52 protein-coding genes and 1 pseudogene (2 of these 53 cut by a window edge) are annotated in these 56,373 nt (G+C 71.2%); 28 read left to right on the plus strand and 25 right to left on the minus strand.

The window, feature by feature from the left end:
* Positions 1-1,061 carry the 3' portion of an MDR family MFS transporter gene (locus ABZU69_RS01885; protein ID WP_354962523.1) on the plus strand. Its footprint begins 517 nt before the window's first position, so the window shows 1,061 of its 1,578 coding nt (coding positions 518-1,578); its start codon lies beyond the left edge, outside the window; the stop codon is at positions 1,059-1,061.
* A gap of 703 nt (positions 1,062-1,764) precedes the next feature.
* The gene (locus tag ABZU69_RS01890; protein WP_354962594.1) at positions 1,765-3,321 is read left to right on the plus strand and encodes an OFA family MFS transporter; all 1,557 of its coding nucleotides are present in this window, start codon (positions 1,765-1,767) and stop codon (positions 3,319-3,321) included.
* A 131-nt stretch (positions 3,322-3,452) separates the two neighbouring features.
* Here the strand turns inward: ABZU69_RS01890 and nrfD are convergent, their stop codons facing one another.
* The 4 genes from nrfD to ABZU69_RS01910 all read right to left on the minus strand — a co-directional run bounded on the left by nrfD (position 3,453) and on the right by ABZU69_RS01910 (position 9,930).
* Complete coding sequence (gene nrfD / locus ABZU69_RS01895) at positions 3,453-4,448, minus strand: NrfD/PsrC family molybdoenzyme membrane anchor subunit (protein WP_354962524.1); 996 nt, start codon at positions 4,446-4,448, stop codon at positions 3,453-3,455.
* A complete protein-coding gene (locus ABZU69_RS01900; RefSeq protein WP_354962525.1) occupies positions 4,445-5,488 on the minus strand; it encodes a 4Fe-4S dicluster domain-containing protein in 1,044 nt (347 codons plus the stop codon). Before ABZU69_RS01900 ends, nrfD begins: the two co-directional genes overlap by 4 nt.
* A 2-nt stretch (positions 5,489-5,490) precedes the next feature.
* Positions 5,491-8,766 (minus strand): formate dehydrogenase, encoded by a 3,276-nt coding sequence (fdh, locus tag ABZU69_RS01905; protein WP_354962526.1) that lies wholly within the window; start codon positions 8,764-8,766, stop codon positions 5,491-5,493.
* 90 nt (positions 8,767-8,856) lie between these two features.
* Positions 8,857-9,930, minus strand: a complete 1,074-nt coding sequence (locus tag ABZU69_RS01910; RefSeq protein ID WP_354962527.1) for an XdhC/CoxI family protein — start codon at positions 9,928-9,930, stop codon at positions 8,857-8,859.
* Between the two features lie 118 nt (positions 9,931-10,048).
* Between ABZU69_RS01910 and ABZU69_RS01915 the strand changes: the two genes are divergently transcribed.
* From ABZU69_RS01915 to ABZU69_RS01950, 8 genes are read left to right on the plus strand one after another with little or no spacing between them, the layout of a single operon-like run.
* Positions 10,049-10,921 carry a xanthine dehydrogenase family protein subunit M gene (locus ABZU69_RS01915; protein ID WP_354962528.1) on the plus strand — a complete coding sequence of 291 codons (873 nt, stop codon included), beginning with the start codon at positions 10,049-10,051 and terminating at the stop codon, positions 10,919-10,921.
* A 2-nt stretch (positions 10,922-10,923) separates the two neighbouring features.
* Positions 10,924-11,472 (plus strand): (2Fe-2S)-binding protein, encoded by a 549-nt coding sequence (locus ABZU69_RS01920; RefSeq protein WP_354962529.1) that lies wholly within the window; start codon positions 10,924-10,926, stop codon positions 11,470-11,472.
* Positions 11,469-13,859 (plus strand): aerobic carbon-monoxide dehydrogenase large subunit, encoded by a 2,391-nt coding sequence (locus ABZU69_RS01925; RefSeq protein WP_354962530.1) that lies wholly within the window; start codon positions 11,469-11,471, stop codon positions 13,857-13,859. Before ABZU69_RS01920 ends, ABZU69_RS01925 begins: the two co-directional genes overlap by 4 nt.
* Positions 13,860-13,868: 9 nt before the next feature.
* Positions 13,869-14,735, plus strand: a complete 867-nt coding sequence (locus ABZU69_RS01930; protein ID WP_354962531.1) for an XdhC family protein — start codon at positions 13,869-13,871, stop codon at positions 14,733-14,735.
* A 3-nt stretch (positions 14,736-14,738) separates the two neighbouring features.
* Positions 14,739-15,314 carry a nucleotidyltransferase family protein gene (locus ABZU69_RS01935; RefSeq protein WP_354962532.1) on the plus strand — a complete coding sequence of 192 codons (576 nt, stop codon included), beginning with the start codon at positions 14,739-14,741 and terminating at the stop codon, positions 15,312-15,314.
* The gene (locus tag ABZU69_RS01940; protein WP_354962533.1) at positions 15,311-16,180 is read left to right on the plus strand and encodes a MoxR family ATPase; all 870 of its coding nucleotides are present in this window, start codon (positions 15,311-15,313) and stop codon (positions 16,178-16,180) included. Before ABZU69_RS01935 ends, ABZU69_RS01940 begins: the two co-directional genes overlap by 4 nt.
* Complete coding sequence (locus tag ABZU69_RS01945) at positions 16,177-16,992, plus strand: SRPBCC family protein (RefSeq protein ID WP_354962534.1); 816 nt, start codon at positions 16,177-16,179, stop codon at positions 16,990-16,992. The genes ABZU69_RS01940 and ABZU69_RS01945 overlap by 4 nt, the downstream gene beginning before the upstream one ends.
* Positions 16,989-18,191 carry a VWA domain-containing protein gene (locus tag ABZU69_RS01950; protein WP_354962535.1) on the plus strand — a complete coding sequence of 401 codons (1,203 nt, stop codon included), beginning with the start codon at positions 16,989-16,991 and terminating at the stop codon, positions 18,189-18,191. Before ABZU69_RS01945 ends, ABZU69_RS01950 begins: the two co-directional genes overlap by 4 nt.
* On the opposite strand, the gene ABZU69_RS01955 is transcribed toward ABZU69_RS01950, so the two are convergent.
* The 3 genes from ABZU69_RS01955 to ABZU69_RS01965 form a co-directional block, all read right to left on the minus strand.
* Positions 18,152-19,108, minus strand: coding sequence for a LysR family transcriptional regulator (locus tag ABZU69_RS01955; RefSeq protein ID WP_354962536.1), 957 nt, complete (start codon positions 19,106-19,108; stop codon positions 18,152-18,154). The genes ABZU69_RS01950 and ABZU69_RS01955 overlap by 40 nt on opposite strands.
* Before the next feature lie 132 nt (positions 19,109-19,240).
* The gene (locus ABZU69_RS01960; RefSeq protein WP_354962537.1) at positions 19,241-19,414 is read right to left on the minus strand and encodes a hypothetical protein; all 174 of its coding nucleotides are present in this window, start codon (positions 19,412-19,414) and stop codon (positions 19,241-19,243) included.
* Positions 19,411-19,629, minus strand: coding sequence for a hypothetical protein (locus tag ABZU69_RS01965; RefSeq protein ID WP_354962538.1), 219 nt, complete (start codon positions 19,627-19,629; stop codon positions 19,411-19,413). The genes ABZU69_RS01960 and ABZU69_RS01965 overlap by 4 nt, the downstream gene beginning before the upstream one ends.
* Positions 19,630-20,208: 579 nt before the next feature.
* On the opposite strand from ABZU69_RS01965, the gene ABZU69_RS01970 reads away from it, so the two are divergent.
* The 3 genes from ABZU69_RS01970 (at position 20,209) to ABZU69_RS01980 (ending at position 24,129) form a co-directional block, all read left to right on the plus strand.
* Positions 20,209-21,339 (plus strand): helix-turn-helix transcriptional regulator, encoded by a 1,131-nt coding sequence (locus tag ABZU69_RS01970; RefSeq protein WP_354962539.1) that lies wholly within the window; start codon positions 20,209-20,211, stop codon positions 21,337-21,339.
* Positions 21,336-21,917: an HD domain-containing protein gene (locus ABZU69_RS01975; RefSeq protein ID WP_354962540.1), complete on the plus strand. Its 582-nt coding sequence runs from the start codon at positions 21,336-21,338 to the stop codon at positions 21,915-21,917. Before ABZU69_RS01970 ends, ABZU69_RS01975 begins: the two co-directional genes overlap by 4 nt.
* A 649-nt stretch (positions 21,918-22,566) precedes the next feature.
* The gene (locus tag ABZU69_RS01980) at positions 22,567-24,129 is read left to right on the plus strand and encodes a TROVE domain-containing protein (protein WP_354962541.1); all 1,563 of its coding nucleotides are present in this window, start codon (positions 22,567-22,569) and stop codon (positions 24,127-24,129) included.
* Positions 24,130-24,401: 272 nt separating this feature from the next.
* Here ABZU69_RS01980 and ABZU69_RS01985 read toward each other — a convergent pair whose 3' ends face one another.
* On the minus strand, positions 24,402-24,824 hold the full coding sequence (locus ABZU69_RS01985; protein WP_354962542.1) for an ASCH domain-containing protein: 423 nt from the start codon (positions 24,822-24,824) through the stop codon (positions 24,402-24,404).
* A gap of 87 nt (positions 24,825-24,911) precedes the next feature.
* Here ABZU69_RS01985 and ABZU69_RS01990 point away from each other — a divergent pair, with 87 nt between their 5' ends.
* The gene (locus ABZU69_RS01990; protein WP_354962543.1) at positions 24,912-25,619 is read left to right on the plus strand and encodes a permease-like cell division protein FtsX; all 708 of its coding nucleotides are present in this window, start codon (positions 24,912-24,914) and stop codon (positions 25,617-25,619) included.
* Between the two features lie 49 nt (positions 25,620-25,668).
* On the opposite strand, the gene ABZU69_RS01995 is transcribed toward ABZU69_RS01990, so the two are convergent.
* Entirely contained in the window at positions 25,669-26,436 is a 768-nt protein-coding gene (locus ABZU69_RS01995; RefSeq protein ID WP_354962544.1) for a hypothetical protein, read from the minus strand.
* 92 nt (positions 26,437-26,528) lie between these two features.
* Here ABZU69_RS01995 and ABZU69_RS02000 point away from each other — a divergent pair, with 92 nt between their 5' ends.
* Positions 26,529-27,182 (plus strand): hypothetical protein, encoded by a 654-nt coding sequence (locus ABZU69_RS02000; protein WP_354962545.1) that lies wholly within the window; start codon positions 26,529-26,531, stop codon positions 27,180-27,182.
* Between the two features lie 34 nt (positions 27,183-27,216).
* Here the strand turns inward: ABZU69_RS02000 and ABZU69_RS02005 are convergent, their stop codons facing one another.
* On the minus strand, positions 27,217-27,966 hold the full coding sequence (locus ABZU69_RS02005; protein WP_354962546.1) for a glyoxalase: 750 nt from the start codon (positions 27,964-27,966) through the stop codon (positions 27,217-27,219).
* A gap of 168 nt (positions 27,967-28,134) precedes the next feature.
* Here ABZU69_RS02005 and ABZU69_RS02010 point away from each other — a divergent pair, with 168 nt between their 5' ends.
* The 5 genes from ABZU69_RS02010 (at position 28,135) to ABZU69_RS02030 (ending at position 32,487) form a co-directional block, all read left to right on the plus strand.
* Positions 28,135-29,064, plus strand: a complete 930-nt coding sequence (locus ABZU69_RS02010) for a hypothetical protein (RefSeq protein WP_354962547.1) — start codon at positions 28,135-28,137, stop codon at positions 29,062-29,064.
* On the plus strand, positions 29,061-29,516 hold the full coding sequence (locus ABZU69_RS02015; protein WP_354962548.1) for an ABA4-like family protein: 456 nt from the start codon (positions 29,061-29,063) through the stop codon (positions 29,514-29,516). Before ABZU69_RS02010 ends, ABZU69_RS02015 begins: the two co-directional genes overlap by 4 nt.
* Positions 29,517-29,569: 53 nt before the next feature.
* A complete protein-coding gene (locus ABZU69_RS02020; protein WP_354962549.1) occupies positions 29,570-30,775 on the plus strand; it encodes a histidine kinase in 1,206 nt (401 codons plus the stop codon).
* Positions 30,772-31,398, plus strand: coding sequence for a response regulator transcription factor (locus ABZU69_RS02025; RefSeq protein WP_354962550.1), 627 nt, complete (start codon positions 30,772-30,774; stop codon positions 31,396-31,398). Before ABZU69_RS02020 ends, ABZU69_RS02025 begins: the two co-directional genes overlap by 4 nt.
* A 123-nt stretch (positions 31,399-31,521) precedes the next feature.
* Positions 31,522-32,487 carry a helix-turn-helix domain-containing protein gene (locus tag ABZU69_RS02030; protein ID WP_354962551.1) on the plus strand — a complete coding sequence of 322 codons (966 nt, stop codon included), beginning with the start codon at positions 31,522-31,524 and terminating at the stop codon, positions 32,485-32,487.
* Between the two features lie 49 nt (positions 32,488-32,536).
* Here the strand turns inward: ABZU69_RS02030 and ABZU69_RS02035 are convergent, their stop codons facing one another.
* On the minus strand, positions 32,537-36,409 hold the full coding sequence (locus ABZU69_RS02035) for a S8 family serine peptidase (RefSeq protein WP_354962552.1): 3,873 nt from the start codon (positions 36,407-36,409) through the stop codon (positions 32,537-32,539).
* 177 nt (positions 36,410-36,586) lie between these two features.
* Positions 36,587-37,303: a YoaK family protein gene (locus ABZU69_RS02040; RefSeq protein WP_354962553.1), complete on the minus strand. Its 717-nt coding sequence runs from the start codon at positions 37,301-37,303 to the stop codon at positions 36,587-36,589.
* A 46-nt stretch (positions 37,304-37,349) separates the two neighbouring features.
* Between ABZU69_RS02040 and ABZU69_RS02045 the strand changes: the two genes are divergently transcribed.
* Positions 37,350-38,060 carry a GntR family transcriptional regulator gene (locus tag ABZU69_RS02045; RefSeq protein ID WP_354962554.1) on the plus strand — a complete coding sequence of 237 codons (711 nt, stop codon included), beginning with the start codon at positions 37,350-37,352 and terminating at the stop codon, positions 38,058-38,060.
* On the opposite strand, the gene ABZU69_RS02050 is transcribed toward ABZU69_RS02045, so the two are convergent.
* The 7 genes from ABZU69_RS02050 to ABZU69_RS02080 all read right to left on the minus strand — a co-directional run bounded on the left by ABZU69_RS02050 (position 38,057) and on the right by ABZU69_RS02080 (position 46,080).
* On the minus strand, positions 38,057-39,847 hold the full coding sequence (locus ABZU69_RS02050; protein WP_354962555.1) for a gamma-glutamyltransferase family protein: 1,791 nt from the start codon (positions 39,845-39,847) through the stop codon (positions 38,057-38,059). The two genes, ABZU69_RS02045 and ABZU69_RS02050, sit on opposite strands and share 4 nt — an antisense overlap.
* Positions 39,844-40,845 (minus strand): oligopeptide/dipeptide ABC transporter ATP-binding protein, encoded by a 1,002-nt coding sequence (locus ABZU69_RS02055; RefSeq protein WP_354962556.1) that lies wholly within the window; start codon positions 40,843-40,845, stop codon positions 39,844-39,846. The genes ABZU69_RS02050 and ABZU69_RS02055 overlap by 4 nt, the downstream gene beginning before the upstream one ends.
* Positions 40,842-41,888 (minus strand): ABC transporter ATP-binding protein, encoded by a 1,047-nt coding sequence (locus ABZU69_RS02060; RefSeq protein ID WP_354962557.1) that lies wholly within the window; start codon positions 41,886-41,888, stop codon positions 40,842-40,844. The genes ABZU69_RS02055 and ABZU69_RS02060 overlap by 4 nt, the downstream gene beginning before the upstream one ends.
* Positions 41,885-42,772, minus strand: coding sequence for an ABC transporter permease (locus ABZU69_RS02065; RefSeq protein WP_354962558.1), 888 nt, complete (start codon positions 42,770-42,772; stop codon positions 41,885-41,887). The genes ABZU69_RS02060 and ABZU69_RS02065 overlap by 4 nt, the downstream gene beginning before the upstream one ends.
* Positions 42,769-43,725 (minus strand): ABC transporter permease, encoded by a 957-nt coding sequence (locus ABZU69_RS02070; RefSeq protein ID WP_354962559.1) that lies wholly within the window; start codon positions 43,723-43,725, stop codon positions 42,769-42,771. Before ABZU69_RS02070 ends, ABZU69_RS02065 begins: the two co-directional genes overlap by 4 nt.
* Before the next feature lie 6 nt (positions 43,726-43,731).
* The gene (locus ABZU69_RS02075) at positions 43,732-45,408 is read right to left on the minus strand and encodes an ABC transporter substrate-binding protein (RefSeq protein ID WP_354962560.1); all 1,677 of its coding nucleotides are present in this window, start codon (positions 45,406-45,408) and stop codon (positions 43,732-43,734) included.
* A gap of 87 nt (positions 45,409-45,495) precedes the next feature.
* On the minus strand, positions 45,496-46,080 hold the full coding sequence (locus ABZU69_RS02080) for a TetR family transcriptional regulator (RefSeq protein WP_354962561.1): 585 nt from the start codon (positions 46,078-46,080) through the stop codon (positions 45,496-45,498).
* Positions 46,081-46,089: 9 nt separating this feature from the next.
* Here ABZU69_RS02080 and ABZU69_RS02085 point away from each other — a divergent pair, with 9 nt between their 5' ends.
* Positions 46,090-46,842, plus strand: a complete 753-nt coding sequence (locus ABZU69_RS02085) for an NAD(P)H-binding protein (protein WP_354962562.1) — start codon at positions 46,090-46,092, stop codon at positions 46,840-46,842.
* A gap of 198 nt (positions 46,843-47,040) precedes the next feature.
* Here ABZU69_RS02085 and ABZU69_RS02090 read toward each other — a convergent pair whose 3' ends face one another.
* Both ABZU69_RS02090 and nhaA read right to left on the minus strand, forming a co-directional pair.
* Positions 47,041-47,733 (minus strand): glycoside hydrolase family 2 protein, encoded by a 693-nt coding sequence (locus tag ABZU69_RS02090; protein ID WP_354962563.1) that lies wholly within the window; start codon positions 47,731-47,733, stop codon positions 47,041-47,043.
* A 247-nt stretch (positions 47,734-47,980) separates the two neighbouring features.
* Positions 47,981-49,867 (minus strand): annotated as a pseudogene (gene nhaA / locus ABZU69_RS02095) (Na+/H+ antiporter NhaA); the annotation flags it as partial.
* 98 nt (positions 49,868-49,965) lie between these two features.
* Here nhaA and ABZU69_RS02100 point away from each other — a divergent pair.
* From ABZU69_RS02100 to ABZU69_RS02110, 3 genes are all read left to right on the plus strand, one after another.
* Positions 49,966-50,409, plus strand: a complete 444-nt coding sequence (locus ABZU69_RS02100) for a GNAT family N-acetyltransferase (protein WP_354962564.1) — start codon at positions 49,966-49,968, stop codon at positions 50,407-50,409.
* Between the two features lie 101 nt (positions 50,410-50,510).
* A complete protein-coding gene (locus ABZU69_RS02105) occupies positions 50,511-50,915 on the plus strand; it encodes a hypothetical protein (protein ID WP_354962565.1) in 405 nt (134 codons plus the stop codon).
* A 79-nt stretch (positions 50,916-50,994) separates the two neighbouring features.
* Entirely contained in the window at positions 50,995-52,044 is a 1,050-nt protein-coding gene (locus ABZU69_RS02110) for an SEC-C domain-containing protein (RefSeq protein ID WP_354962566.1), read from the plus strand.
* 9 nt (positions 52,045-52,053) lie between these two features.
* Here the strand turns inward: ABZU69_RS02110 and ABZU69_RS02115 are convergent, their stop codons facing one another.
* Positions 52,054-52,659 (minus strand): ABATE domain-containing protein, encoded by a 606-nt coding sequence (locus ABZU69_RS02115; protein WP_354962567.1) that lies wholly within the window; start codon positions 52,657-52,659, stop codon positions 52,054-52,056.
* Between the two features lie 89 nt (positions 52,660-52,748).
* Between ABZU69_RS02115 and ABZU69_RS02120 the strand changes: the two genes are divergently transcribed.
* Positions 52,749-53,495: a metallophosphoesterase gene (locus tag ABZU69_RS02120; protein WP_354962568.1), complete on the plus strand. Its 747-nt coding sequence runs from the start codon at positions 52,749-52,751 to the stop codon at positions 53,493-53,495.
* Positions 53,492-54,184, plus strand: coding sequence for a LysE family translocator (locus ABZU69_RS02125; RefSeq protein ID WP_354962569.1), 693 nt, complete (start codon positions 53,492-53,494; stop codon positions 54,182-54,184). The genes ABZU69_RS02120 and ABZU69_RS02125 overlap by 4 nt, the downstream gene beginning before the upstream one ends.
* Positions 54,185-54,250: 66 nt before the next feature.
* Here the strand turns inward: ABZU69_RS02125 and ABZU69_RS02130 are convergent, their stop codons facing one another.
* Positions 54,251-54,718: an HAD family hydrolase gene (locus ABZU69_RS02130; protein ID WP_354962570.1), complete on the minus strand. Its 468-nt coding sequence runs from the start codon at positions 54,716-54,718 to the stop codon at positions 54,251-54,253.
* A 122-nt stretch (positions 54,719-54,840) separates the two neighbouring features.
* On the opposite strand from ABZU69_RS02130, the gene ABZU69_RS02135 reads away from it, so the two are divergent.
* On the plus strand, positions 54,841-55,338 hold the full coding sequence (locus ABZU69_RS02135) for a DUF2231 domain-containing protein (protein ID WP_354962571.1): 498 nt from the start codon (positions 54,841-54,843) through the stop codon (positions 55,336-55,338).
* A gap of 20 nt (positions 55,339-55,358) precedes the next feature.
* Here ABZU69_RS02135 and ABZU69_RS02140 read toward each other — a convergent pair whose 3' ends face one another.
* Positions 55,359-55,799 (minus strand): DUF1801 domain-containing protein, encoded by a 441-nt coding sequence (locus ABZU69_RS02140; protein ID WP_354962572.1) that lies wholly within the window; start codon positions 55,797-55,799, stop codon positions 55,359-55,361.
* A gap of 45 nt (positions 55,800-55,844) precedes the next feature.
* On the minus strand, positions 55,845-56,373 hold the 3' portion of the coding sequence (locus ABZU69_RS02145; protein ID WP_354962573.1) for a DUF998 domain-containing protein. It continues 137 nt past the right edge of the window; the window shows 529 of its 666 coding nt (coding positions 138-666); the start codon falls outside the window, past its right edge; its stop codon occupies positions 55,845-55,847.

Genomic DNA, 56,373 nt, shown 5'->3' on the forward strand with positions numbered 1-56,373 from the left:
ACACGTCGTGGCTGGGCTGGCGGTGGTGCTTCCTGATCGGGGTCCCGTTCACCATCCTGTCCATCGTCCTGCTGCAGCGCACCCTGCACCTCCCGGTGGCTCGCCGCAAGTTCAAGATCGACTGGCTGGGCGCCGTCCTCATCACCGCGGGCGTGTGCACGCTGCTGATCTGGTCGTCCCTCGCCGGGAACAAGTTCCCCTGGGCATCGGGCTGGACGGCCGTCATGGTCCTGGGCGGTCTGGTCCTGCTGGCGCTGGCCGTTCTCGTCGAATCGCGGGCGGCGGAGCCGATCGTTCCGCTGGGCATCTTCCGCAATCGCACGGTCTCGCTGGCCACCGCCGCCAGCGTGCTAGTCGGTGTCGCGATGTTCGGTGGCACCGTCTTCCTGTCCCAGTACTTCCAGATCTCGCTGGGCAAGTCGCCGACCGTCGCGGGCCTGATGAGCCTTCCGATGATCTTCGGTTTGCTCGTCTCGTCGACGGTGGCCGGCCAGCTCATCACGAAGTTCGGCCGGTGGAAGGCCTACCTCGTGGCCGGCGCCGCCGTGATGACCGTCGGGATGCTGCTCCTGGGCACCATCGACGCCAACACCAGCGTCGTCGTCCTGTCGGTCTACATGGCCGTGCTGGGCATCGGCGTCGGCATGCTCATGCAGAACCTCGTGCTCGCCGCGCAGAACGACGTGCCCGCTCAGGAACTCGGCGCCACCACCTCCGTGCTGACGTTCTTCCGCAGCATGGGCGGCGCCATCGGGGTCAGCGCCCTGGGTGCCGTCCTGGCGAGCCGGGTTACCTCGCTGACGACCGAGCGACTCGGCCCGGCCGCGGCCGGTGGCGGCTCCGCCGAGGTGCCCGACCTGTCCACCCTGCCCGAGCCGGTGCTGCGCATCGTGCAGGACGTCTACGGCACCGCCACCGCCGACCTGTTCCTGATCGGCGCGCCGATCGCGCTGATCGCGCTGATCGTCGTGCTGTTCATCAAGGAAAAGCCCCTGCACACCCTCAGCGGGGACGAACGACGCGCCCAGGAGGAGGCGGCCGCAAACGCCGCGATTCACTGAGCCGTACTACAGCAGGCGGGGGCGGGCCGATCGGCCCGCCCCCGCACTGCGCCCACACCCCTGCCCCCCGCCGGACCGCTCGGGCCGGGCGCGAGGGCCGGGCCCGGGCGAGGGGATCAGGGCCGGGCGCGGCGGGCCGAGGGCCGGGCGCGGCGGGCCGGGGCGGGGGCCGGCACTCCCTCTGCCGCCTTTGCTCTGCTTCAACCCACGCAACAGTTTCGGGCCGTAAGTGTTGCGTCGGTTGGAGCAGAGCAAAGGGCGCGAGCTGACTACTGGCTCCTCCGCTCGCGAGCCGACGTCGCTGGCGAGCCGCGCGAGCGGACGTCGCCGCGCCCTGCCCCGCGGAGCCAGGTGGCCCGTGGCGCCAGGCGGCCCGCGGAGCCAGGTGGCAGCGGAGCGAGCCCCTCGGCCGCGTCGCTGGCCGTCGGTGCGGTGGCCGCGTTTTTCGGTAACGACGAGTTGCGAAGCGGTTGCCACGTAACGTGAAGTGCAGCCGGTCAACGGCTGACGCCAGACGTGCGCCGGGCCGCCACCGTGGCGGAGCCGCTCGGCCAACTGCCGTGAGTCCGGCGAGATTCCCGACCCGGCGGTGAGCCGGGTATGCGCGGATTCTGCCCAGTAGGCAATGCGACGGTGCGAGGCTCCGGAGAGCTCTGCGCCGCGCACCCGGCCTACTCAGCCGCAGGAGGTGCGGACGATGCCCATGCTCTCGTTACTCGATCCTCGGCACACGGTCGCTCCACCGGGATACAGCCGCTGGCTCATCCCGACCGCAGCGCTGGCCGTACATGTCTGCATCGGGCAGGTCTACGCGACGAGCGTCTACAAGAACTCCCTCATCGCGCACTTCGACACCAGCCAGACGGCGATCGGGGCGATCTTCAGCATCGCCATCGTCATGCTGGGTTCGTCCGCCGCTGTGGGCGGCAGGTGGGTGGAGCGCAACGGACCGCGCCGGGCGATGTTCGTCTCCGCCTGTTTCTGGGCCGCCGGGTTCCTGGTCGGTGCGCTCGGCATCGCGACCCAGCAACTGTGGCTCCTCTACCTCGGGTACGGCGTCATCGGCGGCATCGGGCTCGGCATCGGCTACATCTCGCCGGTCTCCACGCTGATCAAGTGGTTCCCGGACCGGCCCGGCCTCGCGACCGGGCTGGCAATCATGGGTTTCGGCGGCGGCGCCCTGGTCGCCGGCCCGCTCGCGCGCCAACTGCTCTCCCTGTACGACCCCGGCTACAACCCCGCCAATCCGGCTGCGGTGGCGTCCGGGCACGCCCTGGTGGCACTCTTCGTCACGTTCGCCATCGGATACTTCGTGATCATGATGTTCGGGCCGTTCAACGTCCGCGTTCCCGCGCCGGACTGGCGGCCCGCCGGGTTCGACCCCGCGCGCGTCGCCAGCAAGCCGCTGGTGACACGGGCGAGCGTGTCCGCGTCGAACGCCGTGCGCACCCGTACATTCTGGTTGCTGTGGATCGTGCTGTTCTGCAACGTCACCGCGGGCATCGGCATCCTGGAACAGGCCAGCCCGATGATCCAGGACTTCTTCCGGGAAAACGGGGTCAGCGAAGTCTCGGTGTCAGCGGCGGCCGGCTTCGTGGGAGTGCTGTCGTTGTTCAACATGGCCGGGCGGTTCGTCTGGTCGACGACGTCCGACCTCATCGGCCGCAAGCCCATTTACATGGTCTACCTCGGCGTCGGCATGGTGCTCTACGCGCTGCTCGCCGTGGCCGGCCACGCCGCGACGGCGGTCTTCGTGCTGATCGCCGCCGCGATCATCTCGTTCTACGGCGGCGGCTTCTCCACCGCCCCCGCGTACCTGCGGGACCTGTTCGGCACCTTCCAGGTCGGCGCCATCCACGGCCGGCTTCTGACCGCCTGGTCGGCGGCGGGCATCGCCGGGCCGCTGATCGTCAACGGGATCCTCGACGCGCAGGGCAAGCCCGGCACCCTCACCGCGTCGGCGTACCGGCCCGCGCTGTTCACCATGGTCGGCGTCCTCGCCATCGGTTTCATCGCCAACCTGCTGGTCCGTGCCGTGCCGAAACGGTTCCACGAGCCCGACCGGGGGCCAACCTCGCCCGTGGCGCGCGCCACCGTCACCGAGCCGGTAGCCCTCGGTCCGGAAAGCCAACCCTCGGTGCCGAAGCAGGTCGGCAACCAGACCGGTCGGCTCTGGCTGTCGTGGCTGCTCGTCACGGTGCTGCTCGGGTACGGCATCGTCCAGACCGCCATCACCGCCGCGAAGTTGTTCACCGGCTGACGTCATCCGCGCCCGGGGACAGGCTCGCGGAGCGTGCCTGTCCCCGGGCGGTCGAGCGGTGGCCTGCCGGCGCACCGCCGACGCGCCCCGGTCTCGGTTCGGCCACCGATGCGCTCAGTGAGCGCTAATCGCTAACGGCCGGCCGTCGACCCGTCCCGGCCGAGCCGCTCGCGTTGCGGCACGACCGTGTACTTCGGATCGCGCGCGGAAACCCTGCCGGCCTCGAAGACGCCGAACCGGGTGGCGACGGAGGATGCCACGAGGGCCGCGCCGGAGACCGCTGACAGGATTTTGCTGCGCCGGCTGACCAGTGCGGCGGCGGTGCCCACGGCGAGTAGCGCGCGGCCCGCCCGGACCATTCGGCCGCTGCGTCCGTGCGCATAGGGCTCGCCGGTCAGGCCCAGCCGCTCCAACCGGCGACCGCCGACAAGTTCGATGGTCGCGGCGGCCAGGGCGAGCCGCCGTAGCGGGGCGGTCTCCGCGGCCGGCGCCGCGATCAGGCCGACCCCGGACGCGGCGGCGAGAGCGCTGCCCGCGAAGACGAACGGCAACGAGGGGTACGCGTCGTGCCAGGCCGGCACGGCGGTGTCGGCGAGCAGTACCCCGGTGTACGTGGCCAGCGCCGGCGCGGTGGCCGCGGCTGCCAGGCCGGCGACGTCGCCGATGGGGGGCGCCAACCGGCGGGCGAGGCCGAGCGCACCGTGCTGCGGGAGCAGCGGCGCCAGTTCGGCGACCGCCGCCACGCCGGCCATCGGCCCGAATGCGGCGAGGATCCAGGTGCCGACCGACATCGGCGACGTCAGCTTGGCGACCCGGAGCATGTGGTGGAACCGGTCCGGCCGCCCGAGGTCGTGAACCAGCAGGTACGTGCTGGCGGCGACGCCGCCGAGGGCGGCCCAGCGGCCCACCGTACGCAGCCCGGGTCGCCCGGTCAGTTGGGCGCCAGCTCCGATCAGCGCACTTCCGGCGGCGAGGCCGCCGGTGAACAGGTAGCCAGCGATGTCGTGTTTCCACACGGGCGGCTTGAGGACCGGCCGGCCGTAGTAGGAGCTGAAGTCGGCCGGCGGCACGGTGAGCTGCTCGCCGCCGTGGCCCCGCCCTCGACCGGGCGGCATCGCGTCCGTCATGGCCGCCCGCCCAGGAACGCGACCGTCGCGGCGGCGGTCATGACCAGTGCGGCCAGGCCGGCGCGTTTCCACATGGCCGGCAGGTCGCGGGTCGTCACGATCGGGTCCGGTGGCAGCCCGTACACCTCCGGCTCATCCAACAACAGGAAGAACGCACCATCACCACCCACCCCGTCGTTCGGATCATGCCCATACAACCGCGCCTCCGGCACACCCTGCTCATGCAAAGTCGCCACCCGCGCCGCGGCCCGCTCCCGCAACTCGTCCAGAGGCCCGTACTGAATCGACTCCGTCGGACACGCCTGCGCACACGCCGGCGTCATCCCCGCACCAAGCCGGTCATAACACAACGTGCACTTCCACGCCCGACCATCATCCTTACGCTGATCGATCACCCCGTACGGGCACGCGGAAATGCAGTAACCACACCCATTGCAGATGTCCTCCTGCACCACCACCGTGCCGAACTCCGTACGGAACAACGAACCCGTCGGACACACATCCAGACACGCCGCATGCGTGCAGTGCTTGCACACATCCGACATCATCAACCACCGAAAATCCGTCCGCTGCTCCACACCCGTACCCCGACCCGGCGGCTGCGCCCCCGGCATCCCGAGGAACTCCGGCCCGCCCGACATCCGGGCCGCCGCTGCCGGCGAGCCGGGCGGCAGACCCGGAATCGTCCCGGTGTCGGTGCTGGTACGCGCGCCGACCGCCGCCGTCATCGGGCTGATCGACGGCCCGTCCGGATCCTGCTCGAACGCCGGTGTCGCCCAGCCGGCCGAACGGGGCTGCTCGACGAACGCGACGTGCCGCCACGAGTTCGCGGTCAAGGCCCCGGTGTTGTCGTACGACATGCCCAGCAGGTCGAGGCCGCTCTCCGGAACGAGGTTCCATTCCTTACAGGCCACCTCGCAGGCCTTGCAGCCGATGCAGACGCTGGTGTCGGTGAAGAAGCCCATCCGCGGCGGGGCATCGACGTAGCCGGCGTCCGGCGCCGGGTCGAGCGGGCCGTACAGGCTGTTGACATGGGGCATGGTCAGACCTCCGGGTCGCGGCCGCTGTCGGGGGCGTCGGTCGTGACCTGCGGTGGATAGTGCGGGCCGAGATCCCCGGACCGCCGCCGGTAGTCGACGAGGAGGTCCAACAGGTCCTGGCCTCTCGGGCGCCGACCGGGCCGGACGTCGCAGGTGCCGACCTTGCTCTCCTGGATCAGGACGTTGGGGTCGAGGCTGATCCCGAACAGGTCGTTCGCCGAGTCGCCGGTCACCAGGCCCTCGAAGCCGAAGTGGTACGGCAGCCAGAGCTGGTGGATGATGCGGCCGTCCACCCGCAGCGGCGTGAGCCGGTCGGTTACCAGCACCTTTGCCTCGATGGCGGCGCGGGTGCTGATCAGGTGGGCCCAGCCCAGGTGGTTCAGCCCGACCTCGGCGGCCAGCTCCGGGGACACCTCGACGAACATCTCCGGTTGCAGCTCGGCCAGCGGGCGGACCATGCGGCTCATCGCACCCGCGGTGTGGTGTTCGGTGAGTCGGCTGGCCGTGAACACGTACGGGAAGACCTGGCTGTGTGGCTCCGGCGGGCTCGGGTTGAGCGTGTTGATCGGGTGTGTGTAGACCTTGCGGGTCGGGTTGGCCTGCTGCCGGTAGAGCGGATTGCGCACCGGCGACTCGACCGGCTCGTAGTGCGTGGGCAACGGCCCGTCGAGTACGCCGGTGGGCGCGTACAGCCAGCCCTTGCCGTCGCTCTGGAGGACGAACGGGTCGTCGCCGGCGAGCCCCGCCACGCCCGAGGAGCCCGGGGGCGGCCGATAGGAAGGTGGTTTGGTCTTCTCGAAGTCCGGCACGTCGTAGCCGGTCCACTGGGCCTTCTCCGGGTCCCACCAGACGTACTTCTTGCGCTCGCTCCACGGCCTGCCGTCCGGGTCGGCGGACGCCCGGTTGTAGAGGATGCGCCGGTTCGCCGGCCAGGCCCAGCCCCACTCCGCGGCCACCCAGTCCTGCTCGTGGCGGGACTTGCGCCGGGCCGCCTGGTTCACCCCGTCCGCGTACACGCCCGTGTAGATCCAGCACCCACCGGCGGTGGAGCCATCGTCCTTCATCTCGGTGAACGTCGACAGCGGTCGTCCGCTGGCCACCTCGTAACCGTTGATCTCGTACAGCACCGCCTCGGCGCTCGGCTCGGCCGTCGGCCCGTGCGTGGGGTAGCGCCAGTTCAGGTCGAGCAGCGCCCGGTCGCGGGGTCGGGTCGACTTGGCCAACCGTTCCCGGATGATGCGGCCGAGGTGGTAGAAGAACCACAGCTCGGAACGGGCGTCGCCTGGCGGTTCGACGGCCTTCTCCCGCCACTGCAGCAACCGCTGCGTCTGGGTGAAGGTCCCCTCCTTCTCCACATGGGAGGCCGCGGGCAGGAAGAACACTTCGGTGCGGCACTCCTCTGGCACGATCTCGCCGGTCTCGATCTCCGGGGCGTGCTGCCAGAACGTGGCGCTCTCGATCATGAACAGATCCCGGACCACCAGCCAGTCCAGGTTCGCCATACCGAGGCGCTGCGCCCGCCCGTGCGCCGAACCGACCGCCGGGTTCTGCCCCAGCAGGAAGTACCCCTTGACCTTCCCGTCGATCATGTCCAGGACCTGCTGGTACGTGCCGTGATCGCCGGTCATCCGCGGCAGGTAGCCGTAGCAGTAGTCGTTCTCGGCGGTGGCCGCGTCCCCCCAGTACGCCTTGAGGAGGTTCACCCCGTAGGTGCGCGCGTTGCCCCAGAAGCCCTTCTGACCCGGGTGGCGGATGCTTTCCACCCACTCGTCCAGCGTCGGGTGGTCGGCGTGGTGCGGCATCGGCAGGTAACCCGGCAGCAGGTTGAACAGCGTCGGGATGTCCGTCGAGCCCTGGATGCTGGCATGCCCCCGCAGCGCCATCACCCCGCCGCCCGGGCGACCCATGTTGCCCAGGAGCAACTGAATGATCGCGCCCGTGCGGATGTACTGCACGCCCACGCTGTGCTGCGTCCAGCCCACCGAGTACACGAGCATGCCGGTGCGTTCCCGGCCCGAGTTCCGCGTCCAGGCCTGGGCCAGCTCGAGGAACTTCTCCTGGGAGATGCCGCAGACCTGCTCGACCATCTCCGGCGTGTAGCGGGCATAGTGCCGCTTGAGGATCTGGTAGACGCAGCGCGGGTGCTGCAACGTCTCGTCCCGCTCGGTCTGCCCATTCAGCGGCGCGCCGTGCGACTCGTGCTCCAGCCCGGCAGCGGTTTCCCGCTGTGTCTCGGTGTCCCGTGTCGCGGCGTTCTGCCCGTACCCCTCGTACCGCCAGCTCTTCTGGTCGTAGCTGGCGTTCTCCTCCTTGAAGCCGGAGAAGAGGCCGTGCAGATCCTCGGTGTCGAGGTACTCCTCGGTCACGATGGTGGCGGCGTTGGTGTAGGAGACGACGTACTCGCGGAAGTCGAGTTCGTTCTCCAGGATGTAGCGCACCACCCCGCCCAGCAGGGCGATGTCGGTGCCCGCCCGGATCGGCAGGTACGAGTCAGCCAGCGCGCTGGTCCGGGTGAACCGGGGATCGACGTGGAAGACCTTCGCACCCCGGCGCTTGGCCTCCATCACCCACTGGAAGCCCACCGGGTGCGCCTCGGCCATGTTCGAACCCTGAATGATGATCACGTCGGAGTTGGCCAGGTCCTGCTGGAACTGGGTGGCGCCGCCACGACCGAAGCTGGTCCCCAGACCGGGGACGGTGGCGGAGTGTCAAATACGGGCCTGGTTCTCGATCTGGAGCGCCCCCATCGCGGTGAACAACTTCTTGATGAGGTAGTTCTCCTCGTTGTCCAGCGTCGCCCCACCCAGACTGGAGATCCCCAGCGTCCGGTTGAGCGGCCGGCCCTCGCCGTCGACGTCCTCCCACGTCTCGTCCCGGGCGGCCAGCACCCGATCAGCGATCATGTTCATCGCCGTGTCGAGGTCGAGATCCTCCCACTCGGTGCCGTACGGCCGGCGGTAGCGGATCGTCGTCTGGCGCAACGGGCTGGTCACCAGGCTCTTGCTGGCTGAACCCTTCGGACAGAGCCGACCCTGGGAGATCGGGCTGTCCGGGTCGCCTTCGATCTGGGTGACCTGCCCGTCCTTGACGTACACCCGCTGCGCGCAGCCGACGGCGCAGTAGGGACAGACGGACTTGGCCACCGAGTCGGCGGTGTCGGTGCGGGCGGTGAGCGACAGGGAGCGGGCGGACTTGGCCGCGGCGCCCCGGCCCAGCGGGTCGGTGCCGGTGAGCTGACGGTAGAGCGGCCAGCTTTCGACCCAGCGGCGCACTCCCATCACTGCACCTTTCCGACGAAAGCGATAAAAAGTGAACAGACTGACAATAGATGAGCGGCCGACCGGCGCGCAGGGGATCCCGCAGCTGGGTCAGGGGCGGTGGATCGGGGTCTCAAGGTCGGTGAGCGGGCGACCCGAGCCACCCCAGGCCTGAGCGATGATCTCGGCGGCGATCGCCACGGCCGTCTCCTCCGGCGTGCGCGCGCCGAGGTCCAGCCCGATCGGCGAGGAGAGCCGGGCCAGGGCGGCGTCGCTCACGCCCGCCTCGCGCAGCCGTCGCAGCCGGTCCGAGTGCGTACGGCGGCTGCCCATCGCACCGATGTAGCGGGCTGGGGTGTGCAGGGCGACCTCGAGCAGCGGCACGTCGAACTTCGGGTCGTGGGTCAGGACGCAGAGCACCGTGCGGTCGTCGACCGTCGTCGACTCCAGGTACTTGTGCGGCCACTGGACGACGAGGTCGTCGACGTCCGGGAAGCGTGTGCGAGTGGCGAACACCGGGCGGGCGTCGCAGACCGTGACGTGGTAGCCGAGGAACCCGCCGATCCGGGCCATCGCGGCGGCGAAGTCGATCGCGCCGAAAATGATCATCCGGGGTGGGGGCACGTACGACTGGACGAACACGGACACGTCGTCGAGCCGCTCCTCCCCCCGCCGGCCCAGGTGGACCATGCCCGTTGCGCCCAGGGCAAGCATGCCGGCGGCGTGGCGGGCCGCCGCGTCGTCCAGCTCGGACGCGCCGAGGCTGCCCGCGACCCGGTCGGGCCAGACCACCAGCTGCGCGTTCTCGACCGATGCCGTGGCGACCGGCCGGCCGTCCCGGACCGCCGCGAACACCTCGTCGGGCTCGGTCATCGCGACATCCGGCTGGACCAGGATCTCGATCGTGCCGCCGCAGGTCAGGCCGACGTCGAACGCGTCGTCGTCGCTGACGCCATAGGTCTGGGTGCGGGCCTTGCCGGTCTCGACCGCAGCCCGGCAGAGCTCGTAGACGGCGCCCTCGACACACCCGCCCGAGATGCTGCCCAGGACCTCGCCGCCGGCGGAGACGGCCATGGCCGCGCCGGGCTGCCGGGGCGCCGACTGCCAGGTTCGGACGACGGTCGCGACGGCAAACGGAACACCAGCGGCGCGCCAGCCGGTCAGTCCGTCGACGATGTCCCTCATGACCGCACGATCCGCGAGCGTCGGCGGCACCGTCAACGGCGACCTAAGCAACTGCTTAGGTCGCCGTTGACTTCGGCCGGCGCCGGGATGAGATTCTCCGCAACCACGGAGGTGCGACATGCAGGTGCCGGCACCGTTCGAGTACGAGCGAGCCACCAGTGTGGACCATGCCATCGGCCTGCTGGAGCGGCTGGGCAGCACCGCACGGCTGATCGCCGGAGGGCACAGCCTGCTGCCGATGATGAAGCTCCGGCTGGCCAACTTCGACTATCTCATCGACATCAACGACCTGCACCCCGAGCTCGGCTACATCGAAACGGGCCCGAACGAGGTACGGATCGGCGCGCTCACCCGACATCGGGAGCTGCTCGAGTCCGCCCAACTGGCCGCGGCGTTCCCCATCTTCGCCGACGCCGAACGGGTGATCGCGGACCCGGTGGTGCGCAACCGGGGCACGCTGGGCGGCTCGCTCTGCCAGGCCGACCCGTCCGAGGACCTCTCGGCGGTCTGCACGACCCTGGACGCGCGGTGCGTGATCCGCGGCCCGGGTGGCGCAGAACGGGTCGTGTCCATGGAGGAGTTCCACGTCGGGCCGTACGAGACAGCAGTCGGGGACGACGAGATGCTGGTCGAGGTGCGGCTGCCGGTGCGGCCCGGATGCGGCAGCGCGTACCAGAAGGTTGAGCGCCGGGCCGGCGACTGGGCTGTCGTGTCGGCCGGCGCGGCGGTGTGGCTCGACGGCGGCGCGATCGTGGACGCCCGGGTCGGGCTCGCGGCGGTCGGCCCGAACACGACGGGCATCCCGGAGATCTCGGCGGCGCTGCGTGGGCGGGAGCCCTCCGAGAGCCTGTACGAGCAGGCCGGGGCGATCGCCGCGGCCAGCTGCGAGCCGGCGACCGACCAGCGCGGCAGCGCCGACTACAAGCGGCATCTGGCCGCCGAGCTGACCAGACGGACCCTGCGCCGGGCCGTCGAACGGGCGAGGAGTTGAGCATGCAGGTCACGATGACCGTCAACGACGTCGAGGTCACCCGGGAGATCGAGGCCCGGCTGCTGCTGGTGCACTTCCTGCGGGACGTGCTGGGCCTGACCGGCACGCACTGGGGCTGCGACACCAGCAACTGCGGCACCTGCGTGGTCTGGTTGGACGGCGAGCCGGTGAAGTCGTGCACGGTGCTCGCCGCGATGGCCGGCGGCCACCAGGTGCGTACCGTCGAGGGCCTCGCCAAGGGCGCCCAGCTCGACCCGATCCAAGAGGGTTTCATGCAGTGCCACGGCCTGCAGTGCGGCTTCTGCACACCAGGGATGATGATGACCGCCCGAGCGCTGCTCGACCGCAACCCCGACCCGAGCGAGTCGGAGATCCGGGAGGCGATCTCGGGTCAGATCTGCCGGTGCACGGGTTACGCGACCATCGTCCGCTCGGTCCGCTGGGCCGCCGTGGCCGAGGCGCAGGCCGCCGCCCAGGTCGCCGAGACCACCGAATCGAGTGCGGCCGGCGAGATCGCCGACGCCGGCCAGACCGCGGAGGCCGCCGCATGACCACCGTGCACGAGCGCGTGGACACGTTCCACGACAACGACCAGAAACCCGTCGGGTACGGCCGGATGCTGCGCAAGGAGGACCCCCGGTTCCTCCGCGGTCGCGGCCGGTACGTCGACGACGTCCAACTGCCCGGCATGCTGCACCTGGCGATTCTCCGGTCGCCGGTGGCGCACGCCCGGATCCTCAGCATCGACACGAGCGCCGCCGAGGCGTCGCCCGGGGTGATGGCGGTGGTGACCGGGGCGATGCTGGCACAGCAGGGCCTGGCCTGGATGCCGACCCTCTCCAACGACGTGCAGGCCGTGCTCGCCACCGACAAGGTGCGCTTCCAGGGCCAGGAGGTCGCGTTCGTCGTCGCCGAGGACCGCTACGCGGCGCGCGACGCTTTGGAGTTGATCGACGTCGAGTACGACGTCCTCGACCCGGTGATCGACGCCCGCCGGGCGTTGGAGCCGGACGCCCCGCTGATCCGCGACGACCTGGAAGGCAAGACGAACAACCACTGCTTCGACTGGGAGACCGGCGACGCGGCGGCCACCGAGGCGGTGTTCGCACGCGCGGACGTCGTGGTCAGCCAGGATCTCGTCTACCCCCGGGTGCACCCGGCGCCGATGGAGACGTGTGGGGCGGTCGCCGACTTCGACGCCGTCGAGGGCAAGCTGCGGCTCTGGTCCACCACCCAGGCGCCGCACGCGCACCGCACCCTCTACGCCATCGTCGCGGGCCTGCCCGAGCACAAGATCCAGGTGATCGCGCCGGACATCGGCGGCGGATTCGGCAACAAGGTCCCCATCTACCCCGGGTACGTCTGCGCGATCGTCGCCTCGATCGTCACGGGCAAACCGGTGAAGTGGATGGAGGACCGGTCGGAGAACCTGATCAGTACCGGCTTCGCCCGCGACTACATCATGCGCGGTGAGATCGCGGCGACCCGGGACGGCCGGATCCTCGGCATCCGGACCAACGTGCTGGCCGACCACGGCGCGTTCAACGGCACCGCCGCGCCGGTGAAGTACCCGGCCGGCTTCTTCGGAGTCTTCACCGGCAGCTACGACATCGAGGCCGCCTACTGCAGCATGACGGCGGTCTACACCAACAAGGCGCCCGGCGGCGTCGCGTACGCCTGCTCGTTCCGGATCACCGAGGCGGTCTACCTGGTCGAGCGGATCGTCGACTGTCTCGCCGACGAACTGGGCATGGACCCGGCCGAACTGCGGCTGAAGAACTTCATCCAGCCGGAGCAGTTCCCGTACACGACGAAGACCGGCTGGGTGTACGACTCCGGCAACTACGAGCCGACCATGCGGCTCGCGATGGACATGGCCGGCTACGCCGAGCTGCGCCGTGAGCAGGAGGAGAAGCGCGCCCGGGGCGAGCTGATGGGCATCGGCATCGCGTTCTTCACCGAGGCGGTCGGCGCCGGCCCCCGCAAGAACATGGACATTCTCGGGCTGGGCATGGCCGACGGCTGCGAGCTGCGCGTCCACCCGACCGGCAAGGCCGTGGTACGCCTGAGCGTGCAGTCCCAGGGCCAGGGGCACGAGACCACGTTCGCGCAGATCGTCGCCGAGGAGATCGGGATCCCGCCGGCCGACATCGAGGTGCTGCACGGCGACACCGACAACACCCCGTTCGGCCTCGGCACGTACGGCAGCCGCTCGACGCCCGTGTCCGGCGCGGCGGCCGCCCTGGTGGCGCGCAAGGTCCGCGACAAGGCCCGGATCATCGCCTCGGGCATGCTCGAGGTCTCGGTGGCGGACCTGGAGTGGGAGAAGGGCGCGTTCCACGTCAAGGGCGACCCGGGCACGTCCGTCACAATCCAGGACATCGCCATGCGCGCGCACGGCGCGGGTGACCTGCCCGAGGGCATCGAGGGCGGGCTGGAGGCGCAGATCTGCTACAACCCGTCGAACCTGACGTACCCGCACGGCGCGTACATCTGCGTGGTGGACATCGATCCCGGCACCGCGCAGGTGAAGGTGCGACGGTTCATCGCGGTGGACGACTGTGGCACCCGGATCAACCCGATGATCATCGAGGGGCAGGTGCACGGCGGGCTGACCGACGGGGTCGGCATGGCGCTGATGGAGATGATCGCGTTCGACGAGGACGGCAACTGCCTCGGCGCGTCGCTGATGGACTACCTGATCCCGACGTCACTGGAGGTGCCCGACTGGGAGACCGGCTTCACCGTCACCCCGTCGCCGCACCACCCGATCGGCGCGAAGGGCGTCGGCGAGTCGGCGACGGTCGGTTCTCCCCCGGCGATCGTCAACGCGGTCGTGGACGCCCTCAAGCCCTTCGGCGTACGGCACGCCGACATGCCGCTGACGCCGTCGCGGGTCTGGGACGCGATGCGCGGCCAGGCCCGGCCGCCGGTCTGAGGGGCCAGGATGACCACGATCGGGGACCGCGCCCGGGAGCTGACCACCTCCCGCGAGCCGTTCGTGCACGCCACCGTGGTCCGCGCGCAGGAGCCGACGTCGGCCCGGCCGGGCGACGCCGCGGTGATCCGGGCGGACGGCTCGATCGAGGGCTTCGTGGGCGGGGTGTGCGCCGAGAGTTCGGTGCGGGCCGCCGCGCTCGACGCCCTGCGCGACGGCGACGCCCTGCTGCTGCGGGTGCTGCCGGACGGCGCGGCCCCGTTCCCCGAGGCGCCGGGAGCGCGGGTGGTGGTGAACCCGTGCCACTCCGGTGGCGCCGTCGAGATCTTCCTTCGGCCGATGCTGCCGGCCCCAACGCTGCGGGTGGTCGGTGACACGCCGATCGCCGCCGCGGTGGCGACGTTGGCGGCGTTCCTGGACTTCGACGTCGTCACCTCCGACGACCACGCCGGCTGCACCGCCGTCGTGGTTGCCGGGCTGGGCAGGGGCGAGCAGGACGCGATCCGGGCCGCGCTGGACGCCGGCGTGCGGTTCATCGCGCTGGTCGCCAGCCACACACGCGGCGAGGTCGTGCTCGACGAGCTGGGGTTGACCGACCCCGAGCGGGCCCGCGTCCACTCGCCGGCCGGGCTGGACATCGGCGCGCGTACGCCGCCGGAGATCGCGCTGGCCATCATGTCCGAGGTGGTCCGAGCGATCCGGGTGCAGGGTCTGAGCCCGTCCTCCGGTACGCCGGCGGCGAGGCCACAGCAGGCCGTCGACCCGGTGTGCGGGATGACCGTGCTGGTCGGGCCGGAAACGCCGTACGCGCGAGTCGACGGGCAGGACGTCTGGTTCTGCTGCCCCGGCTGCCTCGCGCGTTACACGGCGGCGTAGCCCGTGTTCACGACCGGCCTGGTGCTCGCCGCCGGGGCGTCGGTCCGCCTGGGCGAGGCGAAGCAACTGCTCCCGTACCGGGGGCGAACGCTGCTCGACGCGACCCTTGACCTGGCCCGCTCGTGCGGCTTCGACCAACTGCTCGTGACCCTCGGCGGCGCGGCGAGCGGAATCCGCGACCGGGTGGACCTCACCGGGTGCCAGGTCGTCGAGAACCCGGCGTTCGGCAGCGGCTGCGGGTCGTCGGTCAGCACGGCCGCCCGCGCGGTGGACCCGCGCGCCGACGCGCTCGTGCTGCTCCTCGGCGACCAGCCCGGGGTACGCGCCGCCGACGTCCGTCGGGTCGCCGCGGCGGCCACCCCGCTAGCCGTGAGCCGGTACGCCGACGGGCTGGGCCATCCGTTCCGCTTCGACCGCGAGGTCCTTCCCGAGCTGTACGACCTGCACGGCGACCGGGCCGTGTGGAAGCTGCTGCAGTCCGGTCGCCACCCGGTGACCGAGGTACCCGTCGACGGGCCGGTGCCGATCGACGTGGACACCCGCGCGGACTACGAGCGGCTGCTGGCGGGAGAGCCGTGAAGGACGCGCTGACCGTCCGGCACCGCCTCGACGCCGTCGACTACCTGGTCGACGACGGCATGGCGATGGCCCTGTTCCTGGCGTTGCGGCTCGGCCGGCCGCTGCTGCTGGAGGGCGAACCCGGTGTCGGCAAGACCGCCGCCGCGAAGGCGCTGGCCCGGGCGCTGGAGACACCACTGATCCGGCTGCAGTGCTACGAGGGGCTGACCGCCGGCGAGGCGCTCTACGAGTGGAACTACCAGCGGCAACTGCTGGCGATCCGGCTCGCCGAGGCGCAGCACGCCCGGCTCACCGACGCGGACCTGTTCAGCGCCGAGTTCCTCCAGGAACGGCCGATCCTGCGGGCCGTACGCCATCAGGGACCGGTCCCGCCGGTCCTGCTGATCGACGAGATCGATCGCGCCGACGACGAGTTCGAGGCGCTGCTGTTCGAGTTCCTCGGCGAGGCCGGGGTGACGATCCCCGAACTCGGCACGTTCACCGCTCGTACGCCGCCCGTCGTGGTGCTCACCTCCAACCGCAGCCGGGAACTGCACGACGCGCTGCGTCGCCGCTGCCTGTACCACTGGATCGACTTCCCCGAACCGGACCGGGCCGTGGAGATCGTCCGCCGGGCCGTGCCGGGCGCGACCGAACCGCTGATCCGTACAGCGGTGCAGTTCATCGGCGACGTGCGGGGCCTGGGGTTGGAGAAGGCGCCAGGGATGGCGGAGACCATCGACTGGGTGTCCGCGCTGTCCGTGCTGGGCGCCGCCGACCTGGCCACCGCCGAGGTTTCCCGGACCATCGGCGCCATCGCCAAGACCGCTGACGACCGTGCCGTCGTCGCCGCCGCGCTCGGCCCCCACCAGGAGAGTCAGGTATGAAGATCACCAATGAGTTCGCGGTCGCCGTTCCAATCGAGCGGGCCTGGGCCGTGCTCACCGACCTCGAAGGGATCGCGCCGTGCCTGCCGGGCGCCCAACTGACCGGCGTCGACGGTGACATCTACCGCGGCAGGGTGAAGGTCAAGGTCGGGCCGGTCGTCTCGGAGTTCGCGGGCACCGCGCGGTTCGTCGAGAAGGACGAGGCGGCGTACCGCGGGGTGATCGACGCGAAGGGCCGCGACGCCCGGTCGACGGGGAACGCCTCAGCTCTGGTCACCGCCCACCTCCGGCCGGAGGGCGACCGGACGCTGGTCAGCGTGGACACCGACCTGAAGATCTCGGGGAAGCTGGCCCAGTTCGGCAGCGGCATGATCAAGGAGGTGTCCGGCAAGCTACTGGCCCAGTTCGTCAGCAACCTGGAAGCCACGCTGGCGGCCGAGGAGACGCCGACGGCCGCCGACGGCGCAGCGACCGTGCCGGCACCCCGACCCGAGTCCGAGCACGCCACGTCGACCGCGCAGCCCGAACCCGGCCCCCTCCCGGCCGCGTCCGCCGCAGCGGTCGCGGCCACACCCGTCACCGCCGCCGTCGCGCCCTCGCCGGTCGAGCCGTCGCCGGTCGAGCCGCCACCGCTGGAGCCGTCGGCTGCCGAGCCTTCGACCGGCACCCTGCGCGCCACGCCGGCCGCCGAACCGGAGGCACTCGACCTGCTCAGCATCGCGGGCGGTTCGATCACCAAGCGGCTCGTACCGGTGCTCGTCGGTCTCGTCGCGGTCGGCGCGGTGATCGCCTGGCTGGTCGCGCGCCGGTGAGTCCGGCCCTGCTGCGCGGGATCGACCGGGCCGCGTTCGCGGTGGCGTTCGCCGGCCGGCTGCGGCACGCCGGCGTCCCCGCCGGGCTCACCGACATCGACGACTTCGTCCGGGCGCTCGACGCCAGCCCACCCGACTCGATGTCCACGCTCTACTGGACCGCCCGAATCAGCCTGGTCCGGCGGCACGCCGACCTGGCCGCGTTCGACAGCGTCTTCGCAGCCGTCTTCGCGGACGCGCCACCGCTGCCACCACCGAACCGATCCGCCACGCCGGCGGGCGACCGCGACGACGTACACGTGCCGGTGCCCACCGGCGCTGCCGACGATGGTCCGGGCGGCGGACTGCCGTGGGCGACGCTGCCGCCGGCCGTCGCCGAGTCGGCGGAATGCGACACCGCGCTGCGGCTGCCCGAGCGACGCCCCAGCGCCCTCGCCGGGCTCGCCGACCGGCCGTTCGACGAACTCGACGCCGCGCAGGTCACGCAGCTCGGTGACGCCCTCCGCGCGGCCGTCGACGGCTGGCCGACCCGCCGCGCCCGGCGGCACGCCGTCAGCCCGACCGGACGGCGGATCGCGCTGCGGCCCACGATCACCCGGGCCCGCCGCACCGGGTGGGAACCCGTCCAGGTCGTCCGCGAGCGGCCGGTCCGGCGACCACGCCGGGTCGTGCTGCTCTGCGACGTCAGCGAGTCGATGCGGGCGCAGGCGACCGCGTACCTGCACCTGATGCGGGCGTTCGCGGTCGTCGCCGAGGCGGAGACGTTCGCGTTCGCGACGACGCTGACCCGGCTCACGGTGGTGCTGCGACACACCTCGGCCGCCGAGGCGGTCGCGCGAGCCAGCGCGGCCGTGACCGACCGGTACGGCGGCACCCGGATCGCCACGAACCTGCGCGCCCTGCTCAGCTCCCGGCACGCGGACGCCGTCCGCGGGGCCGTGCTGGTGATCGGCTCGGATGGCTGGGACAGCGACCCGCCCGACGAACTCGCCGCCGTGATGGCCCGACTGCGCCGCCGCGCATACCGGATCGTCTGGTTGAATCCGCGCGCCGGCGCCCCCGGCTTCGCTCCCCGGGCCGGCGGCATGGCCGCCGCGCTCCCCTACTGCGACCGGCTGCTGCCGGCCGGCACGTTCGGGGACCTGCTGCTCGCCGCCCGTCAGCTCCAGAGCGTCACGTGCACCGACGGCTTGAAGTGACCGATGCTGACGCCCGCGCCGCGCATCATCGCCTGAATCGCCCGAGGAGTCGACGAGAACCGCGACAGCTCGGCGGCCGCCGACAGGGGGCCCGGACCGGCCAGCACCTGCGAATGCCACACCGCCTCGACGGTGGCGTGTGGCCCCACCACCTGCTGGAGCTGGCCCTCGCGCACGTCCGGCGCGACGGTGAACGAGAGCGCCGGCGAGACGCCCCTGCCCCGCTTGGCCTCCCCCAGTGCCGCGGCGTGGCTCTGGAAGATCTGCTGCCGGTCGTCGGGCACGGCCAGCCGGCGCAGCATCATGGGGACCGCGCCCAGGTCGGCGGCCGCCGACGGGCCGAGCAGCCAGGTCTGCTCCCGCAACTGCCCCGGGGACGCCGGCACACCGGCCAGCGGATGATCCGGGCCGACCACAAGCACGAGCCGGTAGTTCATCATCGGCCGGCAGGCGATCGCCCCGTCGACGACCGGCGGCTGCGGCCCGACCGCGATGTCCGCGGCCCGGGTCAGCAACAGCGACTCGAACGAGCCCGGGTTGCGCACGCTCAGCTCCACATCGAGGTCGGCGGCCCGCTTCGCGAACAGCTCGATCAGCCCCGGCGCGGCGAACTCGGCGAACAGGCTGGACGCGGCCACCCGCAGCAACCGTCGACCGCGTTTCGCGGCGCTCACCTCGAGCATCGTCCGATCCTGCAGACCCAACAGCTCCGCCGCCCGACTGGCCAGCCGGAGCCCACCCGGGGTGAACGCGAGGCCCGCCGCCGTCTTGCTGAACAGCTTGTCCCCGAACTCCCTGCGCAACTGTGCGACGTGGAGCGACACGGCCGACTCGGACACCTCAAGCTCGGCGGCGGCCTGCTTGACGGACCCCAACCGGACCACGGCGACGTACGCGCGCAGCTGCGTCGGGGTCATCGGCGCCCCACCTCCCCGCCCGATCGCGTGGTTCGGCTCTCCGTCGAGACGAACCACGATCATCCCCCGCCGATGCACCTCGCCACCAGCTCCAGTTCACTTGGCCGCAGCCACGCCCGTGCCGGAGATGCATCAAACGAGACGCTGGATGCGCGCCTTCGGCCGCTCGTTTCTCCGGTGGGCGTGCTTGTGCTGGCGGACCTGCTCGTTCCAGACCTCCTGGTCGTAGTCCGGGTCGGGCGGGATCCACTTGTGCGACCCGTCGCTGTAGTGGAACTTCTCATCGCCTGCCCGCAGGATGCTCACCGCACCCATCCAAGAAACAGCCGGTGCAGCGCGCCGGCCGGTACCCAGGTCAGGTCCGCCGACGCGCGGACCAGTTGAGCACCCAGGTAGAGGGCAAGCGACACCGGCGCCTCCTCGAACTCCGCGCTCAGCTCCCGCCGTCGGATCCGGCACGGCCACGGCGCGTCGCACCCGCCACAGCTCCAGATCGGCAACACCGGGCCGTGCCTGGTCACCGCGAGCCTCCGAGCAGCGACGCTGTGAGCGACCGCGCCTGCCGCCTGATCGCCCACTCCACCTGCCAGAACGGGGACGGAGCCAACAGCGAGCACCACGTCCGGCATCTCGTGCACATCCCGTCGAGCCCGCGAAGATGCACGCTCTTGATGCGCTGTACCCGGTCGTCGTTCACTGCTCCTCCTCTCCCGCCAATGCCCCCGCCTGATCGGGATCCGGTGCCGGACTCGGCAGGGAAGGTCTCCGCCGCACCGGCAGACCCAGCGCCACTTACGCCACGACCACCCGGGCCGGTGCCGCCGTGCCAGGGTCATCGCGACTGCGATCAGGTACTGGTCGTAGGAGACTCGTCGCCACGGCGGTGAGCTGTCCCCCATCGCTGTCTCCCTTCGGCGGGCAGCACGACATGGCCGACACCCTCGGACGGGACCGGTTACGGAACGTTCGGTAACTACGACGCTACGATCACGACGGCGGCCGTTGAACTCACCACCAGTACGAGTGACCAGGCCAGACCCTGCTCACCGACGGTCGGTCGGAGGCAGAACGTCGACCACCGGTCAACGTAGGGGTGTCGGATGGCCAGTCAGGGGCGCTCGCGCTGTCATCGAGGTGGCGTGACCGGGTACCTGCTGAAACTGCTCCGTGAGTTCATCCCGCTGACTCAGGAGCAACTTGCGATCGAGCTGGGCGTAGACCGGGCCACGGTCCAGAGTTGGGAATCGGGACGCCGGCCCTTCACTGCGGTCGCATTCGGCCAAGCGATCGCTACCCGACAGAAGCTGGCGATGCTCGGCGCGAATGCCCTTCTGCTGGCCGCTCTCGACGACGCCGCAGAGGCGGACGTCACCCTCGCTGCGGTACTTGACGCAAAGGTCGAACGGACCGATGTCACCGAGCAGCCGTTGGGCTGGTCAGTGCTCACCCATCGTCTGACCGACCTGATCCTCTGGGCCGTCCTCGGACAACCACCCACGTTCCTGAAAAGGCTCGCGATCTACGACCCCCGCCGCGGACCCGTGTCCTCCGGCCCGCTGCTACTCGCCGACGAGCGGGCCGCGTTCTTCACACAACTCCACGTGCTCGCTGACCGCGCTGCCAGTCGACGGAACCCGGACGTCCTTCTGCACCGGCAAGCCTGCATCCTCGCCGGCACGGACCCCACCGGAGCATCCGCCCAATGGCTTGCACAGAACAGTGTCAGAAGCACCCATCGCGCAGCCGTCTTCCACACCTGGTCACCGCTGTGGACCGACGCCCGCTCCGTAGCGACCTCCCTCGCCAACCAGGGCGACCCGGAACCGCTCCGAGACTTCATCGCACGCGCCCACCCGGACGACGCCTGCGAGCGGGCCGCTCTCAACTACTCGGCCTACTGGGTCGGCGAAATCCCATACCGCCAGCGCGACGACTCCTTCATGCCCGCCGCCCACTCCGACTGGCGGGGCTCCCGCCTCCTCCGACACCCGTTCGAACGCCTCGACGGAGGGCATCCCTTCGTGGACCTCAACATCCACAACACGTGGGCCCTACTCACCGCACGACGCGGCCTCGCCCTCGACGACCCAACCATCGGAAACGCACTCGCCGACCGTAGCGCCAGTCTTCTCGACGGTGACGCGGTCTCAGAGCAGTCCCGGAGGAAACTGGCGTCTATCGTCTACAGCCTGCGCACCGACGGACTCACCGGCACAGGGACGGGCAGATGACTGACGACCACGACGCCGCAGGCGCGATGAGCTTCATCTTCGAAGCGGGCGTCCTCAAACGCGCCGCACGCACCGGATGGTGGTTCGCCGGCGTCAAGGACCCCGAGTCGATCGCCGACCACTCGTTCCGGACCGCTCTGATCGGGATCATGCTCGCTGCCATGGAAGGCGCCGACCCCGCCCGGGTGTCGATGATGTGCGTCCTGCATGACACCCAGGAGTCCCGGATCACCGACATCCCGCATATCGCCAAGCGCTACCTCACCGCCGTACCCAACACCGCCGTGACCGCCGACCAAGTCGCCGCCTGCCCACCAGCCGTCGCCGACGCCATCACCACTGCCGTCACCGAGTACGAGGCCGGCGAGAGCTTGGAAGCCGTCGTCGCCCGCGACGCCGACAAACTGGAATGCCTCGTGCAAGCCGTCGAGTACCGCCACCAAGGCATCGACAACGTCCAGCGCTGGATCGACAGTTCACGAGCGGCCCTCAAGACCGCCTCCGCGCACCGCCTCGCCGACGCCGCCCTCGCGGGACAGCCACTCGCCTGGCTCACCCCGCCGCCGTCGACAACTTAGGACATCGGCCGTACGGAATCGGCTTGCCTGCTCCGGGATGCTTGCCTACCGTCGTGGGGCACCTCCCGGTGCGCAGGCAACGGCTACTTCCTCTCTAAGAGGGGAGACGTGGGTTCGAATCCCACCGCCACTTTGGGTGGCGTCGACCAGCGGCCCAGGTCACCTTGGCCCGCAAGGGCCGGTCGCCGTCGCCGCTCCGATCTCGGGAGGTGCGCTCACGCCGCACGCCCGGTGCGACGGACACGGCTACTTCTGGTGAAGGCCCTGCAAGGGCCTCGCGGTTCGAACCCGCAAACGCCGTGTCCACTTATGATCTCAGGCGTGTGGCGTGACCACATCCCATCGCCTAAAGATCGCAAACTCCGTTGCCCGGCCAGCGCCGCCGCCGCTACGGTCGTGACCGCACTTCCCGGTGCATAGGCGACGGTTACATCTGGTGGGGGTTCACGCCCCGGCGAAGGACCGCCCGTCGTCGACCTCGATCTCGGGGGCGCGCGACCACGCCACACACCCGGTGCGCAGGCAACGGTTACTTCAGGGTTCCGCAGATGGGGGTTCGAGTCCCTCGCCGCCTTCGGGTGGATGGTTCAACGGACAGAACGGCGGACTAGTCCGTGGCCGATTCTGATCTCGGGTGTGCAGTGCGGTCGTGCCTTCCCGGCCGACCGACGTGGGGGACGTCATGGCCAAGTTCAACATCAAGCTGCGCAAGAGCCGACACCAGCCGACGACCGCCGAGGGCGCGCGGGGCTTCACCCGTGAGCCGCGCACCGAGCTGTTCCTGCTCGGTGTGTCGAACATGGTCGGCGAGGACACGTTCTACGAGGGCGCCACGGACCGGGACGCTCGCTTCCGGGACCTGGTCGCCGCCGTGGCCGTCGCCGATCCCGACTGGTTCTCCCGTTTCGTGCCGTGGCTCCGGTCCGGCGCGATGATGCGCTCGGCGTCCGTGGTGGCGGCTCTGGAGGGCGCTCGCGCCCAAGTTGCCGCAGAGATTCCGGGTTCGCGGGCGGTCGTGGACGCCGCGTTGCAGCGTGCGGACGAGCCGGGAGAGGCTCTAGCGTACTGGCTGGCTCGCCATGGCCGGGCTCTGCCGAAGCCGGTGAAGCGGGGCATCGCCGACGCGGCGGTCCGGCTGTACACCGAGCGGAGTCTGCTCAAGTACGACTCCGTCGGGAGCCAGGTGCGCTTCGGTGACGTCATCGACCTGACCCACCCCACCGCGAAGGACGAGCGGCAGGGTGACCTGTTCCGGCACGCGCTGGATCGACGTCACCGGCGTAACAACCCGCTGCCGGCGTCGCTGCGGATGCTGGCGGCGCGGGACGCGCTCATGGCGTTGCCGGTCGAGCAGCGCCGGGAGGTCACCGATCCAGCGGTGCTGGGCGCGGCCGGTATGACGTGGGAGGCCCTGGCCGGCTGGCGACAGGGCGCGATGGACGCCGCGGCGTGGGAGTCCGTCATCCCGACCATGGGCTACCTGGCGTTGCTGCGCAACCTGCGCAACTTCGACCAGGCCGGAGTCGGCGACGCCGTCGCGGAGACGGTGGCGGCCAAGCTCTCCGACCCGGGCGAGGTCGCCAGCTCGCAGGTGTTGCCGATGCGTTTCCTGTCGGCGTACAACGCGGCACCGAGCCTGCGGTGGGCGTACCCGCTGGAGAAGGCGTTGCAGCACGCCCAGGTGAACGTGCCGGCTCTGGACGGGCGGACCCTGATCCTCATCGACACGTCCGGTTCGATGCAGAGTTCGTTCAGCAAGGACGGCGCGCTGCGCTGCTGGGACGCCGCCACGGTGTTCGGCCTCGCGCTGGCCGCCCGGGGGCGGGCGGCGACGGTGGTGTCGTTCTCCAATGCCAGCCGGGTGTTCCCGGTGGTGGCGGGCGAGTCGGTACTGGCGGCGGTGCGCCGGTTCAAGGACGGCGGCTACTTCTACGGCATGGGAACGGACACCGAGAAGGCGGTACGCGGGCACTACGACGGGCACGACCGGGTGGTCATCCTCACCGACGAGCAGGCCCACTGGCACGGTGCGGCGGACGTCACCGCGGCGGTGCCCGCAGCGGTGCCGGTGTACACCTGGAACCTGGCTGGTTACCGGGTCGGGCACACGCCGACCGTTGGCAACCGACACACGTTCGGCGGTCTGTCCGACGCCGCGTTCGCGATGATCCCGCTCATCGAGGCCGGCTCCCGCAACCGGTGGCCCTTCTGATCCCCGCTGCGGGGCTGGAACTGCCCCGCGGCGGGGTCGGCCGCCGCTCGCCCCGTCGACCGTTCAGCGGCGGGATCGGCCTCGACGCACCGCCCAGATTCCAGCGACGATCGCCGCCGCCGTCGGCAGGAGGCAGCAGAGGGTCAGGATGGACAGGTGCCACGGCTTGATCGCTCCCACGGCTGTGAGGGTAGGCATCGTTGACCACCACCGCTGCCCCGGCAGGGCCGAGCATGCTGTCACCGGAGCCGGCAGGCCGCGAGCAGGGCTGCTCAGATGGTGTGCACCAGCCGGAAGCGCTGGGTCACCACCAGGGTGTCGTCGTCGACCGTGAAGCCCGGGTCGCCCAACTCCTCGCGCACCTCCGCGCTGTGCCAGAACGTCTCGTGCCCCGCTCGCCACTGCGCCACCGACTCGTCGCCCTCGCCCTCGTCCAAGGCGTGTTGCAGGTCGACGTCGGCGAGCCGGAGCACCCGCACCTCGGTCAGCTCGATCACCGCGACCCGTCGGTCGTCGGAGTCCACCACCGCAGATCGCTGGCCAGCCTCGGGCAGCGGCTCATTCGCGCGCTCGTATCCGACCAACAGGGCCGACGTCGAGGTCTTCGCGCCGGACAGGATCGCGGCCACCAGCTTGTCCCTCAGCGGCCCGGGGAACGCGAACTCGGCACGCGGCAGATCATCGACGACGCCCATGCGGGGAGGGTACGCGGAACAACGAGCCGCGAGTGACTCTCGCTTCATGCACACGCGCACGGCGGCGATCACCTACGATCTAGCCCCATGCGTCGAGTCGCGCCGATACTGGCATTTGTGCTTCTGCTGGCTCTGACCGCCTGCACCTCGGAGCCGGAGGAGATCGGACGCAGCACGTTGGCCGTCTTCCTGGACAACGACGTGACGGCAGCGAAGAAGGATGCTGTGGAGCAGCGTCTACGGTCGATGCCCAGTGTCGAGGACGTCGCCCTCGAAACCCGCGAGCAGGCGTACGAGAGCTTGAAGGAGTCGCTGAAGGACAGCCCTGACCTGCTGGCGGATCTGAGGCCGGAGATTTTGCCGGAGTCGTTTCGCGCCATCGTCACCGATGCCTCGCTCGCCGAGGCGGTCGAGCTGGTGATGGCTGAGGTTGACGGCGTCGAGGACGTGGCGCTCAGGATCGCAGAGACCGACGACCCTCTTCCGTCGCACATCGGGGTCATCGTCCGGCTGGAGTCGGGGGTGACCGGCGAGCAACGAGCCGCCGTGGAGAAAGCCGTCCGTGCGCTGCCGCACGCGGAGTCGGTTGCGTTCGAGGACCGCGACGCCGCGTACGAGCGCCTGCGCAAGCAATGCCGGGGCAAGGATGAGTTGGCCGCGCAGCTCGACCCACAGATGACGCGCGCGTCGTTACGCTTCCGGGCGCCCCTGGAACCGAAGGGACCGGGGCTGTCCGAGCTTCTGAAGCTCGACGGGGTCGATGTTGTGCGGCTGGTCCCGGTGACGATGGTGTAGGTGCGTTCTTCCCGCCGAATCGGGCCGGCCCTGCCGATCCTGTCGAGGGCTACCGCTGCCAGGTGTCGATGGTCTGGACGCTGTCGCGCACGACCCGGTTCATGATGGCGGGGTTGCCACTGGTGCCTTCCCAGCCCTGATCGTTGAGCACGGTCACGGTGCCGTCGACGCGTGCCACGGCGATCTGGCTGGACGCGGTGCCGCCGGTGCGTTCTCCGTTCATGCTCGTCTCGGCCCACGTTCTGGTCAGCAGCAACGCCTCGTCCCCGACGCCGGGCAGAGCTCGCCCCTCGACGTCGACGGCGTTTCCGGCCTCCTTGTAGGAGGGACACGCCTGCACGGCACTGCGGAGCCGTCGCATGTAGTCCGCGGAGCCGTCGCCGTCGAAGGTGAAGATCGTTTGATGGATCATGCCTTGCGGCACGTTACTGGCTGGTTCGTCGGGCGTCATGTAGGTGACGGTCATCGAGGCACTCGCGGTGACCTGTCGGCCTCCGGTGCCGAACTCGTTGCCGCACATCGTCGGCAGGGCGTCCGCGACGGGCGTCGCCCGTCGGGGGGACTTGCGCAGTTCGGGTGGCAGTTCGACGAAGGCCGACGTCGGGATCGTCACCCGGGTGCTCGCGCTCGGAGATGGTTGGTCGACCTGGTTCGTCGGTGCCGACGCGGTCGTCGGCGGTGCGGTCGACGAAGCCGGGTCGGGCTGGTCCTCGCGAACGGTGCAGGCGGTGGTGAGCGCGACGGCGCCGAGTATCGGCAGGGTCAGCGCGAGCATCCTTCGTGCTCGGGCGGTCGCCAGCGGTGTGTAGTGGCTCATTTTTCACCTCGTCGTCTCTGCTCGGGCATTCCCCGTGGTGAAGCCATCTTCAGGGGCAGCGCCCGACATGCCCGTCGTGCCACGCTGTTGCGGTGACCGCCTACTCGCGTGGGGCTGGGCGCGTCGCCGTGGCCGCGCTCGTCGCGGTGCTGCTCAGCTCCTGCGGAACAGGTCAGCGAGACGCTGGTGCCGTGCCGGCGCACGACGCGACCGCCGCAGCCGGGCCAGACGCCAGCGACGCACGGCAGGACGCGAACGACGCGCGCATCACCGTCAAGGCCTCCTACAAGGGGGCGGGGCAGAGGCTTCACAACGTCGGCCCGGACACCGTTCACGTTCTCAGCACCACAGGCAGCGCAGGGATCTGCCTCGACCGGCCGGGTCGAGTGACCATCAACGAGGTCGAGGCCGAGCCGTCCAAGGGCGAAATCCGGGTTGAAGCCTTCGCGCTCTCACCGTTGCGCAGTTCCGTCGACCGCAGTGCCACTCCTCTGTCTGGCGGTCCGGTTGTCCTCGACAGAGCCGCAGCTTGCGTCGCTGACGACCCGCAGGTCAGGAACGACCCCGAGGCCATGGCCGGGCTGTCGCTGCGGGTGCGAAAGGTCGGTCACCAGACGGCCATCGCCGACCAACTGGTCCTGCGCTACACGTCCGGGGGCCACCCCTACGAGTTCTCGCTGCGCTACAGCATCGCGCTCTGCGCACCGGATGACCCGACGACCCGCGAGTGCCAGCCCGTCGGCTGAATAGGCCGAGTGGTTCGCTGACCCGCCGACAAGGTCAGCTCGCGTCGGGCATCCACGGTCCGAGCACCGCGGGGTCGGCGACGGCCTTGTCCACCAGCGCACGCTCCTCGGTGGTCAGCGACAGCGCCCGGAGCCGGGTCCCCCAGTCCGGCACGCGCTCCGGCTCCCCCAGCGCCACCGACAGTTCGATCAGCCCAGCGAGCGCCAACCCCTGTTCGACGGCCGACGCGCTGTCGCCGTGCCGGCGCAGCCCCGAGTTGAGCGCCCGGTACGCCGCCCGGTCGTCGGACTTGAACTCGCGCAGGATCCGCGCGTTGTCGAGCACCCGGGACAACCCCTGCAACGTCTTCGACCCGCCGTACTCCAACTCCACGGGCTCGTCCCGCTGGATGAAGACGATGGTGTTGCCCGACGGGTCGACGATGCTGAACCGCGACGCGCCGGGCCGGTAGCGGGTCATCCGGGGCAGTCCCTTGGCGAGCACCTTGCCGTAGGTGCGGCGCATCGCCTCGGTGAACGACGCGTGGTACGGAGCGACCGCGTCGACCATCACCAGGCAGCCGCCGGTGTTCTCCGCCGACGGGTCCAACCCAAGTGGCGCGCGGCCGTAGTGCAGCTCGAACCCGCTCCACCGCAAGGCCAGGTAGACGTACGGCTTCGTCTGCTCGTAGGTCACCTCGAACCCCAGGGCACGCCAGAACGCCAGGGTCTCCTCGGGTGACACGCAGTGCAGCAGCGGCACCGTGGTCTCGTTCGGCTGGACACGGTCCTCGTTCGTCGTCATCGCCACTCCCGGTCCGGTCGACAGGCCGGCCATTCTGCCAGCGTCGGCGAAGGACCCCGACCAGGTTTCGTCTCCTACCCAGGGAGGAGGCGCCGCTCCGACCGGCGGCCGCAACCGGGGCTCGCGGTCGGACGCGATGGGCGGACGCGGTCGGAAGTATCTACAGGCATGACTACCGCGCTGCGCCGGGCGGCACACTGGCACCGCCCCCTGATGGTTTTCGTCTACGCGATGGCGGTGCTCACCGTCATCTCCGCGGTCGGCATCCTCGTCGACTCGCGCGTCCTCACCGGGTCGCCGATCTGGCTCAAGCCGTTCAAGTTCGCCGTGTCCTTCGTGGTGTACGGCACGACCCTCGCCTGGATGCTCTCCCTGCTGCCGCGCCGCAGCCGGGTCGCGGAGTGGGCGGGCACGGTCATCGTCTCGATGGCGGTGATCGAGATGGTGGTGATCGTCGGGCAGGTGCTCCGCGGCACGACCAGCCACTTCAACGGAACCAGCCCACTGAACGCCGCCCTCTTCACGGCGATGGGTGCGGCGATCATGGTCCTGTTCGCCGCACACTTCGTCATCGGGCTCGTGGTGCTGATCCGGCGGATCACCGATCGGGCCGCCGCCCGCGCCGTCGGGTGGGGGCTCGGCCTGTCGCTGCTGGGCATGCTCGCGGCGGTGCCGATGGTGCTGCCGATGCAGGATCCGGGGATCGACGGGGTCTCCGGGGCGCACGCGGTCGGCGTACTCGACGGCGGGCAGGGGCTGCCGCTGGTCGGGTGGAGCACCACCGGCGGGGATCTGCGGATAGGGCACTTCGTGGGGCTGCACGCGCTGCAGGCACTGCCGATCCTGGCGATCCTGCTGAGCCGGTTCCTCGGGACACGGTTGGACGAGCGCACCCGGGCACGGCTGGTGGTCGTGGCGGGCGCGGCGTACGGCGTACTCACGGTGTTGTTGACCTGGCAGGCCCTGCGCGGGCAGCCGCTGCTGCGCCCGGACGCGCTCACGCTGGCCGCCGTCGCGGCCCTGGTGGTCGCGACCGCGACCGCCACCGGCCTGGTGCTGGCTCGCCGGCGCAGCCCGGAACTGGCGCTGGCCGCATGACCGGGACCCTGTTCACCCTGACGTTCGCGGTGGCCGCGCCGTTCTGGGCGCTGATGATCCTGCTGCCCCGCTGGTCGTGGACCGTCCGGATCATCTCCTCGCCGCTGATCGTGCTGCCGGTCGTGGTGATCTACGCGCTGCTGGTGATCCCGGCGTTCGGTGACGTGCTGCCGGCCGTGGCGTCACCGACCCTGGACGGCGTGCGCGACCTGCTCGGCACCTCCGACGGCGCGGCGGCGGGGTGGGCGCACATGATCGCGTTTGATCTGTTCGTCGGGCGGTGGGCGTGGCTGGACAGCCGGGAACGGGGGGTACCGGCGCTGGTCATGGCTCCGGTGCTGGTGCTGACCATTCTGCTCGGACCGCTCGGCCTGGCCGCCTATCTCGCGGTTCGTACCCGGTGGGGGCGGACGGCGGACGTTCGTGCCCCCGAGCCGCAGCGCCTAGGCTGACCACCGTGAGGTGGGCGGGACGACTGTTTGGCACGCGCGACACGCTCGTGCGGATGGTGCTGCTCAACCTCAGCGGTGTGGGCTACCTGGTCGTCGGCACGCACGCCGCCCGGCCGCCGACGGCCACGCAGTGGGTCCTCGCGGTGGTCGCGTTCGCCCTCGGGCTGGTGTTCCACCGTCGGCCGCTGGTCAACCTGGTGGTGCAGGCCGGGCTGCTGGCGGTCGCGATCCCCCTGATCGACGACACCACGATCAACCAGGTGGGCGCCAGCTGGGCGTTGCTCGAGGTGACGATGCGGGCGCGTCGAGCGCGCCGCATCTGGCTCGCCGCCGTGCTGCTGGCCGTAGTCGATCTGACCGACTCGATCGGTGATCCGATCGGCCGGTTCGCCTCCGGTGTCTTCGGGCTGACTCTGGAGGTCGGCGTGCCGGTGCTGCTCGGCCTGGTCATCCGGACCAACCGGGAGCTCGGTCGGCAGGCCGTGGAGCGGGCGACGGCGGAGCAGCGCCGGCACGAGTCGGAGAGTCGCGCCGCGCGCGCCGACGAACGCAGCGCCATCGCCCGCGAGCTGCACGACGTCGTCGCGCATCACGTGGCGTCGATGGTCCTGCGGGTCGGTGTGGCCCGGCACGTGCTCACGGACCTGGATCCCCGGGTGGGCGAGGTGTTCGACGACGTGCACGGCACGGGGACCGCCGCGCTGGCCGAGATGCGCCGGCTGGTCACGGTCCTGCGCGACCCCGACGGGGTACGCGGTGACGCGGCGCTGACCGCGATCGAGCCGTCCGCGCTCCCGGCGGCACTCGGTGCTACGGTCGACCGGGCTCGCCAGGCGGGAATCACCGTGGAGGCCGACATCGACCCGGCGGTCGGCTCACTCGACGCGGTACGCGGCCTGGCCGTGCTGCGCCTGACCCAGGAGGCGCTGACCAACGTGGCCAGGCACGTCGGGACGTCCGCGTTGGCGCACCTCGTGGTCGCCGTCCGCGACGGGGCGGTGCACTGGGAGGTCTCGGACAACGGGCGCGGCGCGGTGCCGGTGGCGGTGCCGTCCGGAGGCGGGCACGGCATCACCGGCATGCGCGAGCGCGTCGAGGTCCTCGGCGGTCGGCTGGAGGCGGGCCGGACCGGCGCCGGATGGCGGGTGCGCACCGTCCTCCCGGCCGTGGCCTCCGCACCCGCCGCCGGGACGCCGGCCGTGTCGGTGCCCCGTGACCGCGAGGCACCCGCCGGGTCACCCGCGCCGGAGCCGGCGTGATCCGCGTCCTGCTGGTCGACGACCAGCACCTCATCCGGGCGGGTCTGCGCATGCTCTGCGACGCCCAACCCGACATCGAGGTGGTCGGCGAGGCCGACAACGGCCGCGACGCGATCCCGCTGGCCGCGCGGCTGATCCCCGACGTCGTCGTCATGGACCTGCGCATGCCCGGCGTCGACGGAATCACGGCGACCAGCCGCATCCTCGCCGAGCGCCCCGCCACCCGCGTCCTGGTGCTGACCACCTTCGGCGACGACGACCACCTCTATCCCGCCCTGACCGCCGGCGCCTGCGGATTCCTGCTCAAGGACGCACCACCCGCCGAGCTGGTGGACGGCATCCGCCGGGCCGCCGTGGGTGACAGCCCGTTCAGCCCCGAGGTGCTGCAACGCCTCGTCCAGCGCGCGGTGCACGCCCGCGCCGAGACGCCCCGGCCGGTGCAGGGCCTGACCGCCCGCGAGCAGGACGTGCTGAACCTGGTCGCCGAGGGTCTGTCCAACACCGAGATCGCCGACCGGCTGCACATCGGCGTGACCACGGTCAAGACGCACATCACCAACCTGATGACGAAGACCGACAGCCCCAACCGGGTACGCCTGGCCCTGTTCGCCCGCGGCGCCTGAGGGCGGGAAGAGACGCGACATCGGCGTGGTCGTGCCCCTTGACGTACCGCTGGGAGCGCTCCAAGATCGACTACAGCGGACCCGCGCGCACGGTGGGCCGCCCTAGTCGGGTCTGGTGGACAGTTGCTGAGCGCATTCGGTCTGACCGAGCTGGAGGAGACGGTCTACCTGGAGCTGGTTCGCGGCCGGGCGGGTACCGCGACCGAGCTGGCCCAACGCGTCGCGGTCACCGTGGCCGAGGCGGAGCAGGCGCTCGACGCGCTCGCCCGGGCCGGCCTGGTACGCCTGGTCGCCGGCCGCGCCGGCGCCGCTCCCCCCGATTTGGCCATCGAGTCGCTGCTCAATCAGCGGATGCGCGAACTTCAGGAGGCGCGCGTCGGCCTGTCGGAGTGGCTGCGGGAGCAACGCGCCGCGGACCCGATGGACCAGGGCGTCCAACTGGTGGTCGGCGTGCCCGCGATCATGCAGGCGTTCGACCAGTTCCTGCGCGGCGCCCAGGACGAGGTGCTCGGCTTCGACCGCCCGCCGTACGCAGCTGTGCTGCACGACAACCCGACCGAGGTGGAACTGCTCGACCGGGGCGTCCGCTTCCGCGTCGTCTACGACCGACACGGGCTGGAACGGCCGGGCGCCGCGGCCCACATCGGCCGGTTCGTCGCGGCCGGGGAGCAGGCACGGGTCGCCACGAACGTGCCGGCGAAGCTCGCCGTCGCCGACCGTCGGGTGGCGCTGCTCTCCTTCCCGACCCAGGACCAGAGCGTCGAACCCTGGGCGCTGGTGGTCCGCGGTGTCACCTGGGTCGAGGTGCTCGTGGCGCTGTTCACCGAGGTGTGGGACCGGGCCACGCCGCTGCGGCTCGCCCCCGCCACGGCCCTGATCGACGACGTCGACCGGCAGGGCGCACCCACCCCGACCGACCGGCAGATCCTGTCGTTGCTGATGACCGGCCTGCCCGACAAGGCGGTCGCCTCCCAGCTGGGCATCTCCCTGCGTACCGTGCAGCGGCGGCTGCGACAGTTGATGGACGCGACCGGCAGCGCCACCCGGATGCAGCTCGGGTGGTTCGTCGCCCGCAACGGCTGGCTCTGAGCCCGAGGCGGGGCCTGCCGACCCTGGAGGTGTCGGCAGGCCCCGGTCCTCACTTCGTGACCGTGACCGACACGGTGATCGGGGTCGCCGCCCCCTTCGCACCGTTGTTGGTCACCAGCAGCGTGGCGACGTGCGTACCCGGAGCCAGGCCGGTGGTGTCGACGGTGACGGTCAGGCCGACCTTCGCCCCCGGCTCCACCTGACCAGACCCGGCCGCGGACAGCCACGGCACGTCGCTGTACGCCGGAAGCGAACCGTCGACGTGGTAGACCTTGCTGCCGTACGGCCGGCCGGTCGCGTTACCGAGCACCCACAGGTCACCCCGCTCGTCCAGGTCGAGCCCGGCGCCGCTGAGCGGGTTCGGGTCCGGGTCGGGCAGCGAGGCGAGCGGCTGGCAGGTGGCCGGGTCGAGTGCCCAGATCGACTCCTTGGAATCCTGGTTGATGCCCCACAACACGTTGTGTTCCTCGTTGAGGGCCAGCCCGGTCATCCATGGGATGGGCGGGGTGCACTCGCCCAGCACCGACCCGGGCTGCGGGTGGGACAGGCCGGCGAGGTGCCGGATGACCCCGTCGCCGCTGAGGTAGAAGGTGTCGTCCGACGCGCGGTGGGCCAGCCCGTAGTAGAGCTTGCCGGCCCACGGCCCGGTGATGGTCTCCTTCACCTCCAAGGTGTCCGGGTCGAAGCACACGATCGGCAGGTCCCCGACGAACGACATCTTCGGCGCGCACATCAGGTCCCGGTTCGGCACGTACGCCATGTCCGACGGCCAGCCGCCGATCGGCAGCACGCCCTTGCCCAGCGAGCGGCCGTCGGTGGTGAAGCGCTGCAGCTGCCCGAACAGGTACGAGTTGGAGACGATCAACTCGCCGTTGCGGTACCCGACGCCGAACGCGTTGTAGAGCTCCTTCACCGGGAACGAGCTGAGCACTCGACCGGGGATGCCGGACGGCGGGGTGGGCGAGTTGATTTCCCGGGCCAACCAGGTGGCCGGCAGGTCACCCTGGTTGTTCAGGGTCACCGTCGCGGTCCGGGTCACCCCGGCCCGCGCGGTCAGCGCGACCGCGTTCCGGTTGGTCAGCAGCAGCGGCGTACGCAGTGCCAGGTCGCGCTTGACCACCTTGGCCTCCGCCACGGCGACCGACGTGCTCGGCAGGTCGTAGCCCGGTTGCAGGGCGGTCACGGTGACCGGTCCGACCGGCGCCTCCAACTGGTAGAAGCCGTCCGGGTCGGTGGTCGCGGTGATCGGCTGCGGCGCGTCCGGTGACTCGACCCGTACCGTCGCGCCGGCCAGCGGCTGGCGGTCGTTGGCGTCGCTCACCGTGCCCCGCAGCAGACCGCGGCCGGGAAGCCGGAAGGTGACCGCGCGTGCGGCGTCGAGCACCTGCTCGTCACGGGAGTACGTCAGCGCGTCCCGGCCGGTGGCGTCCTCGATGCCGACGGTCGCCGAACCGCCGGTCGCCGCCCCGGTGGCGCCGAGCTTGCGGTACTCGATGGTGACGTTGCCGTTCTCACCGAGACGCACCTGCACGTCGACCCGGGTCTTCGGCGCGCTCTTGAGCGCGGCCCGGGTCCAGCTGACCACGAACTGCCGGTTCATACCGGCCCCGGAGACCCGGGTGCGCACGGTCGAGGCGTGGTCCAGGACCAGGTCGTCCCAGAACGCGTAGACGGCCGGGGCGGAGACCGCCGGCGCGGGCAGCGGCCCGTTGTCGCCGACCGAGGTGGTCGCGTCCGCGCCGAAGGTCAGGTAGCCGTCGGTGTGCACGGTGATCCGGCGGTAGGTGCTGCCGTAGAACGTCATCGGGAACGGCAGGTCGAGGCCCCGGCTCGCGGTGTCGCCGGTGAGGGCGAGCACGCTGCCGCCATCGGTCCAACCGGCGGCGGCGGTCCCGGCCCGGTAACCGTGCCGGTCGGCCTTCGCGGCGAGCGCCACGTCCACCGTCTCCGGCCCGTCCACGGTCAACGCCACCGTCTTCGGTGCCAGCCACCGGCCGTACTCGACCAGCACGTCGTAGTCGGCCTCGGGCAGCAGCCCGCTGTAGCGGCCCTTGGCGTCGGTGACGAACGCCGGGAACGTCTCCCCGACGAGCGCCAGCCGGGCACCCACGACCGGCTCACCGGCCGGGTCGGTGACCCGGCCCTGGATGGGCTGCCAGGCGGCGGGCTCGGACAGGTCCAGCGTCGTGTTGGTCGTGCCGCTGGCCGGCACGGTGATCGTCTGCCGCACGGTCTTGCGCGCGAAGAACGACGCGGTCAGCGTGTACTCGCCGGCCGGGACACGACCCAGCTGGACGGTGCCGTGTGCGTCGGTGCGGGCGCCGCGGGTGACCAGCGCGGAGGTGAGGGTGATCCGCGCCCCGGACAGGGCGACCCCGCCCACCCTCGCGTGCACCACGACACCGCCGAGCTGCTCGGTCGAGGCCTGGGTCACCAGGTCGTACGCGTCGAGCCGGCCCTCGCCGTAGACGTTGTTGTCGGCGGGGGTTCCGCCGCACTGCAGGTCGTTGACGTCGTGTGCGGTGCGGTCCAGCAGCTCGCGGGTGGTCACCAGGTCACGGCGCAGGTTGGGCACCGCCGACCAGGCCAACGCGACCGCTCCCGCGACGTGCGGGGCGGCCATCGAGCTGCCGTCGCTCAGGCCCCAGTCGTTGCCCGGGATCGTGGAGAGGATGCCGACGCCGGGGGCGGTGATGTCGGGCCGGACCGTGCCGTCCGGGCCCGGCCCACGGCTGGAGAACGGGGCGATCGTGCCGCCGGCGTCGGTCGCGCCGACCGCGTACGCCAAGGGGTTGATCGCCGGATGGCCGGCCGTGCCGCACGGCTCGGGCATCTCTTCGGCCTCGTTGCCGACCGCGAACACCGGGAAGATGCCGGCGGCGACCCAGGAGTCGATGATCGTGTCGTAGAAGCTGGGGTCACCGTCGTGGCCGCCCCAGGAGTTGTTGATGATGTCCGGCGCGAGGTCGGGGCGGGGGTTCTCGCCGTTGTGGTCGGTGGGCGCGAGCATCCACTGGCCGGCGGCGAGCAGCGAGCTGTTGCTGCAGTAGTTGGCCTCGCAGCCCTTGGCCGCGATCCAGGTGGCGCCCGGGGCCACCCCCGTGATCCGGCCCTCGCCGTCGTCGCCGAGCATCGACCCGACGGTGTGGGTGCCGTGCCCGTAGTTGTCGCAGGGCGTCGAGGGCAGGCAGATCCCGGTCGGATCGAACCAGTTGTAGTCGGAGGTGAAGGTGCCGTCGTCGTTGTTGCCGCGGTACTGCCGGACCAGCGCCGGGTGGTCGTACTGCACGCCGGAGTCGATGCTGCCGACGACGACGCCCTCGCCGCGCGTGCCGTACTCGCGCCAGACCTTGTCGGCGCCGACCGCGCCCAGGTTCCACGGCAGTTGGGTGGTGTCGGCGGACGCTCCGGCGGTGCGGACCGGCTCCTCCAGTCGGGTCCCGCCGATCGCGGTGATCCGCTCGACGTCCGCCCGGCGGGCCACCTCGGTCAGCAGGTTCAGGTCACCGCTGACCTCGATGACGTTCGCGATCCAGTACGGGGTGAAGTCGGCGTGCCGGTCCCGCAGCAGTGAGCGGAGCCCGCGTTGGGTCTTCTCGGCGTGCGCCACCTTGGTCTCGTAGACCCGCTTGGTGCGAGCGACACGTCCGGCGCGGCCGCCGACGGACCGCTCGACACGGTCCAGGTCGCCCTGGTCCAGTTTGGCCTCGTCGGTCAGCTCGACGAAGAAGCTGGTGCTGGCGCCGGTGCGGGCCGGCCCGAGCACGCGCGGGTCCACCTTGCGCAGCGGGTCGACCGCGCCACCGGTGGGCGCGGGCGTGGGTGCGGCCACGGCGACGCCGGTGGGCAGGGTCAGCACGACGGCCAGAGCGGCGCCGATGGCGCTCATGGCCCGGGGTGCCCGGTGTCTGGATCTGAGCATGAAGACGTTCCTCCCTCGGGCGGTCGCCCGGGAAGGCCGACACCGCCGTCGCCGATTCTCAGCCGCGGAGCGCCCGGTGTAGCGGCATGATCGCTGGCGAAGCACGGACATGGCGGGTCTCCGCCATCGGGCGTTGGCCCCACCGACACCGGCGCGCCACTGCGAAGGGGTGGACGTTCAGTCCCGCAGCCGCGTGGACACGACGATGACGAGCACGAGCGGCACGATCAGCAGCGCCGGCGCGACCACCGGCAGGTGCAGGGCGACCAGGGCTCCGACCGCCGCGCCGGTGATCAGGGCCAGCAGGACCTGGGCCTTGGGCCGCAGGCTGTCCCACGGGCTGCGCGCCGCCACGCCGGCGATCAGGCTCGTCAGGGTCCCGGTCAGGTACGTGGAGGACAGGCCCGGCACGCCGAAGCGCTGAATCGCACTGCTCTGCACGCCCAGCGCCGCTGCCGACAGCAACAGGAGCGCGAGGTCCACGTGGTCGTCGTGGTGCGGGAGGTTGACCTCCCAGACGATGAGGAACACGACGAACACCAGGAGTTCCAGGACGAGCGCCCAGGTGACCCGCCGTGGCCAGACGGGGTCGTCCGGCTGGGCCGAGCCGACGAGGCGGGCGCCCGCGAGGACACCGACGATGAAGGCGACGATGGCGCACCCCGAGGTCAGGGCGAGCTCGGCGTCACCTCTACCGGCCGAGAGTCCGAGCAGGACCATGTTGCCGGTCATGACGCTGGAGAAGGCTCCGCCCAGGGAGAGGAAGCCGATGGCGTCGGCACTCCCGGTGAGGAAGGTGAGGACGACGACGAGGGCCTGCCGTCGCCGCAGGAGGCGCTGCCGTCCGTACGGGGTGCTGGAGGGGCGGGTGACGTGGGGCGCTGTGCTCGACACTGTCGGCTACCTCCAAAGATTGTTCTTCGTATACACTTTGCCCCGGATGATTCACGGAGAGGCGATCCAGGTGGCTGAAGATCTGCGGGACAAGCTCGGCACTCAACACCTGCCGCTACGCGACCAGGTCCTCACCGCCCTGCGGACCGCCATCATCGACGGCGACTACCTGCCCGGGGAGCGGCTGACCGAGGACCGGCTGGCCGAGGACTTCGGCGTCTCCCGCAACCCGGTCCGCGAGGCGCTGCGCGTCGCGGAGGCGGAGGGCTTCGTCGTGATCCTCCCCCGCCGCGGCGCGGTCGTCGCCTCCCCGAGCAGCGGCACCATCTCGGACATGTTCGTCGTCCGCGAGCGCCTGGAGGCACTGGCCGCCCGGCTGGCGGCCGAGCGGGCGACCAAGGCGGACGTGGCCGCCCTGCGGCTGCTGCTGGAGCAGGGCCGGGAGGCGACGGAGCGCCAGGACCTGCGCCGGGTCGCCGAGTTGAACAGCGCCCTGCACCTGCGGATCCTCCAGATCAGCGGCAACCCCTGGCTGTCGTCGATCGCCAAGGCGCTGTACCTCCATGTCCAGTGGGTCTTTCGGCTGGGGGCCGCGGAACGCGCACCACACTCGTGGGCCGAGCACATCCAGTTGGTCGACGCCATCGAGTCAGGCGACGGCGACCGCGCCGAGCGGGCCGCCCTCGCCCATCTCGACGCGGCGTCCGCGGCCGCCTACGAGAACGCCGAGGGCGGCTACGGCACCGGCACCCGCTAACGCCCGCACGCGTAGCCCTGCATGCCCCGCGGGTTCGCGCCGGCAGCGAGCACGCCGGTGGCCGGGTCGCGGGTCACCGCGCAGAGCCGACCGAGGCTCCACGCGTCGGAGAGCCGCACCTCGTGCCCGTACGCCCGCAGCGCCGCCAGCACGTCCTCGTCGACGCGGTCCTCCACCACCAGGACACCGGGCTCCATCGCGCGCGGGTAGAACGACCCCGGCAGGCTGACGGTGTGCCACGCGGGCGCGTCGATGGCCTCCTGAAGGGACTGACCGCCGGCGAGGTGACGCAGCAGGAACGGCAACTGCCACTGGTCCTGCTGATCGCCGCCGGGTGTGCCACAGGCCAGCACCGGCTCCCCGTCGCGGTGCACCATCGTCGGGCTCAACGTGGTACGCGGGCGCCGGCCCGGAGCGAGCGAGGAGGCGAGACCCTCCTCAAGCCAGAACATCTGCAACCGGCTGCCCAGCGGGAAGCCGAGGTCCGGAATGGTGGGCGAACTCTGCAACCAGCCACCACTCGGGGTAGCGGAGATCATGTTGCCCCAGCGGTCGACCACGTCCACGTGGCAGGTGTCGCCGCGGGTCACCCCGTCCGCCTGCACCGTCGGCTCCCCCGTCGTCGGGTCCGTCGAGTCGGCCCGGCGGACGACACCGGGTCGGACGTGCGCCGGGAGGTGCGGTTCCGCCCCGTCCGGCCGCCCCGGTCGCAGCTCCGCCGACGCTCGGGCGCCGATCAGGGCTGCCCGCTCACGCGCGTACTCCCGGGAGAGCAGCGCCTTGGCGGGCACGTCGGCGTCGTCGCCGTACCAGGCCTCGCGGTCGGCGAAGGCGAGCTTGAGCGCTTCGACCTGGGCGTGGATGCCGGCCGCGGTCGACGGGTCGTACGCGCCGGGGTCGTCGAGCGCGTCGAGGACGGACAGCGTCTCCAGCAGCACCGGGCCCTGACCCCAGAACCCGGTCTTCGCCACCGAGTAGCCGTGCCAGTCCAGGGTGGCCGGTTCCTCCCAGGTCGCCGAGAAGGCGGCCAGGTCGGCGCCGGTGACGAGCCCGGCGTGCGGGCTCCCGCTGGAGTCCTGGAACGGCTCCCTGCTGAACCGGTCGATCGCCTCGGCGACGAAACCCGTACTCCAGGCCCGCCGTGCGGCCTCGATCTGCGCCTCCCGGTCCGCGCCGGCGGCCTGCCCGGCCTGAACCAGTTTCTGCAGGGTGCGCGCGTAGGCCGGGTTGGCGAACAGCTCCCCCGCCGCCGGAGGCCGGCCATCGCGCAGCCAGAGCTGGGCGGAGGTGGGCCAGTGCTCCTCGAACAGTGACCGGACGGTGGCCACGGTGTCCCCGACCCGACCCAGCAGTGGGTGGCCCGCCCCGGCGTAGCCGATCGCCGGCTCCAGCACCTCGTCGAGGGAGAGCGTGCCGTGGTCGCGCAGCAGGAGGAGCCAGGCGTCCACGGCGCCGGGCACGGCCGCCGCGAGCGGGCCGGATCCGGGGATGAGGTCCATCCCGAGGTTCCGGAAGTGCGCGATGGTGGCCCCGGCCGGCGCCGGACCCTGCCCGCACAGCACCTTCGGGGTCGGGTCCTGGGCGGTCGCCACGATGGCCGGCACCTCGCCACCCGGCCCGTTGAGGTGTGGTTCGACGACGTGCAGGACGAACCCGGCGGTGACCGCGGCGTCGAAGGCGTTCCCGCCGCGTTCGAGGATCCCCATGGCCGCCTGGCTGGCGAGCCAGTGCGTCGAGGACACCATGCCGAAGGTTCCCTGCAGCGTCGGTCTGGTGGTGAACGTCATGACAACACCTCACTCGTATCTGCGGCCCGGACGTCGGGCCCACTGCCGTCCGGTTGGACCAGGTGGCACGCGGCCATGCCGTCGCCGATCCCCACCTGCGCCGGCACCTCCGTCGCGCACCGGTCGAACGCGAGCGGGCACCGGGTGCGGAACCGGCAGCCGGACGGCGGATCCAGGGCGGACGGAAGGTCGTCGCCGAGCAGCACCGGCTGGCGCTGCCGTTGACGGACCGGGTCGGCCACCGGCGCGGCCGACAGCAGCGCCTGCGTGTAGGGGTGGGCGGGCCGAGCGAAGATCCGCTCGCGCGAACCCTTCTCGACAAGCTGGCCCAGGTACATGACGGCGATGTCGTCCGCCAGGTACTCGACGGCGGACAGGTCGTGGGTGATGAAGAGGCAGGCGAACCCGATGTCGCGTTGCAGGTCGGCGAGGAGGTTGAGCACCGACGCCTGCACGGACACGTCGAGCGCGCTCGTCGGTTCGTCCGCGATGAGCAACCGGGGCTCGGAGATCAGGGCCCGCGCGATGCTGACCCGCTGGCGCTGCCCGCCGGAGAGCTCATGCGGATAGCGGCGCGCGACCTCGGCACGCAGACCCACCCGCTCGAGCTCCGTGGCGACCCGGGCCTCCCGGTCACGCCGCGGGATCCGCTTCCCGGACAGTCGCAACGGCTCCGCCACGACCTCGCCCACCAGCATGCGCGGGTCCAGTGAGGCGGCGGGGTCCTGGAAGACGATCGACACCTCACTGCGGTGCGGGCGTAGCTGTCCCCGGGACAGGTGCGTGACGTCCGTACCGGCGATCCGGACCACACCCGCGGTCGGTTCCACGAGCCGCACCACGCAGCGACCCACCGTCGATTTTCCGGAGCCGCTCTCCCCCACCAGGGCCGTGACCCGGCCCCTCGGAATCGTGAGGGACACGCCGTCCACGGCGCGTACCGGGCCGAAGTGCATCACCAGGTCCTCGATGACCAGGGCGTCCGGCTGGGCCGTCATCGGTTCGCCTCCTCGCGCTCGCGGGGCGTCGGGCAGGGGTGCCAGCAGGCCGCGAGGTGGTCCGTGCCGCCGGCCCCCGCCACCTCCAGGGGCGGCGCGGATTCGCGGCACCGCTCGTCGGCGGCGGGGCACCGGTCCGCGAAGGTACACGCGTCCGGCTGGACCGACAGGACGGGCACCAGACCGGGGATCTCCTGCAACCGGTCGGTGCCCGCGTGCCTCCCCGGCGTCGGTGACGCCGACAGGAGCCCGGCGGTGTACCGGTGGTACGGGTGCGCGAACAGGTCGGTGACCGGTGCCCGCTCCACCACCCGCCCGGCGTACATGACGACGACGCGGTCCGCGATGTCGGCGATCACGCCGAGGTCGTGCGTGATGACCAGGATGCTCGTGCCGAGCCGGTCGCGCAGGTCCCGGAGCACCTGCAGGATGCCGGCCTGGACCGTGACGTCCAGCGCGGTGGTCGGTTCGTCGGCCACCAGCACCTTGGGGCCGCAGGCCACCGCCATCGCGATCATCACGCGCTGGCGCATGCCTCCCGAGAGCTGATGCGGATAGTTGTCGACGCGTTTCGCGGCGGACGGGATCCCGACGAGCGTCAACAGCTCGACCGCGCGAGCCCGGGCGGCTCGTCGGGACATCCGTTCGTGGATCTGGAGCACCTCGCCGATCTGCCGCCCGACGGTGAGCACGGGATTGAGCGACGTCATGGGCTCCTGGAAGATGTAGGCGATCTCCTTGCCGCGTACGCGGCGGAGCGCCGACTCCCGGGTGCCGACGAGCTCGGTGCCGTTCAGCCGCACCGACCCGGAGATCCGGGCGCTGCCGGGGAGCAGTCCCGCGATGCTCATCGCGGTGACGCTCTTTCCGCATCCCGACTCGCCCACCATCCCGACGATCTCTCCGGGTGCGAGATCCAGGCTGACCCCGTCGACCGCCGAGACGGTCCCGGTCTCGGTGGGGAACGAGACCGAGAGGTCGCGTACCGCCAGGACGGGTGTGGCGACCGCGGCGGCGGGTCCCGCCCGTTCGGCTGTGGTCATCCCCGGTCTCCCTTCGGGTCGAGGGCGTCCCGGAGGGCGTCGCCGAAGACGTTGAACGCGAGCGCCAGCCCCATGATGACGACTCCGGGAAGGACCGCCGCCCACGGGGCTCGGGCGGCGAACTGCTGGGCGGTGGCCAGCATCGTGCCCAGGCTGGGGGCCGGGGGTTGGATGCCGAGGCCGAGGAACGAGAGCACCGCCTCGCCGAGGATCGCGGCCGGGATCGCGACCGTCGCCTGCACCAGGATCACCGATGTCGCGTTCGGCAGGATGTGCCGGGCCAGCACCCACAGGTCGCTCGCGCCGTCCACGACGGCGGCGGCGACGAAGTCCAGCGACTTGAGCCGCAACGTGTCCGAGCGCACCACCCGGATCACGCCGGGGATCTGGGCGATGCCGATGGCCACGGCGGCGTTGCCGAGGCTGGCGCCCCGGATGGCCGCCAACCCGACCGCCATGATCAGGAACGGGAACGCGAGCAGCAGGTCGGTGAAGCGCGAGATGACGGCGTCCCAGGCCCGGAAGTAGCCGGCCGCTAGCCCGAGCGGAACACCGATGACCAGGGAGGTGGCCACCGCCAGGAGCCCCACCTGGAGCGACGCCCGCGCCCCGAGCATGATCCGGGACAGCACGTCCCGCCCGAGGTCGTCGGTGCCGAGCAGGTGGCCGGGGCTGCCGGGGGGTGCGAACGTGCGGGCGAAGTCGGTCTGGTCGACGGAGTACGGCGCGATCCAGGGCGAGAGCAGCGCGATGACGGCTGCCAGCGCGAGCACGACGAAACTCACGACGGCGAGCGGGTTGCGTCGCAACCGCCGCAGAACGCGCGTACGTCGGCTGATGCTGACGGAACCGGTCTCCGCCATGGGAACGGTGAGGACGGTCATGCCGGATCTCCCGTCACCCTGATTCGTGGGTCGATGACCGAGTACAGCAGGTCAACGAAGAAGTTGATCACGATGTACGCCGTCGCGGTCAGCAGGACGACGGCCTGGATCACCGGGTAGTCCCGCTGGAACACCGCGTCGATGGTCATCTTGCCGAAGCCCGGCAGCCCGAAGATCTGTTCGGTGACCACCGCGCCCGAGATCAGGCCCCCGAGTTGGAGGCCCACCACGGTCACCACCACGATGAGGCTGTTCCGCAGGGCGTGCTGGGTGATGACGGCTCGCGGCCGCAGGCCCTTCGCCTTCGCTGTCCGTACGTAGTCGGAGGAGAGCGAGTCCAGCATCGCCGACCGGGTCTGCCGCATGATGATGGCGGCGAGGCCGGTCCCGAGGATCACCGCCGGCAGGACGATGTGGTGCAGGTTGTCCAGCGGGTCCTCCAGGATCGGCACGAAGCCGGAGGCGGGGAACAGCCCCGTCGCCACGGAGAGGTACAGGATCGCGAGCAGCCCGAGCCAGAAGTGCGGCACCGACAGGCCGATCAGGGCCATGCCGTTGGCCACCCACTCCGCCGGGCGCCCGCGGCGTACCGCCGCGAGCACCCCGGCGCCGACGCCGAGCGCCGTGGCGAGAAGAATCGCCAGGACGGAGAGTTCAACGGTCACCGGCAGGGCGGTCGTGAGCATCGACGAGACCGGCGTACCGGTCCGGATCGACACCCCGAAGTCGCCCTGCACCATGCGTTCCACGTACTGCGCGAACTGCAGTGGCAGCGGCTGATCGAGCCCGTAGTGCCGACGGATGGCCTCCAGCGCCTCCGGCGAACGGTCCTCCCCGGCCAACGCGAGGGCCGGATCACCGGGGAGCGCCCGTACGCCGAAGAACACCACGATCGTCGACAACAGCAGGGTCAGCGCCGACTGCCAGGCGCGGGTGAGGAGATACCGGGCCACGGAGACCTACTTGGCGAAACCGGCGAAGGCCGCGCGGATCACGCCGTCCGGGAAGACCTGCAGGCCCTGGATCTGCTTGCTGACGGCGGTGAGGTTCCGCTGCCGGTAGAGGTAGATCAGCGCGTCGTCCTGCTGGAGCAGCGTGACCACCTGCCCGTACAGCTTCTTGCGCTCCTCGATGTCACCGGACTGGCGGGCCTGGGTCAGCAGGGCGTCGAGCTGGGGGTTGCTGTAGCCGGCGACGTTCTGGCTCGCGCCGGTGCCGACGAAGTTCGTGATGTTGGCGTCCGGGTCGATCCGCCCGCTCCAGCCGAGCTGCAGCAGCTCGAAGTTGCCGCGGTCCTGCTCGTCGAGGAGCGAGGAGTACTCCACCGGGTTGATCTTCAGATCGAACCCGCCGTCCTTGAGCATGGACTGGAGCGCCTGCGCGAGCCGCAGCGTGTCGGGCGTGTTCGACGCGAGGAGCGTGACGGTGTACGGGGTCTGCACGCCCGCCTCGGCGAGGAGCTGCTTGGCCTTGGCGGGGTCGTGCGCCGGGCAGGTCTGCGCCTCGGGCGACGAGAACGGGCTGGCGGGAGAGATGGGTGAGCAGGCGGCGGTGTGGATGCCGTTGAAGACCGCGTCGACCAGGGCCTTGCGGTCGATCGCGTGCTCGAAGGCCTGCCGGACCTTGGCGTTCTGGGCGATAGGACGGTTGATCGGCTTGGGCGGGGTGCGGACCCCGTCGACGTTGCCGATGTTGATGGTGAGGCCCTGGTAGCCGAGGGACTGCGACTGCAGGACGGAGACCGCCGAGTCCTGCCGCAGGGAGGCGACGTCCTGGGTGGAGACGCTGTCGGCGACCTGGGCGTCGCCGGAGCGCAGGTTGGCCGCGCGGATGCTGGCGTCGCTGAGGATGCGCCACGAGATGGCGTCGAGGTGGACCTTGTCGGCCTCGTAGTAGTTCGGGTCCTTCACGACGTCGATGGAGTTCTGCGGCACCCGCTTGGCGAACTTGAACGGGCCGACGCAGACCGGCGCCGAGGCGAAGTCGTCTCCGAGGCCCTGCAACGCCTTGGCGCTCATGATCATGCCGGCGCGGTCGGCGAGGGCGCCGAGCAGGGGCGCGAACGGCTGCTTGAGCCGGAGGACGACGGTCTGCGCGTCGGGGGTGTCGACGCCGTCGATGGGACCGAGTTCGCTCTTGCGCGCCGACCGGTCGTGGGTCAGGTGTCGCTGGATGGTGGCCTTGACCGCGGCGGAGTCGAACGGCGTCCCGTCCGCGAAGCGGGCGCCCTGGCGCAGCGGGATGGTGACCGTCTTGCCGTCGCTGCTCGTGGTGGGCAGGGCGGTCGCGAGCTGCGGTACGACCTGCGCCTGTTCGTTCACGTCGTAGAGCTTCTGGCACATCGCCTGGAAGACGTAGCGGGAGTAGAGGCTGCGCGACAGTGTCGGGTCCAGCGCGTCGGGTTCTGCCGAGAGGGCGATGACCAGCTTGCCGCCCTGCTTCACGGCAGCGGGGTCTGCCGGCGTACCGAAGGAATCCTGGCCTGCCGACTGGTTGTCGCCGGACTGGTTGTCATCCCCGCCGTTCGACACCGGTGAGCAGGCAACGACCGCGCAGGCAACAGCGACCGCCGCCACCGCGGCGCGGAGTGAACGGCGCCGGGGCAGGCTTGTTTCGCTGAGGGAGAGGTTCGTCATGGGGAGCTCCTCGAGTGGACGATTCGGGGAGCGTATGTTGTATACGATGTTCCACGCAAGACCTCCGGGGATGCCTCTCGCCGGGGTTCACGGCTGGCGGGGTCGGCCATGCAGGGCGGCCCGCAGCGCCGGCCCGAAGACGCGCCGGACGTCGGCCGGGGACAGCACACCGATCGAACGGATCGGGTTCAGGTACCGCGTGAAGATCAGCCCACCCAGCACGCCGACCGCCGCGGTGGCGCGTCGCGTCGCGTCGGGCCCGCCGAGAAATTCAGCGACGCGGAGGCGCAGCTCACCGTCCAGGTAGTCGCGCAGGGCGCGCATCGTGTCGTCGTCCTGCACCGCCATCCGGTTCTCGTCGGGCGATGCGGCGTCCCACAGGCCGGTGACCGAGTCGAGCAGGCGGTCGGCCAGGCCGGCCCGGTCACCCCGCAGAGCCTGGTCGAGCGCGGTGGGATCGACGCACAGCAGGGTCAGCGACTGGCTGAAGAGGCCCTGCTTGGAGCCGAAGTGGTAGCTGATGAGCGCCGAGTCGACGCCCGCCGCGGCGGCGACCGCCCGGACCGTCGTACCCGGATAGCCGTGCTTCAGGAACAGCTCGCGGGCGACCTCGGCGATGCGGGCCTTGGTATCCGGGTTGCCGCGGGGTCGACCCCGGGTTTTATTCAACACAGTTGAATAATGCTCCTCCCCGCTGGCACGGTCAACGCCATCAACCCCGCAACGAGGAGCGAGCACATGCGCACCGTCGTCTTCGGCGCCACCGGACCCACCGGCCGCCACATCACCGAGCAGGCCCTGGCCGCGGGCCACGAGGTCGTCGCCGTCACCCGCCGCCCACACACCGTCCAGCCGCGCACCGGCCTCACCGTGGTCGGCGCCGACGTCGCGGACCCGGACGCCGTCCACCGGGCCGTCGCCGGCAGCGACGCGGTCCTGTCCAGCCTGGGTGTCCCGCTCACCCCGAAGCCGATCACCGTGTACTCGCGGGGCAACGCGAACATCCTGGCCGCGATGCACCGACACGGTGTGAAGCGCCTTGTCACGGTCAGCTCCAGCGTCATGGATCCAACCTGGCGGCCGACCGGCGAGTTCTTCTTCAACAACGTGCTGGATCCGCTGTTCAACCGCAGGGTGGGCCGCACCGCGCACGACGACATGCGCCGCATGGAGTCCCTCGTACGCGACAGCGACCTGGACTGGACCATCGCCCGGCCTTCCGGGCTGTTCGACCACCCGGCCGTCACGCGTTACCAGGTGGCGGAGAACGTCGCGGACGGCCTGTTCACGGCACGCGCCGATCTGGCGGCGAGCATGGTGGCGCAGTTGACCGACGACCGGTTCGTCCGCCGGGCGATGGCGGTGATCACCACCGAGACCCGGCCGAGTATCGCCGGTCTGATCTGGCGCGAGGCCGTGCTGAGGAAGAAGTGACGCGCCGGTCCGTTCGTCCGTGCGGTGGACGCGCGACGATCTCGCCAACGTGCGCTATACCGCACAGGTAGATCTATGCCTGTGCGGTATAGCGCCCACAACACCGACCGGGCTGGCCGCGGCCCGCTTTCAATGCGGCACGAGTCGGCCAAGTCGCGGTGGGAAGCGGGCCCCCGGGCCGCCTCCCACCGCGTACTCCTAGTGGCCGGCCGAGTTGTACGCCTGAGCCGTCACCTTGACCTGACGGGCGAGACCGGACCGCGCGGGCCAGGAGATCTGCACCTGACGGGTCTCTCCCGGCAGGAGCCAGAAGTAGTTGTCGTCGTAGCGGGCCGGAAGAACCCGCTTGCCGTGCTGGTCACGCACGGCGAGCCGGACCAGGGCGGCGACCGTGCGGCCCTGGTTGCGGACCGTCGTGGTGACGGTGGACCGGCCGTCGACGACGCGTACGACGCCGGTCGACGTCGACAGTCGGGCCGTGGGCAGATCGTTGAGCGCCCGCATCTGCTCGGCCTCGTCGTACCGCCAGTAGGTGTTCTCCGCGAGCAGCCGGTCGCGGCCGTCCCGCAGCTCCAGCCGGACCAGGTGCAGCCCGCCACCGTCCGGCGTGGCGAGCGGGAAGACCGCCGACGTGGACGACCGGGCGACGTCCACCCGTTGACGCTGGGGCGTGCCCAGTGACCGGCCGTTCAGGTCGTAGCGCCGGGCGGTGACGGTGGCATCGTTGACCGCGGTGGTGGTGTGGTTGACCACCCGCACCTGCCAGGTGCCGGGGTCGGCCTGGACGTGCAGCGGCTCGCAGCCCTTGCGGGCTCCGTAGTAGGCGCCGTTCACGTCGAGGTCGTAGTCGTAGGTCTGCCAGACCGTGCTGTGCCACGCCGGGTGCGACATCCACAGCAGCAGGCCGGTGGCGTCCTGCCAGAGGTTGGCGTTCCACGTCCGCGGCGTCCGGCGTGAGTGGGAGCGATCCCAACTCAGGGGCAGATGCCACGCCGGGAGGCTCGGTCCGCATGCCCAAGATCGTAGAGCGCGTGGGGGCGGCGGTCCACAAGGCCGAACGGGACGAGCCGCCGTGCGCAGGTGTCGGTCAGCTCGCTGATCCGCCCTCGCTGCGGCGCCGGCGATCCCGCCGGCGGTACTCGGGGCGAAGCTTGGCGCTCGCGAACGCCGCCTCCACCGCCGCGGAGAGCGCGGTGATGTCGTACGCGCCGTGGTGGCGCCGGCCGTTGATGAAGAAGGTCGGGGTGCCGGTGACGCCGCTGATGTCGGCGGACTCGATGTCGGCGGCAATTCGGTCGACGCTCTTCAACTTGACCATGTGCTCCCGGAACTGGTCGAGGTCCAGGCCGATCTGTTCGGCATAGCCGAGCACATCGGTGGGATTGAGGGCGTCCTGGTGCGCGAGAAGCAGGTCGTGCATCTCCCAGAACGCGCCCTGCTCACTCGCCGCCTCGGCGGTCTCGGCGGCGAGTTGGGCATGCGGGTGGACGTCGGTCAGCGGCAGGTGCCGCCAGACGTACCGGATGTTGGCGAAGTCGGCCAGCAGTTCCCGGACCACCGGCTCGGCCTGCCCGCAGTAGGGGCATTCAAAGTCGCCGTACTCCACGACCGTCACCGGTGCTTCGCGCGGCCCGCGCACGTGGTCGCGCTCCAGATCGACCGGAGGCATCAGGTCGACGATGGCCTCGGCGACGCCCAGCAGCGCGCGGGCACGCCGCGCCGGCGGGAGCCGGGCAGCAGAGCGGAACACCAGCCAGGTGATGACGGACGAGCCAACCGTCGCGACGAGGATGCCGAGCTTCGCCTCCTCCAGAGCCGGGCCGTGCAGCGCGTGGGTGGCAATCAGGAGAGCGACGGTGAACCCGATGCCGGACACCGTGCCGACCCCGGCGACGGCGACCCAGCCGACCGGTGGCCGGAACCGGTTGCCGCTCAGCCGCGCCACCAACCACGAGGTGACCACGATCCCGGCCGGCTTGCCGACGACGTACGCCGCCACGACGCCGAGCGTGACCGGGGAGGCCACGGCCCTGCCCAGCAGTTCGCCGTCGATCATGATCCCGACGTTCGCCAGCGCGAAGAGCGGCACGACCACGTAGCTCGCCCACGGGTGGTAGAGGATCTGCAGCCGCTCGTTCGGCGACAACGCAGAGGTGAGCCCGGCCCGGGCCGAACGGGCGAGCTGCGGGGTGGGCTGTTCCCGGAAGAGGCGGAACTGGTCGCTCGCCCGCTGCAGTTCGCTGCGACCGGGGGCGTAGGCGTAGGACAGCAGCCCCATCACCAGGCCCACCACGACCGGATCGACACCGGACTCCGAGACCGCGAGCCAGGCCGCCACCCCCAGCAGCGCGTAGACCGGCCCGAACCGCACGCCCGAGGCCTGGACGACCAGGACGAGGCCGAAGATCCCCGCCGCGGCGAGCAGCGCCGTCGCCGAAGGATGTTTCGGGTAGGCGACCGCCAGCACCGCGATCGCTACCAGGTCGTCGATGACGGAGACCGTCAGCAGGAAACCCCGCAACCGATCCGAGAAGCGCGGCCCGAAGACGGCCAGCGCGCCGAGTGCGAGCGCCGTGTCCGTGGCCATCACCGCGCCCCAGCCCGCGGCGGTGGTGCGCCCGGCATTGATCACGAGATAGATCACGATCGGCACGAGCATGCCGCCGAGCCCGGCCAGCAGCGGCAACGCCAGCCGGCGCCGCTCCCGCAGCTCGCCGATGTCGAACTCGCGGCGCAGCTCCAGCCCGGCGACCAGGAAGAAGAACGTCATGAGTCCGCTGTTGACCCAGGTACGCAGGTCGTGGGACACGTGCCAGTCGCCGAGCTGGACGGAGAGGGACGTGCTCCAGAGCGACTCGTAGGACGACATGTGGATGTTGGCCCACAGGAGCGCCACCACCGCAGCGACCAGCACCACTCGTGCGCCGCCGGTCTCGGTGTGCAGGAACGCGCGCAGTGGCGAGTTGAACCGGCCGACCCAGGCGGTCCGGGTGGACCATCGTCGGTGCCGGTCGTCGCTCGTCACGGGACAATCCTCGTCGACCTGATCGCCCCGTGGTTCGGATTCGGACACGCGGCGACCGCCGGTCAGGGTGACGTGACCGCCGCAGTAGCCTGCCGATCATGGCGGACTGGAAGATCCGGCCGGCTTCGGCGGCGGACGTCGACGCGGTGGCTGAGTTGCGGGCCGTGGTGCTGCGGGCGGATCTGGAGCGGCTCGGGCGGTACGACGAACAGCGGGTGCGGCAGCGACTGCGGGACGGGTTCACGCCGGCGCACACCTGGGTGATCGAGGTGGGCGGCGCGTTCGGCGGCTGCGTGTCGCTGCGACCGGCCGAGGACGCCCACTGGCTGGAGCACTTCTACCTGGCCCCGCACCTGCAGGGCAGCGGCATCGGTTCGGCGGTGCTGCGCGGGCTGCTGGAGCGGTGCGACCGCGATGGAACCCTGGTCCGGCTCAACGTGCTGCAGGGCAGTCCGGCGCGGCGGCTGTACGAGCGGCACGGATTCAGACTCGAGACCGAGGATCCGGTGGACGTGTTCATGGTGCGCGAGGTCGGTGGATAGGGAAACGCCCGATTCCCCACCCGGGAATCTGGCATAGCGTCGATCCGGTCCGCCACGAATGAACACTTGTTGCAGCAGCGGCATGATCGGAGAAGTCACGAATGAACAGGGTGCGGCTCCTCGCGTTGGCCTGCCTGTCGGCCATGACGCTCACCGCCTGCGGAGGCGGCACCGCCAGTACCACCGGCTCGTCGCCGTCCGGCCCGAGCGCCGAGCCGAGCGCCGCAGCGGCCGCGTCCGCCACCACCGGCACGGGCTCCGGGTCGGGTGGGGTCACGGCGAGCGCCCTCTGTGACTACCTGCGGGTTGAGCTGCCGGCGTTGCGCAAGGCACCCGGCGAGATCGAGGTGATGGGGCGGCTCGCCACGGGACTCAGCGGATGGTACGACGAGCGGGGCGGAGTACCCGACGGCAGCGAGATCGACAAGCTCAGCCGGGAGCAGTGCGCGGACGTCCGCACCGAGGTGCTCAAGCTGGCCGGGGTGCAGAGCTTCCTCCAGATCTAGCGACGTGGGCACCGACGTGAGAGCGGCGTTACAGCGGATCTGCCGGCACACCGGGAGCGCCCCGACGTAGCGTGAGATCGTGCCGACGAAAGACGTACTCACCAAGGCTGACCTCGCCGAACTTCGCCGCTCGGCGCTCGGGATGGCCGACCCGCTCGGTGTCGCCGCCGACCTGTCCGACGCGGTGCGACAGGACCGGCTGGAGGACCCGGACGACGCCGGCGACGCGCTGACCCTGGCCGCCGAGATCGCCGAGATCCGGGGGAAGTCAGATGCCGCGCTCCGGTACGCGGAGCGGGCCCTAAAGGTGTACCCGTCCGGGGACGACCCCCGGGCCGGGTTCGCCCGGGCGTTGCGGGCCCGGACCCTGTTCCAGGCCGCCGGCCGGGAGGACGAGGCGATGGCGGAGCTGACCGCCCTTCGCCCGCTCCTGCTCGTCCAGCCCGACGCCCCCGCCTACGTGAGCGCGGCGCTGGACTCCGGTGGTCGTTCGGCGATCGCCGAGACGTGGCTGAGCGAGGCGGTGGACACGCTGCTCGGCGAGCGCGCCACCGCCGCCGGAGGGGCGGCGCAGGCCATCACCGCCGTCGAGCCCCCGGTCGAGGTCGGCCCCCCGGAAGCGCCCGGTGTCCTCTTCTTCCTGCTGCAACAGCGACACCGGGTACGCCGGAATCTCAACCTGCCGCACGACCGGCACGACGATCTGGCGGACCGGCTGGAGACCCAGCTCGTCCGTCGGGCGGCGCAGCGCGAGGGCGGCCAGCAGGACCTGATCTTCTGGCCCCGCCCCGAGTTCGACCGCCTGCTGGCCGAACACCCCGACCTGACCGAGGCGTACGGGCCGGACTGGGACGCGCACCGGGCCCGACTGGAGAAGGAGCTGGTCCGGCTGGCGAACGCGGGCGGGACCGGTCTGGGCGTGCTCAGCGCGACGGTGGCCGGCCTGGACGCCCATGCCAGCCGACGGAACGGCGATCCGGCCGACCCGCAGATCCGGGCCGGCTACGCGGGCGAGCTCGCGGCTCGACCGAGTGTGCGGATTCCCTGGCCACCGGAGCGCAACGACGCGTGTTGGTGCGGCTCGGGTCTGAAGTACAAGAAGGACTGCCTGCCACGCTCCCGGAGCTGAACGGGGCAGCTATCGAGCCGGGGTGTGCCGCTGGTAGTGGCGGGCGACGCGGGCACGGTTGCCGCAGGAGGGCTTGCACCATTCCTGACGCGGGTGGTCCTTGACGAAGTAGCGTACGCAGCGTGGCGCGGGGCAGGCGCGCAACAGGTCGCGGGTCGGACCGGCGATGAACTCGATGGCGGCACGTGCCAGCCCCGCGGTGATCGCCAGCCGCGTGTCAGCCGCCTCGCCGTGCCAGGCGAGGGACGGCGTGTCCTCCTCCGCCCAGGTCAGCACCGGCCGGACCGGCAACGCCCCAGCGGCCTGGTTGAGCCGGGCGACCGCCTCCTGTGGAGAGAGCAGCGAGGCGGAGTCGGCCCGGCTCGGCGGGCCTGGGCGGACCGCCACCGCGAAGAGGGTTCGCGCGGCGCGGCGCACCGCGACCACGTCGAGCCGGGTCCGCTCGTCGACCACGCCGCCAGGAATCTCGAACCCGCCTACGTACTCCCGCAGTGGCTCGGCCTGCTCTCGGAGCCAGGCGGTCAAGCCGGCGAGGTCGGCGAGGTCATCGGCGACGCCGCCGTTGCCGTCATGTCGAATCGTGCTGACCAGGGCGAGCGCGAGCTGGGCTGACATCGGACCCCTCCTGTTCCGGCTTGTGTGGCCGACGCCGGCCAGTGTAGCTTCCCTAATGCCTTTTCCGTAGATAACCATTAGGGGCCGTCGTGTTGGTCATCGCGCACCTCAGTGACACTCACATCGACAGCCACCCCCGATCGGCCGAGCGGACCGCCCGGGTGATGGACCACCTGCACGCCCTGCCACGACCGGTCGACGCGATCCTGATCACCGGGGACATCGCCGACCATGGCGAGGTGGCCGAATACGAGACCGCCGCCAAGCTCTTCGACTCCCCGCTGCCGGTCATGATCTGTCCCGGCAACCACGATGTGCGCGACGCGTACCGCAAGGGTCTACTCGGCGACGACCGTGGCGGCACCGGCCCGATCAACACCCGGTACGACGTGGCCGGTGCGGTCTTCCTCCTTGCCGACTCCTCCGTGCCCGGCGAGGACGACGGCCACCTGGACGAGGAGACCGTGACGTGGCTCGCCGACGAACTGGGTTCGGTGCCGGCCGAGACGCCGACGTTCATCGCCCTCCATCACCCGCCGGTCGTGCTGCACCACCCGGTCATCGACCCCATGCGACTGCTGCCCGCCGACCCCCTGGCCGACCTGGTCACCGCCCACCCGCAGGTCGTCGCCGTGCTGACCGGGCATTTCCACACCGCCGCCGCGAGCACCTTCGCCGGCCGCCCACTGCGAATCGCGCCGGGGGTGGTCTCCACCCTTCGGATGCCCTGGGAGGGCGAGGGACGGTTGACCACCCAGGCCCAGCCACCCGGCGTCGCATTCCACGTGTACGACGACACCGGCCTGCTCACGACCCACTACCGGGTCGTGGTATGAGCACGCATGGGGTCGCCGTGCTCGGCTTTCTGGTCGCCGTCGCGCCGATCACCACCACGCCGGGAGCGAGCCTGACGCTGGTCGTCTCGCGCGTGGCCACCGGCGGGCGGTGGCAGGGGTGGTGGGTGATCCTCGGTACGGTCACCGGGCTGTACGTGCACGCCACCCTGGCCGCCGTCGGCCTGGCCGCGCTGGTGCTTCGCTCGTCGCAGGCGTTCTGGGTCGTCAAGCTGGTGGGTGCCGCCTACCTGGTCGGGCTCGGGCTCTGGCTTCTCTGGTCCGCGACCTACCGCCGCACAGCGGCCAGGTCAGGGGCGTCGGGCGTGGCCGCGGCGGAGGAGACGCCGACGACCACGGGCCGGCCCGCTCCGGTCCGCATCCGGAGGCTTCCGTGGCGCGTCCACCACCCCTACCTCCAGGGGCTGCTGAGCAACGTCCTGAATCCCAAGGCGGCCGCCATCTACCTCACCCTCGCGCCGCAGTTCCTCGAACCGGGCCGACCGGTGCTGGTGCCGATGTTGCTTCTCGCCACGGCGCACGCCGCGCTGCACAGCTGCTGGCTCGCGGGATGGACCGCCGTCTCCGGTGCCGCCGCCCGGCTGCTCCGCACGGCCAGCGTTCGACGCATGCTCGATCGGCTGACCGGCGTGATCCTGCTCGGCCTCGGTGTGCGGTCCGTGGTGGCCTGAGCCCGAGTGCCCGCCCGGGTGCGCGCCGCCCGCGGCGGCCACGACGGTGGCTGGCCGGCCGGGCCGTTATCGGAGGATCTCGGCCAGCTCGGACAGGTCGGCAATCTCGTACGCGACCGGGGCATCGCGCGGCGCGGTCTGCCCCCGGTGGTTGACCCAGACGGCCCGGATGCCCGCCGCGTGCGCCCCACCCACGTCGGCGGTGAGCGAGTCACCGACATGCAGCACCTCGTGCGCCTCCAACCCGAGGGCGGCGAGCGCCCGATCGAACATGGCCCGGTCCGGCTTGTACGCGCCGGTGGCCTCGCTGGTCACCACGGCCGTGGAGGCCAGGCCGTGGTGAGCCATCGCGGCACGCACGTCGTCCGTGTCCACATCGGACACCAGGCAGATCGGCACGGTGACGCGGGACAGGAACTCACGGGTGCCGGGCCGCAGCGGTGGCGAGCGCCAGTACCTGAACTGCGCCGCGCACAGGGCGGCCGGGTCAGCCGCGCGGCCGGCGTCGGCCATCACCGAAGCCAGACTCGTCATCGCGCTGTCCCGCAACGAGCGGAACCGCGCTCGCACATTGGGGGCTGACACACCCCGCGCGTACCGATAGCGTCCTTCCCTGGACGATCACGGTCCGCCCGCCACCGCCGGAGGAGACGCCGATGTTCGAGGAGTTCATGGGCATCCCCGCCCACCCTCTCGTGTTGCACGCCGCGGTCGTGTTCGTGCCGCTGCTGGCCCTCCTGACCGTGGCGTATGCGCTCGTCGCGCCTGTCCGGCCACACACCCGCTGGGTGCTGGGGCTGCTCGCGCTGGGCGCGCCGCTCGCCGCGCTGCTCGCGAAGCTCTCCGGTGACGCCTTCTTCGCCCGCATGCGGTCCGCCAACCGGGTCACCCCCGAGTTCGTGCCGAAGATCGAGGCCCACCAGCAGTTCGGCGACATCACGCTCTGGGCCACCATCGGGCTGGCGATCATTGCGCTGGCACTGGTTCGGTTCGTCCCGCCCCGAGCCGAGGCGAGCGAGACCGGAGGCGGTGGCACGGGTCGGGCGCTGACCCTGGCGTTGCAGGTGCTGTCGCTGGTGGCCGCGGGCGTCGCCCTGTACTACGTGATCCGCACCGGCGACTCCGGCGCGAAGGTGGTATGGACGGGTCAATGACCTGACCAGGCGGTGCGGGGTCAGCGTCGGCTGGCCCGGTCGATGCCCTGGTGCACCCGCGCGGTGCGGTCGATCAGCTCGCGCAGCGCGCTCTCGTCGACGGTGTCGAGCCGTTTCAGGTAGAGGCAGCCCTTTCCGGTGCGGTGGGGGCCGAGGCGTTCGAGGATCGGGCCGTACCGATCCTCGAAACCGCCCACGAGGTAGACGACGAGGTGCTGCTTGCGCGGTGAGAAACCCACCAGCGGCGCGTCGCCCGTACGCCCGCTGTCGTAGGTGTAGTGGTAGCTGCCGAAGCCGACGATGCTCGGACCCCACAGCACCGCCGGCTCGCCGGTCACCTCGCCCATGAGCGCGCGGAGCCGCCCCGCGTCGGCCCGCCTACGCTCGTCGGGAACCGCCGCCAGGAAATCATCGACGCTGACCTCGGTCGGAGCTGTCACCGGCTCTTTCGATGCCGCCATGACGGGATGCTCTCACGCCCGTACGACGAGGCGCCGACGCACAGGTCAGGCCACATCCTGGCGCGCTCGCCAGGAGAGAGCGACGAGCCACCCCGAAATGATCACCGCTCCAACGGCGAAGCGGATGCTCGCGCTCTCCTCGCTCCACGGCAGGGCGGTGAGCACGAACGCGACGACCCCGCTGGCGGCGCTGTGGACCGCCCAACCCCGCCGCCCCTGGCCGGCGAACCGCCGGGCGAACAGCAGACCCGCCGCGATCAGCGACAGGAACGCCGCGGCGCCACAGACCGTGTGCAGGACGCTGCCCGTGCTGGCGTGGGCGGCAAGCCCCGCCGGGGCGCCCGGCGGCCAGCCGAGCGCTGGGTCGGGCACGAAGATGCCGCCACCGACCATCGCCGCCCCGTAGACGCCGACCAGCACCGGCCCCACCGTGCCGGCCCGGCCCGGACGCAGCACCCACCACAGGCCCACCGCGAAGGCGAGAGCCAGCAGGCCGGTGCCCACGAACGCGACGAACTGCAACCAACCGAGGTCACCGAGGGTGAGCGAGCTCAACGCGTGGCGGCGCAGGTCG

The organism is Micromonospora sp. NPDC005206, from assembly GCF_040608175.1.
GTDB lineage: Bacteria > Actinomycetota > Actinomycetes > Mycobacteriales > Micromonosporaceae > Micromonospora.

Bases quoted from the DNA above. Each gene is read 5' to 3' on its own strand.
- ABZU69_RS01890 (WP_354962594.1), top strand. From the start codon at position 1,765: ATGCTCTCGTTACTCGATCCTCGGCACACGGTCGCTCCACCGGGATAC.
- nrfD (WP_354962524.1), bottom strand. From the start codon at position 4,448: ATGACGGACGCGATGCCGCCCGGTCGAGGGCGGGGCCACGGCGGCGAG.
- ABZU69_RS01900 (WP_354962525.1), bottom strand. From the start codon at position 5,488: ATGCCCCATGTCAACAGCCTGTACGGCCCGCTCGACCCGGCGCCGGAC.
- ABZU69_RS01910 (WP_354962527.1), bottom strand. From the start codon at position 9,930: ATGAGGGACATCGTCGACGGACTGACCGGCTGGCGCGCCGCTGGTGTT.
- ABZU69_RS01915 (WP_354962528.1), top strand. From the start codon at position 10,049: ATGCAGGTGCCGGCACCGTTCGAGTACGAGCGAGCCACCAGTGTGGAC.
- ABZU69_RS01920 (WP_354962529.1), top strand. From the start codon at position 10,924: ATGCAGGTCACGATGACCGTCAACGACGTCGAGGTCACCCGGGAGATC.
- ABZU69_RS01925 (WP_354962530.1), top strand. From the start codon at position 11,469: ATGACCACCGTGCACGAGCGCGTGGACACGTTCCACGACAACGACCAG.
- ABZU69_RS01930 (WP_354962531.1), top strand. From the start codon at position 13,869: ATGACCACGATCGGGGACCGCGCCCGGGAGCTGACCACCTCCCGCGAG.
- ABZU69_RS01945 (WP_354962534.1), top strand. From the start codon at position 16,177: ATGAAGATCACCAATGAGTTCGCGGTCGCCGTTCCAATCGAGCGGGCC.
- ABZU69_RS01955 (WP_354962536.1), bottom strand. From the start codon at position 19,108: ATGACCCCGACGCAGCTGCGCGCGTACGTCGCCGTGGTCCGGTTGGGG.
- ABZU69_RS01970 (WP_354962539.1), top strand. From the start codon at position 20,209: ATGGCCAGTCAGGGGCGCTCGCGCTGTCATCGAGGTGGCGTGACCGGG.
- ABZU69_RS01975 (WP_354962540.1), top strand. From the start codon at position 21,336: ATGACTGACGACCACGACGCCGCAGGCGCGATGAGCTTCATCTTCGAA.
- ABZU69_RS01985 (WP_354962542.1), bottom strand. From the start codon at position 24,824: ATGGGCGTCGTCGATGATCTGCCGCGTGCCGAGTTCGCGTTCCCCGGG.
- ABZU69_RS01990 (WP_354962543.1), top strand. From the start codon at position 24,912: ATGCGTCGAGTCGCGCCGATACTGGCATTTGTGCTTCTGCTGGCTCTG.
- ABZU69_RS01995 (WP_354962544.1), bottom strand. From the start codon at position 26,436: ATGAGCCACTACACACCGCTGGCGACCGCCCGAGCACGAAGGATGCTC.
- ABZU69_RS02005 (WP_354962546.1), bottom strand. From the start codon at position 27,966: ATGACGACGAACGAGGACCGTGTCCAGCCGAACGAGACCACGGTGCCG.
- ABZU69_RS02010 (WP_354962547.1), top strand. From the start codon at position 28,135: ATGACTACCGCGCTGCGCCGGGCGGCACACTGGCACCGCCCCCTGATG.
- ABZU69_RS02015 (WP_354962548.1), top strand. From the start codon at position 29,061: ATGACCGGGACCCTGTTCACCCTGACGTTCGCGGTGGCCGCGCCGTTC.
- ABZU69_RS02020 (WP_354962549.1), top strand. From the start codon at position 29,570: ATGGTGCTGCTCAACCTCAGCGGTGTGGGCTACCTGGTCGTCGGCACG.
- ABZU69_RS02035 (WP_354962552.1), bottom strand. From the start codon at position 36,409: ATGCTCAGATCCAGACACCGGGCACCCCGGGCCATGAGCGCCATCGGC.
- ABZU69_RS02045 (WP_354962554.1), top strand. From the start codon at position 37,350: ATGATTCACGGAGAGGCGATCCAGGTGGCTGAAGATCTGCGGGACAAG.
- ABZU69_RS02050 (WP_354962555.1), bottom strand. From the start codon at position 39,847: ATGACGTTCACCACCAGACCGACGCTGCAGGGAACCTTCGGCATGGTG.
- ABZU69_RS02055 (WP_354962556.1), bottom strand. From the start codon at position 40,845: ATGACGGCCCAGCCGGACGCCCTGGTCATCGAGGACCTGGTGATGCAC.
- ABZU69_RS02060 (WP_354962557.1), bottom strand. From the start codon at position 41,888: ATGACCACAGCCGAACGGGCGGGACCCGCCGCCGCGGTCGCCACACCC.
- ABZU69_RS02065 (WP_354962558.1), bottom strand. From the start codon at position 42,772: ATGACCGTCCTCACCGTTCCCATGGCGGAGACCGGTTCCGTCAGCATC.
- ABZU69_RS02075 (WP_354962560.1), bottom strand. From the start codon at position 45,408: ATGACGAACCTCTCCCTCAGCGAAACAAGCCTGCCCCGGCGCCGTTCA.
- ABZU69_RS02085 (WP_354962562.1), top strand. From the start codon at position 46,090: ATGCTCCTCCCCGCTGGCACGGTCAACGCCATCAACCCCGCAACGAGG.
- ABZU69_RS02090 (WP_354962563.1), bottom strand. From the start codon at position 47,733: ATGTCGCACCCGGCGTGGCACAGCACGGTCTGGCAGACCTACGACTAC.
- ABZU69_RS02100 (WP_354962564.1), top strand. From the start codon at position 49,966: ATGGCGGACTGGAAGATCCGGCCGGCTTCGGCGGCGGACGTCGACGCG.
- ABZU69_RS02105 (WP_354962565.1), top strand. From the start codon at position 50,511: ATGAACAGGGTGCGGCTCCTCGCGTTGGCCTGCCTGTCGGCCATGACG.
- ABZU69_RS02115 (WP_354962567.1), bottom strand. From the start codon at position 52,659: ATGTCAGCCCAGCTCGCGCTCGCCCTGGTCAGCACGATTCGACATGAC.
- ABZU69_RS02125 (WP_354962569.1), top strand. From the start codon at position 53,492: ATGAGCACGCATGGGGTCGCCGTGCTCGGCTTTCTGGTCGCCGTCGCG.
- ABZU69_RS02130 (WP_354962570.1), bottom strand. From the start codon at position 54,718: ATGACGAGTCTGGCTTCGGTGATGGCCGACGCCGGCCGCGCGGCTGAC.
- ABZU69_RS02135 (WP_354962571.1), top strand. From the start codon at position 54,841: ATGTTCGAGGAGTTCATGGGCATCCCCGCCCACCCTCTCGTGTTGCAC.
- ABZU69_RS02140 (WP_354962572.1), bottom strand. From the start codon at position 55,799: ATGGCGGCATCGAAAGAGCCGGTGACAGCTCCGACCGAGGTCAGCGTC.